Origin of the sequence: Streptomyces sp. NPDC050164 (genome assembly GCF_044459945.1) — a bacterium.
Taxonomy (GTDB): domain Bacteria; phylum Actinomycetota; class Actinomycetes; order Streptomycetales; family Streptomycetaceae; genus Streptomyces; species Streptomyces coeruleorubidus_A.
The window spans coordinates 1-57,671 of record NZ_JBITJK010000051.1; the positions used below are offsets into that span (position 1 = coordinate 1).

Below are 57,671 nucleotides of genomic sequence, written 5' to 3' on the forward strand. Positions count from 1 at the left end.
CGACTCCCCCGTCGACATCACCACCCCACCCCTCCTCGGCCAGCACACCGAAGAAATCCTCATCGGCGAACTCGGCCTCGGCCACGAAGAACTGCCGCTCCTGAAGACGCAGGGAGTGATCTGACCGACACCGTTTCCATTCCGTCCCGGGCGAGATGAGGACCGCACCGCCCGGGACGGTTCCCGTCCGAACCCGACCGGAATGAGGTAGCCCAGCATGTCGACATCAGCACCCCGTATCCCCCAGCCCGCCCGCAGTGTCCCCGGCGCCGGTACGGTCATCGACCGGCTCGTGGAAACCAACCGCGCTTATGCCGCCGGATTCGTCGACCCGGGCATGGGGGCCCGGCCGGTCCTGCGGGTGGCCGTCGTGGCCTGTATGGACGCCCGTATCGACCTGCACGCCGCACTGGGCCTGGAACTCGGCGACTGTCACACGTTCCGTAACGCGGGCGGTGTGGTCACCGACGACACGATCCGCTCCCTGACGATCAGTCAGCGCGCGCTCGGCACCCGTAGCGTCATCCTCATCCACCACACCGGCTGCGGACTGCAGACCCTGACCGAGGACTTCCGGCACGAGCTGGAGATGGAGGTCGGCCAGCGTCCGGCCTGGGCGGTGGAGGCGTTCCGGGACGTCGACCAGGACGTACGGCAGTCGATGCAGCGGGTGCGCACCTCGCCGTTCCTGCCGCACACCGACGACGTACGGGGCTTCGTCTTCGACGTGACCACCGGGCTGCTGCGGGAGATCGACCCGCAGTCCTGAACTCCTCCCGGCCGGAGTGTTCAGGTGCTCCGGCCGGCCACCGCGGCGATCTGCCGGCAGTAGAAGTCGGTGGTGTTCCGGGTGTGCCGGCGCATGAGCTCCTCGGCGCGGTCGGCGGCGCCCTCGCCGATGGCCTCGATGATGCGGGCGTGCTCGTTCCAGGCGTCCTTGCCGCGCGGTTTGGCGATGGGCATGTAGTACCAGCGCACACGTCGGTCGACCTGGGGGATGAGTTCGGCGAGGACCGCGTTGCGGGAGAGCTCGGTGATGTGCCCGTGCAGGGCGGCGTTGGCCTCCACGATGGCCCGGGCGTCGCCGGCCGCGAGAGCGGCGAGACCGGTCTGCTGAAGTTCCCACAGCCGGGCGACGTCCCGGGGGGTGGCGTGCCGGGCGGCGTCGTGCGCGGAGTGGGTTTCGAGGAGGGCCCGGACGCTCAGGAGCTGGGTGCACTCCTCCACGGTGGGGGAGTGGACGAAGGCGCCCTGGGAGGGGCGCAGGTCGACCCAGCCCGCGGTGTGCAGCCGTTGCAGCGCTTCGCGGATCGGCTGGCGGCTCACGCCGAGTTCTGCGGCGAGTTCGGCCTCGACGAGATGCTGTCCGGGTTTCAGTGAGCCGTTGACGATCAGTTCGGTGAGGGCGTCGTAGACCGCCTGGCGCAGTGGGGCGGGCCGCGCGATCGGGCTGCGGACGGCCACGGTGGGCGTGTCGGGCATGGGCCCTTCTCCCTCGTTCGACTGCTGAGACCACAACATTGGCTACGAGATACTGAGTTCAGTATGCAATAGACGGGGGTCATTCGGACCGGCGTTGCGGACTTTCGAAAGTCGCCCGGACTCGCCTCTGGTGTCCTGCTAGCGAATGCAGAATACTGTATGCAATCGTCGCCCGACGGTGGACCAGCAGTCGCTCCCGAGGGGGTCACCCCGTGTCGTACCGCACCGCTCTTTCAGAAGTCCTGACCAGTGTCATCGAACCCTCCGCCGGCGTGACCGGCGGCGAGGGCAGGTTTCCCCGCGGTTCCGTGACGGCCCTCGGCCGCGCCGGGCTGCTGGGGCTCACCGTCTCCGCCGAGTTCGGTGGTGGTGGACGGGGACTGCCGGAAGCCGTGGATGTGGTGGCCCGGACCGCGCGCGTCTGCCCGGCGACGGCGGCCGTGCTCCAGTCCCACTACGCGGCGGTCGCCGTCATCGAGTCGTACGGCAGCCCCTGGGTGCGCGGCGAGATCGCCGCCGGGCGGCACCTCAGCAGCCTGGCCCTCGCGGAGGCGCCGGAGGGGGACGTCGAGGGGGCGGAGTCGGCGGGCGGAGTCGGCGGACAGGGGCTGGAGGCCCAGCTCCTCGTGCCCCGCTCCGTCGCCGCCCGCACCGGTGACGTGGTCGCGCTGCGGGGCCGTAAGCACCAGGTGGTCGCGGCGGGCGAGGCCGACAGTTACGTCTGGTCCTCGCGGCCGCTCGTCGTGCCGGACGGGATGAGCCTCTGGCTGGTTCCGGCGCACGCCCCCAACCTGTTCGTCCCGGCCCGGGCCGGGGGTGCCGGGCCGCGCGGCAGCGCGACGTCCACGGTGTTCGCCGACCCGGTCCTGGTCCCCGCCGACGCGATGCTCGGCGGGGACGGCGGCGGGCTCGACACCGTGCTGCGCAGGGTGCTGCCGTGGCTGCTCGAACTGCGGGCCGCCGCCGGTGCCCGGGTCCTGCGTTCCCCGGTCGTCGACATGTCCCACGGGGGCGCTCGCCGCCCCGCCGAGTCGCTCGCCTCGTCCTGAACCGCGCCGAGCCGGAGATGTCAGTCCTGACTCGTCCCGGCGGGGAACTGCCGGCGGTAGAAGTCGGTCGTGCGCTCGGTGTGCCTGCGCATGATCTCGCCCGCCCGGTCCGCGTCGCTCTTGGCGATGGCCGTGATGAGCTGGCTGTGCTCGTTCCAGGCCTCCTTGCCGCGGGGCTTGGCGATGGGCGTGTAGTACCAGCGCACCTTCTGGCCCACCTGGCCGATCAGTTCGGCCAGGACGGCGTTGCCGGCCACGGAGGTGATGAAGTCGTGCAGGGCGGTGTTGGCCGCGACCAGGCGTTCGACGTCGCCCTCGGCGAGCGCGTCGACGCCGTCCTGCTGGAGCTCCCAGAGGCGCTCGACGTCCTCGGGCTTGGCGTTCTGCGCGGCGAGTTGGGCCGAGTAGATCTCCAGTACGGCGCGGACGCCGAGGAGTTGGGCGGCCTCCTCCTCGGTGGGGGAGTGGACGAAGGCGCCCTGGGCGGGCCGCAGATCGACCCAGCCCGCGGTCTGTAGTCGTTGCAGGGCCTCGCGGACCGGCTGTCGGCTGACGCCGAGGTGTTCGGCGAGTTCGGCCTCGACCAGGTGCTGGCCGGGCTTGAGGGAGCCGCTGATGATCAGTTCGGTCAGGGCGTCGTACACGGCCTGCCGCAGCGGTGCCGGGCGGGTGACGCGCCGGGCCGCTGCGGCCGTGAGTGCCTCGCGCATGGTTGTCCCGTTCTGCCGCCGGAGCCAGCAGGGCTGGCGGCTCTGCCAAGTGGATGCGGTCGAGGGGGTTGCCGACGACGTTGTCAGCATACAGGTTTTTGTATGCAACGCGACGCGCCTCTGGCGGTCTCGCGATCCCTGCGATTGAGTTCTGTATACAGAAGCCTGTATGGGGTATTGTCTCAGTCTCCTGCAACCCTCGCCGGGGGCCTGTGTGACGGAAGGCGAAGCGATCATGACGACCAGCGGGAGTGATGTGTCGGTCGAGAGCGTGGTCCGGGGGGTGGTGGCCCGTCACCGGGACCAGCGCGGCGCGCTGCTGCCCGTACTGCACGCCCTACAGGCCGAGTTGGGCCATGTGCCGCAGGAGGCGGTTCCGGTGCTCGCCGAGGAGCTCAACCTCTCCCGGGCGGACGTCCACGGGGTGGTGACCTTCTACCACGACTTCCGCCGCGAGCCCGCGGGACGTACCACCGTGCGCATCTGCCGTGCCGAGGCCTGCCAAGCCCTGGGCGCCGACAGCCTGGTGCGCCACGCCCGTGAGTCCGGACTGACCCTGGGGGAGACGACGGCCGACGGCTCGGTCACCGTCGAGCAGGTCTTCTGTCTCGGCAACTGCGCCCTCGGCCCGTCGGTGGAGGCGAACGGCCGGCTGTACGGACGTGTCGGCCCCGCCCGACTGGGCTCGATCCTCAACGGGACGGTCTCCTCATGAACAACTCCTCGCACTCCGCGGCCACGGTCTACGTCCCCCGCGACTCGGCGGCCAGGTCCGTCGGCGCGGACGAGGTCGCCCAGGCGCTCCGAGACGCCGCCGCCCACGGGGACTTCGCCATCGACGTCATACGCAACGGATCGCGCGGCATGCTCTGGCTGGAGCCGCTCGTCGAGGTCGTGACCCCGCAAGGACGCGTCGGCTACGGCCCGGTGGCCCCCGAGGACGTGCCGGGACTGCTCGCCGCCGGCATGCTCGACGGGGCGGACCATCCGCTGCGGCTCGGCATCGTGGACGAACTGCCGTGGCTCGCCCGCCAGAACCGCGTCACCTTCGCCAGGGTCGGGATCACCGACCCCCTGTCGACCGAGGACTACGTCGAGCACGGCGGCCTCGCCGGGCTGCGGGCCGCGTTGGAGCTGGCCCCCGCCGACGTCGTCGCCGAGGTCACCGCCTCCGGACTGCGCGGCCGAGGCGGCGCCGGATTCCCGGCCGGCATCAAGTGGAAGACGGTGCTCGACTGCCCCGACGAGCTGAAGTTCGTCTGCTGCAACGCCGACGAGGGAGACAGCGGAACCTTCGCCGACCGCATGGTCATGGAGGGCGACCCGTTCCTGCTCATCGAAGGCATGACCATCGCCGCGCACGCGGTCGGGGCGCGTGAGGGCTATGTCTACATCCGCTCCGAATACCCCGACGCCGTGGCCACGATGCGCCGGGCGATCGGCATCGCGCGCGAGCACGGCTGGCTCGGCAAGGGCGTCCTCGGCTCCTCGCTCGACTTCGACCTGCACGTCCGCGTCGGCGCCGGCGCGTACATCTGCGGCGAGGAGACCTCCATGCTGGAGAGCCTGGAGGGCAAGCGGGGCATGGTCCGCGCGAAACCACCGATCCCCGCGATCGAGGGCCTGTTCGGCAAACCGACCGTGGTGAACAACGTCCTCACCCTGACCACCGTGCCCATGGTCCTGGCCCACGGCGCGAAGGCCTACCAGGACCTCGGCGTCGGCCGCTCGCGCGGCACCCAGGTGTTCCAGCTCGGCGGCAACATCGCCCGCGGCGGCATCGTGGAGACCGCCTTCGGCATCACCCTGCGCGAACTCGTCGAGGAGTACGGCGGCGGGACCCACACCGGACGCCCGGTCCGCACGGTGCAGGTCGGTGGCCCGCTCGGCGCCTATCTGCCGACCTCCCTGTTCGACCTGCCGATGGACTACGAGGCGTTCGCCGAGGCCGGCGCGATGCTCGGGCACGGCGGCATCGTCGTCTTCGACGACACCGTCGACATGGCCGCCCAGGCCCGCTTCGCGATGGAGTTCTGTGCCGAGGAGTCCTGCGGCAAGTGCACACCCTGCCGGGTCGGTTCGGTGCGGGGCGTCGAGGTGATCGACAAGATCGTGGCCGGCACGCACCGGGACGAGAACCTGGCCCTGCTGGAAGACCTGTGCGACCTGATGACCGAAGGCTCGTTGTGCGCGATGGGCGGGCTGACCCCGATGCCCGTCCGCAGCGCCCTCGCTCACTTCCCCGACGACTTCCTCGGCGGTCGTCGACTGCTGGAGATCCATCCCGTACAAGCGACGGAGGGCACGGCATGAGCCTGCTCAAGGAACCCGACTTCGGAACCCCCGAGCGGCCCGGCCCGGCGACGGTGTCGGTGGAGATCGACGGCATGCCGGTCGCCGTCCCGGAAGGCACCTCCGTGATGCGCGCCGCGGCGCAGGCCGGTGTCGACATCCCCAAGTTGTGCGCCACCGACAGCCTGGAGGCCTTCGGCTCCTGCCGCTTGTGTGTGGTGGAGATCGACGGCCGGCGCGGCACCCCGGCGTCCTGCACCACGCCGTGCGCCGACGGCATGAAGGTGAGCACCCAGACGCCGAAGGTGGCAAAGCTCCGCCAGGGCGTCATGGAGCTCTACATCTCCGATCACCCGCTCGACTGCCTCACCTGCCCGGCCAACGGCGACTGCGAACTGCAGGACATGGCCGGCGTGGTGGGGCTGAGGCAGGTCCGCTACGGCTACGAGGGCGAGAACCACCTCGACGCCGAGAAGGACACGTCCAACCCCTACTTCGACTTCGACCCCTCCAAGTGCATCGCCTGCTCCCGCTGCGTCCGGGCGTGCGGTGAGGTGCAGGGCACCTTCGCCCTCACCATCGAGGGCCGCGGCTTCGACTCCAAGGTCTCGCCGGGCGCCGGAGAGACCTTCATGGACTCCGAGTGCGTCTCCTGCGGGGCCTGCGTCCAGGCCTGCCCGACGTCGACGCTCCAGGAGCGCTCGGTCGTCGAACTCGGCATGCCCACCAGGTCGGTTGTCACGACCTGCGCGTACTGCGGCGTGGGTTGCTCCTTCAAGGCCGAGCTGCGCGGCGACGAACTGGTGCGCATGGTGCCCTACAAGGACGGCGGCGCGAACGAGGGCCACTCCTGCGTGAAGGGCCGCTTCGCCTTCGGCTACGCCACCCACCCCGACCGCCAACTCAAGCCCATGGTCCGCGACAGGATCACCGACCCCTGGCGCGAGGTCGAGTGGGACGAGGCGATCGGCACGGTCGCCCGCCGCATGCGCGAGATCCAGGACCGGTACGGGTCCAGCGCGGTCGGCGCCATCACCTCCTCGCGTTGCACCAACGAGGAGGTCTACGTCGTACAGAAGATGGTCCGCGCGGCCTTCGGCAACAACAACGTCGACACCTGCGCCCGGGTCTGCCACTCCCCGACGGGATACGGACTCAAGCAGACCTTCGGCGAGTCCGCCGGCACCCAGGACTTCCGCTCGGTCGCGCAGTCCGACGTCATCGTGGTCATCGGCGCCAACCCCACCGACGGGCACCCGGTGTTCGCCTCCCGGATGAAGCGCCGGCTGCGCGAGGGCGCCAAGCTCATCGTCGTCGACCCGCGCCGCATCGACCTCGTACGCTCCCCGCACATCGAGGCCGAACACCACCTCCAGCTCAGGCCCAGCACCAACGTCGCCGTCGTCAACGCCATGGCGCACGTGGTCGTCACCGAGGGCCTGGTCGACCGGTCGTTCGTGGACGCCAGGTGCGAAGGCTTCGACGACTGGGCCGAGTTCATCGCCCGCCCGAAGAACAGCCCGGAGGCGGTCGAGGAGATCACCGGCGTGCCGGCCGACGAACTCCGGGCCGCCGCACGGCTGTACGCCGAGGCGCCCAACGGGGCCATCTACTACGGGCTCGGCGTCACCGAGCACAGCCAGGGCTCGACGATGGTCATGGGGATGGCCAATCTCGCGATGGCGTGCGGCAACATCGGCCGGGACGGCGTCGGCGTGAACCCGTTGCGCGGCCAGAACAACGTGCAGGGTTCCTGCGACATGGGCTCCTTCCCGCACGAACTGCCCGGCTACCGGCACGTCTCCGACGACGCCGTCCGCACGGTCTTCGAGAACCTCTGGGGCGGAACTCTCCTCGCCGAACCGGGGCTTCGCATCCCCAACATGTTCGACGCGGCGATCGACGGCACCTTCAAGGGCCTCTTCGTGCACGGCGAGGACATCGCCCAGTCCGACCCCAACCTCCAGCACGTCACCGCCGCGCTCGAAGCGATGGAACTCGTCGTGGTCCAGGACCTGTTCCTCAACGAGACCGCCAAGTTCGCGCACGTCTTCCTGCCCGGGGCGTCCTTCCTGGAGAAGGACGGCACCTTCACCAACGCCGAACGCCGGATCAACCGGGTGCGCGCGGTGATGAAGCCGAAGACGGGCAAGCACGAGTGGCAGATCGTCAGCGAGATCGCCACCGCCATGGGCTACCCGATGGCGTACGACCATCCGAGCCGGATCATGGACGAGATCGCCGCGGTCACCCCGACGTTCACCGGGGTCTCCTTCGAGTTGCTGGACAAGCTCGGCAGCGTCCAGTGGCCGTGCAACGAGCAGGCGCCGGAGGGCACGCCCATCATGCACGTGGACGAATTCGTGCGCGGCAAGGGCAAGTTCGTGGTCACCGCCTACGTGCCCACGGCCGAGCGCAGCACCCGGCGCTTCCCGCTGGTCCTCACCACGGGCCGCATCCTCAGCCAGTACAACGTCGGCGCGCAGACCCGCCGAACCGGCAACGTCGCCTGGCATCCCGAGGACGTGCTGGAACTCCACCCGCACGACGCCGAGGTCCGCGGCATCAACGACGGTGACATGGTCACCCTGGCCAGCCGCGTCGGGCAGACCACCCTGCGCGCGGAGATCTCCGACCGCATGCCGACCGGGGTCGTGTACACCACGTTCCACCATCCCGTCACCGGCGCCAACGTGGTGACCACGGAGAACTCCGACTGGGCGACCAACTGCCCGGAGTACAAGGTGACCGCCGTACAGGTCGCGCTCGCGCGCCCCGACCGGCACACCGACACGGACGTCACCGAGAACGACCTCGTGACGGTGGTGGACTGAGATGACAGCGACCGTGCCGTCGGAACTCAGGATGGCGAACGACATCGCGAGGAACCTCGGACACCTGCCGGGGGAGGAGGCCGCCGAGGCGATCGCCGGACACATCGGCAGGTTCTGGGACCCGCGGATGCGCGCCCGGCTCAACGCGTTCGTCGACGCCGGGGCGGACGGGCTGGACCCGCTCGTGGTGTCCGCGGTGAAGCTCCTGCGCTGACCCGCGCCCGGCGATGCGAGGGGTGGCGATCCGGGCACGCAGGGAGATCAACAGGGTTGCCACCCCTGTACATCACCGCCATACTGCATACAGTATGGAGCAGGTTGACACGGCCCCGGACAGGGAGGAGTCGTTCATGCTGTTCCGGCAGCTGGAGTACTTCGTGGCGGTGGCGAGGGAACGGCACTTCGCCCGCGCGGCGGAGTCCTGCTACGTCTCCCAGCCCGCGCTCTCGGCGGCGATCGCCAAACTGGAGCGGGAGCTGAACGTCACGCTCATCAACCGCGGGCACAACTACCAGGGCCTCACCCCGGAGGGCGAACGGCTCGTCGTCTGGGCCAAGCGGATCCTCGCCGAACAGGACGCCTTCAAGGCCGAGGTGGCCGCCGTGCAGTCCGGCATCACCGGGACGCTCCGGCTCGGCACGGACCCCACGGCGTCCACGACCCTGGCGCTACCCGTGGCCGCCTTCTGCGCGGCGCACCCGCTCGCCAAGGTGCAGGTCCGCTCCCGGCTGTCGACGAAGGAACTCCACCGCCAGCTGCGCGACTACGAACTGGACGTGGCCATCGCCCACTTCGACCCGGACGACCAAGAGGGCTTGCAGGTCGTCCCCCTGTACCAGGAGCGGTACATGCTGCTGGTGTCGGAGGACCAGCCGGTGGCCCAGTCCACCACCGTGACCTGGGCGGACGCCGCCCAGCTGCCGCTCGCGCTGCTGACGCCCGACATGCGGATCCGCCAGATCGCCGACACGGTCTTCGCGGAGAAGGGGTTCGTCGTGACCCCCCAGGTGGAGACGGACTCGATCGCCTCCCTCTACGCCCATGTCGGCGGCGGCGGGTGGGCCAGCATCGTGCCGCACACCTGGCTGCGCGCGATGCCGGTGATCGGCCGTACGAGGGCGCTGCCCCTGGTGGAGCCGGAGGCCGGCGCCCAGGTCTCGGTGGCGATCCACGCCGCCACCCCCGGCTCGGTCGCCGCCCGGGCGTTCGTCAACGCGGCGACGGGCCTGTCCCTGGACGACTTCTTCGCCCGGCCACTCCCGGCCGAGCACCGCGTGCTCACCCCCTGAACGCCCCTGTCACGGCGCGTACCGGGCCTGGATGGCCTTCCGGTCCAGAGCACCCTTGGCGGTGTACGGCAGAGCTGCGACCAGCTCGATCCGGTCGGGCACCTCGAACGCGGCCAGCCGGTCACGGCCGTACCGCAGGATCTCCTCACGCCCGACGCTCGCGCCCGCGCGCACCACCACCGCGGCGCCCACCCGCTGCCCGTACACCGCGTCGGGCACGGCGAACACGGCCACCTCGGCGACGCCCGGGCAGCCGGCGAGGATGTCCTCGACATGCTCAGGCGAGATCTTCTCGCCGCCACGGTTGATCAGGTTCTTGATCCGCCCGGTCAGCGACAGATACCCGTCCGCGTCCAGCGTTCCCAGATCACCGGTGCGCAGCCACCCGTCGACGAAGGTGTACGACGTCCCCTCCCGGTCGCCGAGATAGCCCCGGGCGACGGTGGGACCGTGCACCCACACCTCGCCCTCGACGCCCACCGGGCACGTCCGCCCGCTCCGGTCGACGACCTGGACCTCTACCCCGGTCGGCCGTCCCACCACCCCGTGCTTCAGCAGCCCCCGCCCGGGCAGCGGCTCGCTGGCCGCCTGGTGCGAGGACTCGGTCATCCCGTACGCGGACAGCACAGGCACGCCCAGCGTGCGTTCCAGCGCCCGCTGCGTCGCCGGGTTGAGGGGAGCGCTGCTGCTGCGGACGAACTTCAGGGGCGGTGCCTGCGTGCCCGGGTACTCCCGCTCCGACCGGTCCAGGAGGATCTCATGGATGGCCGGAGCCGCGGTGAACCAGGTGGCGGCCGCGGCACGCACGTCGTCCCAGAACGTGCCCGCCGAGAACCGTCCCCGCTCGGGCAGCAGGACGCAGCCTCCGCTGGCCAGGGACGCCAGCAGCGCCGCGAACAGTCCGTGGCCGTGGAAGAACGGCATCACCGCGACCGTCGCGTCATCGGGTCCCAACTCGTAGGTGGCGCAGAGGGAGTGGACGGATGCGGCCACGTTGGCCTGGGTGAGCGGGACCATCTTCGGCCGGTCGCTGGTGCCGGCGGTGAACAGGACGAGCGCGTCGTTCTCCGCCAACTCGTGTGCTGCACCACGGACATGGGGCACGACAGGCGGACCGGGCGCGAGTTCGACCGCCGCTGTCCCGGCCCGGGAGACGTCCACCCGCAGCGGCCACACCGGGACGGGGAACGGGTCCCCTGCCACGGCCGGTGCTCCCAGAAGAACCGCCCGCGCTCCCAACGCCTCGCTCCGTGCCGCGAGTTCGGACCACGGCAGCGCAGGGTCCAGCGGGGCGACCACCAGACCGGCTCGCGCCGCGCCGAGCAACGCGACCACGAACTCGGCGGTGTTGGCGGCGATCAGACCGATCGCCTCAGCGCGGCGCAGCCCGGTGTCGCCGAGCCGTTCGGCCATGTCGTCGGCCAGGCCGCTGAGGCCCCGGTAGGACAGGTGCACCCGGTCCCCGGTGACGACCAGCGCCCGGGCGTACGGGCGTTCACGCACCTGCCGGTCGATGAGGTCGACGAGACCCGTGACGCTCGGAGGCCGGTACCGGTTCGCATCGCGCACGGATGCCGCGGCCGGAACGGCCATGACCCCACCCCCTCGCGCCAGGTTCGATGAAGCAGTCCTCTGCGAGCCTGCGGTGGCCTGCGGCGAGCGTCCAATACGTACTGGCGAACGGTCGATAGCGGCCGTCTATCAAGGGAGCTGGCGAGGCCTCCACCAGCCCTCGATAGATGCTGTTTATCGGCTGGTCGCCGATGGGTCTTGGACGCGGACGGGCGCCCTGCGGATGGTGAGAGGAGTAGCCGCTCCGGCAGGACCTGCCCAAGGAGGACCTCGGACCATGACCGCCCCCTCGACTATGGAGACCGCGGCAGCAGCCGACGTTCCGACCGAGCTCACCGACGGGTACCACCTGGTCGTCGACGCGCTCAAAATGAACGACGTCGACACCATCTACGGGGTGGTCGGCATCCCGATCACCGACCTGGCCCGCCTCGCCCAGGCGCAGGGCATCCGCTACATCGGCTTCCGGCACGAGAGCAACGCCGGGCACGCGGCGGCCATCGCCGGCTACCTCAACAAGAAGCCGGGCGTGGCCCTGACGGTGTCGGCACCGGGCTTCCTCAACGGTCTGGTCGCGCTGGCGAACGCGACCACCAACTGCTTCCCCATGGTCCAGATCTCCGGCTCCAGCGAGCGCCACCTCGTCGACCTCAAGCAGGGCGACTACGAGGAGATGGACCAACTCGCCGCCGCGCAGCCCTTCGTGAAGGCCGCATACCGGGTCAGCCGCGTCGAGGACATCGGCCGCGGCATCGCCCGCGCCCTGCGCACCGCGATCTCCGGGCGCCCCGGCGGTGTCTACCTCGACATCCCCGCCGCGGTGCTCGGCGCCATCATGCCCAAGGCGGAGGGCGACAAGACACTGAGCCGCCTCGTCGACCCCGCTCCGCGCCAGCTGCCCGCGCCGGAGGCCGTGGACCGGGCGATCGAGCTGCTGGCCTCCGCCGAGCGCCCGCTGGTGGTGCTCGGCAAGGGCGCCGCGTATGCCCAAGCGGACGCCAAGGTACGGGAGTTCATCGAGTCCACCGGCATCCCGTACGTACCGATGTCGATGGCGAAGGGCCTGCTGCCCGACAACCACCCGCAGTCGGCGGCCACCGCCCGTTCCATGGCGCTGAAGAAGGCCGACGTCGTGATGCTCGTCGGCGCCCGCCTCAACTGGTTGCTCAACCATGGCCAGACGGGGTGGAACCCCGATGCCAAGTTCATCCAGATCGACATCGACCCCAAGGAGATGGACAGCAACCAGCCGATCTCCGCACCGCTCGTCGGTGACATCGAGTCGGTGCTCGACGCGCTCGCCGAACGCACCAAGCCCGGCCAGATCCAGGCCCCTTCGGCCTGGCGGGACGAGCTCGGGGAGCGCTCGGCGCAGAACGTCGCCAAGATGGCCAAGCGGCTGGAGGCCGACCCGCACCCCATGCAGTTCATGGGCGCCCTGAAGGCCGTACGCGACGTCGTGCACCAGCACCCGGAGACGTACATCGTCAACGAGGGCGCCAACGCCCTGGACATCGCGCGCAACGTCATCGACATGCACGTCCCCCGTCACCGTCTCGACAGCGGCACCTGGGGCGTCATGGGCATCGGCATGGGCTACGCCATCGCCGCCGCCGTCGAGAGCGGCGCCCCGGTCGTGGCCATCGAGGGCGACAGCGCCTTCGGGTTCAGTGGCATCGAGATAGAGACGATCTGCCGTTACCAGCTCCCCGTGGTCACCGTGATCATGAACAACGGCGGTGTCTACCGGGGCGACGACACCAACCCGTACGACGACGCCCCCGCGCCCACGACGCTCATGTCGGCGGCCCGCCACGACCTGCTGATCGAGGCGTTCGGCGGCAAGGGCTACCGCGCCACCACACCTGCCGAGGTCACCGCCGCCCTCACCGAGGCCCTGGCTTCGGGCGGCCCGGCGCTCATCGACTGCGTGATCGACCCCTCGGCCGGCACCGAGAGCGGCCACATCTCACACCTCAACCCCAAGGGCATCACCGTCGGCAACATCACGCCGGCGAAGAAGTGACCTTCTCCGTACCTCGAACTCCCGCCCCGTACGCGTACGTTCACGAAAAGGAAGCACACATGAGTGAAAAGCCGCTCGCCGGAATCAAGGTGATCGACTTCACCGGCGTCCAGGCCGGTCCCGCCTGCACCCAGATGCTCGCCTGGTTCGGCGCCGACGTCCTGAAGGTGGAGCGCCCCAACGGCGGCGACGTGACCCGCAAGCAGCTGCGGGACATCGAGGACCTCGACGCGCTGTACTTCACGATGCTCAACAGCAACAAGCGCTCCCTCGCGATCAACACCAAGACCGCCGAGGGCAAGGAGGTCCTGGAGAAGCTCATCACGGAAGCCGACGTCCTGGTGGAGAACTTCGCCCCGGGCGCCCTGGACCGCATGGGCTTCTCCTGGGAGCGCATCCAGGAGCTCAACCCGCGCCTGATCTTCGGCTCGGTCAAGGGCTTCAACGACCAGTCGTCCTGGAACGACCTCAAGGTCTACGAGAACGTCGCCCAGTGCGCGGGCGGCGCCGCCTCCACCACCGGCTTCTGGGACGGCCCGCCGACCATCTCCGGCGCCGCCATCGGTGACACCAACACCGGGATGCACCTGGCGATCGGCATCCTCACCGCGATCATCGACCGCAACAAGACCGGCAAGGGCCAGAAGGTGTCCGTCTCCATGCAGGACGCCGTGCTCAACCTCTGCCGTGTCAAGCTGCGCGACCAGCAGCGCCTGGAGCGGGTCGGCCACCTGGAGGAGTACCCGCAGTACCCGAACGGCGAGTTCACCGACGTGGTGCCGCGCGGCGGCAACGCGGGCGGCGGCGGCCAGCCCGGCTGGGTGCTCAAGTGCAAGGGCTGGGAGACCGACCCGAACGCCTACATCTACTTCACCGTCCAGGAGCAGAACTGGAAGCGCACCGCCGAGGCGATCGGCCACCCCGAGTGGGCCGAGGACCCGGCGTACGCCACCGCGCGCGCCCGTCAGTCGCACATCTTCGAGATCTTCGCGGAGATCGAGAAGTGGCTCGCGGACAAGACCAAGTACGAGGCGGTGGACATCCTGCGTGAGTGGGAGGTGCCCTGCGCCCCGGTGATGAGCATGAAGGAGATCGCCTACGACGAGGACCTGCGCAAGAGCGGCACGGTCGTCGAGGTCGAGCAGAAGGGCCGTGGGACGTACCTGACCGTCGGCAGCCCGGTGAAGTTCTCCTCCTTCAAGCCCGAGGTCGTCGGTGCCCCGCTGCTGGGCGAGCACAGCTCCGAGGTCCTGGTCGAACTGGGCTACGACGAGGAGACCATCGGCCGGCTGAAGGAGAGCGGCGTCATCGTCTGACCCTTCACGCGGAAGCGGCCGTGGCCCGAAGGCCACGGCCGCTTCCGCATGTCGTCGGCGAGGCTCAGGCCGTCGCCTCGGCCCGCCGCCGCATCAGCTCCCGCTCCCGCTCGCGCCGTGCGGTGACGTCCCGGATGACCGCCCCGCAATACGTGCTGCCGTCGGGGGCCGGCAGCAGCACCACGCTGAACTCGATGGACAGCTTGCGGCCGTCCGCGGCCAGCGCGGGGACGTTCAGCAGGTCCGCTTCCCCGTACTTGCTGGACCCCCGGTCCATGGCCTCCTGGAAGCCGTCCCAGTGACGCTTGCGGTGCTTCTCGGGGATGATGACGTCCAGACTGCGGCCGTCCACGTCGTCCGCCGCGAACCCGAAGATGCGTTCCGCACCCCGGTTCCAATAGCGGATCAGTCCTTCGCCGTCAATGATCACTATGCCGTCAGGCGCCTGGGCCGCCATGCCCAGCACCACCGCGGAATCCAGATCTTCCATGTCGCCTCCGAGCAGGAGTCATTGGTGACAACAGTATACAGACTTATCGTATACAGAATGCGCTCGGGTCCCCCATTCGGCCGTCCGGGCGAGGGAAACGCAGGTGAAAGGCACTCCGAAACCTTGGTATTGTTGTCCGTGTCGCCCCGGGGAAGACCCTCGGCAAGGCGGCAGACACCTGGTCCGGGTGGCGGAATGGCAGACGCGCTAGCTTGAGGTGCTAGTGCCCTTTATCGGGCGTGGGGGTTCAAGTCCCCCCTCGGACACTTGCTTCAGTTGCACGTGAGGTGCCGGCCGGTTCTGGTCGGCACCTTTGCCGTGTTCTTCGCCCGGCTCGTCACACTGAGTGATTTCTCGCAAGCCGGGCTGCGATGACCATGACGACGGTGGACATCAGGGCGATGCCGGCGCCGACGTAGAGCGGTGAGGCGTAGCCGAAGCCGGCGGTGATGGCCAGGCCTCCGAGCCAGGCGCCGAGGGCGTTGCCGACGTTGGACGCGGACACGTTGGCGCTGGCGGCCAGTGCCGCCCCGTGCGCGAAGTCGGTGACCCGTGTGATCATCCCGGGCACGCCGGCGAACCCGGTCACCCCCATCACGAACACCAGGATGACCGAGGCGGTCGCGCTGCCGGCCAGCAGCCCGAACAGCGCCAGGGTGAGGGTGAGTCCGAGCAGGGCGATGACCAGGGCACGGTCGCGGTCGCGATCGGCCGCGCGCCCGCCGACCAGGTTCCCGACGACCAGACCGACGCCGTACACCATCAGCAGCCAGGCGACGTCCGCCGAGGCGAAGCCGCTGACCTCGGTGAACGTGTAGGCGATGTAGCTGAAGGCGCCGAACATCCCGCCGTAGCCGAGCGCGGTGGCCGTCAGCGTCAGCCAGACCTGCCAGGACCAAAACGCCCGCACCTGTTCCCGCAGGCCGCTGGGCGGCGCCGGGTCCGCCCCTGTGGCCGGCTGTACCCGGCCCGCCCACGCGGGCACCAGCGCGGCGATTCCCGCCAGCGCGAGCACGCCGATCGCGGTCACCGCCCAGAACGCCGCCCTCCAGCCCCAGCGCTCACCGACCAGGGCGCCGAACGGCACGCCCAGTACGTTCGCGACCGTCAGTCCGGCGAACATGATCGCCACGGCCTGGGACTTCTTCTCCGGCGCGACCAGACTGCGCGCGACCAGCGAGCCGATGCCGAAGAACGAACCGTGGCACAACGCCGCGACGATCCGCCCGAGCAGCATCACCGTGTAGTTCGGCGCGATGGCGGAGAGCAGGTTGCCGACGACGAACAACGCCACCAGGCCGACCAGGACCTGCTTGCGGGGCAGCCGTGCCGTCGCCGCGGTCAGCGCGATCGCCCCCACCGCGACACTCAGCGCGTATCCGGAGATCAGTCGGCCCGCGGCCGCCTCGGACACGGTGAAACTCGACGCGACCTGCGGTAGCAGCCCGGCGATGAGGAACTCGGTCAGACCGATACCGAAACCACCGAGTGCCAGCGCGACGAGTCCACTCGGCATCCGCCGCCGTGTGATGTCGTGCTCCTGTAAGTCCGGTATGGAGCTGTCGTCGCCCATATGGCTGGTGTGGCCTCTCGTGTGGGTTTTTGGTGGATTGAGTGTGGTCGCGGGAGGTGAGTGCCGGAATTTCGGGCTGCCACGGCCCGGTTTCGCGCATGATCTCACTTCTTTGTGTCGTGGAGTGCGGCGTACCGGCCCCTCCGTGCCGTGAGTTCGGCGTGCCCGCCCTTCTCGACGACGCTTCCGTCCTCCATGACGAGGATGGTGTCCGCGTTCCTGATCGTGGACAGCCGATGGGCGATCACGATGCTGGTCCGTCCGCGGCGCAGGCGGGCGGAGGCTTCGCGGATCAGGAGTTCGGTGCGGGCGTCCACCGCGCTCGTCGCCTCGTCCAGCACCAGTACGTCGGGGTCGGAGAGGAAGGCCCTGGCGAGGGCGATGAGTTGCATCTGACCGGTGCTGAGACCGCCGCCGTCCTCGCCCACCACGGTGGCGTAACCGTGCGGGAGGGCCCGGACGAAGTGGTCGGCGCAGGCCGCCCGGGCCGCCCGCCGGATGTCGTCCTCGCTCGCGTGGTCGACTCCGTAGGCGATGTTCTCGGCGATGGTTCCGGTGAACAGCCAGGGGTCCTGGAGCACGGCGCGCACCTGTCGGTGCAGGACGTCGCGGGGCAGCTCGGCGATGTCCGTGCCGTCGAGCAGAACGCGTCCGGACCAAGGCGCGTAGAACCCCAGGAGCAGGTTGACGACCGTGCTCTTGCCGGCGCCGGTGGGGCCGACGATCGCCACCGTCTCCCCGGGCCGCGCATCGAACGACAGGCCGTCGAAGAGCACGCGGCCGGGCGCGTATCCGAAGGTGACGTCGTCGAATCGGATCCGCCCGGAGACGCTGTCCGCAGGTGCGGTGCTCCTGGCGGGCGCGTGCGTCTCCGGAGCCTCGAGGAGCGTCCGGACACGCCGGGCCGAGCTCAGGCCCGACTGGAGCACACCGACGACGGATGCGACGGCCGACGCCGGGCCGCCGAGCTGGAGTGTGTACGTGACGAACGCCTGGACGTCGCCGACGGACAACTCGCCGCTCGCCGCACGCAATCCGCCCAGGACCGCGACGAGCACGTAGCCGAGGTGGCCGATGAACGTCGTCGCGGGGCTCATGACTCCGGCGAGGAACTGGGCCCGCAGACCGGCCCGGTAGAGCCGCCGGTTCCGCTCGGCGAACGCCTGCTCGGCCTTGTCCTTCCGTCCCTGGGCCACGAGTTCGGTGTGCCCGGTGACGGCTTCCTCGACGAAGGCGTTCACCTCGCCGACGGCGTCCCACTGCCGCGCGTACTGCGGACGCGAGTGCCGGGCGAGTGCTCTCGTGACGAGTGCGGACGCGACCAGCATGCCCACCGCCACCACCGTGAGCGCGGGGGACAGCCACAGCATGGCGGCGAGCAGTCCGGCGACGGTGAGCAGTGCCGCGGTGATCTGGGTGAGGGCCTGCTGGAGGGTCATCGAGGTGTTCTCGATGTCGTTCGTCATCCTCGACAGGACGTCACCGCGTGGCCTGGCGTCGAGGTACGCCATCGGCAGCCGGGACAGTTTGGCCGAGACCGCCTCCCGCAGCCGGTAGGCCGTGTGCTGCGCCACGGTCTGGGCCAGCCGGCCACGCCCCAAGGCGGCGGCCGCCGAGGCGAGGACGAGCACCGCGGCCAGGACCAGGAGCCCGCCGGCCGCCGGGAGGTCGACGCCCTCGGCACCGCGCACACCGGCCACGACGAGGTCGGTGACCGCTCCCAGCAGCCGGGGGACGACCAGGGACAGGGCGACGCTGAGGGCGCTGAGCAGCAGGCAGGCGACCAGCCCGGTGCGTTCGTGCGCGGCGGCGGCCATCAGAGACAGCGCCGGCCCGGCGGACGACGTCTTCTCCTCGGCCTCGTCCTTCTCCTGCCCGTCCTTCTCCCGCCTGTCCTTCTCAGGCCCGTTCTCCTCAGGCCCGTTCTCCTCAGGTCCGTTCACCTCGTGCTCGACTGTCTCGTGCTCGTCGGCGCGGCCTTCCCCGAGAGTCACGACGTCTCCACTCGGCCGCCGCGCGCGAGGACGATCTCCCGGTAGACGGTGTTGTCCGCCAGGAGGTCGGTGTGCGGGCCCTGTCCGGCCACGCGTCCCCGGTCCAGTACGACGACGCGGTCCGCCGCCCGCAGCGTGGCCAGGTGCTGGGAGACGACGAGGCACGCGGCCTCGCGTGTCTCGGCGTGGAGGACGGCGTGCAGCCGCGCGGCGGTGCCGGCGTCCAGGGCGGAGAAGGGCTCGTCGAGGAGGTACACCGACGGCCGTTTGAGCAGCAGTTGGGCGACGGCCAGACGCTGGCGCTGTCCGCCGGACAGGTTCACACCGCCCGCGCTCACCGGGGCGTCCAGTCCGTGACCGGTCGCCTCGACGAAGTCCCGGGCCTGCGCCAGCTCCAGCGCTCGCCACAGTGCCGCGTCGTCGGCCTCGGGGGCTCCTCGGCGCAGATGTTCGGCGACGGTGCCCGAAAAGAGGTACGGCCGCTGCGTGACGAGGCCGACCGCCTCGGCCAGTGTGTCGCGGTCCAGTTCGCGCACGTCCCGCCCGCCCACGGTGACCCTGCCGCCGTCGGGGTCGCCCAGCCTGGTCACCAGGTGCAGCAGGGTCGTCTTGCCGCTGCCGACCGCCCCGGTCAGCACGACCCTCTCACCGGGAGCCACGGTCAGCGAGACCGAGCGCAGCGCGGCGTCCTGCGCGCCCGGGTAGCGGAAGTCCACGGATTCGATCACCACCCCGGGCGGGTGGACGGGCCTGCCCGCGCCCTGCCGTGGCAGGTCGACGGTGGCCCTGGTCCGGAGCACCTCCCGTACCCGCCCGACACTGGCCCCGGCGCGCGAGGCCTGGAGGAAGACGCCCATGGCCATCATGACCGCCTGAAGCATCAGGGACAGGTAGTGCAGGAAGGCGATGACCGTGCCCATCTCGACGTCGCCCGCGGCCACGCGCACACCGCCGAACCACAGCACGGCGATCGAGGACAGTTCGATGACGACGGTGAACGTCGGCATGATCAGGGCCTGGGCCCGGCCGAGGGCGAGACCGGTGCTCATCATCGCCCCATCGGCGCCCCGGAAGCGGGCCTCCTCATGGCTGTCGCGGTCGAACGACCGGGTGGTGCGGATGCCCGCGAGGCGTTCCCGCGTGATCCGGTTGATGTGGTCCAGGCGCTGCTGCACGGCGGCGGACAGCGGCAGCGTCCGGCGCAGGACGAGCCAGAGCGCCACGGTGAGCGTCGGCAGGACCACCGTCAGCACCAGTCCCAGCGGGGCGTCCTGACGCAGGGCCAGTACGGCGCTGCCCACCGCGGTGAGCGGGGCGACGACCATGACCGTCAGGGCGTTGAGGGCGAGTTGCTGGATCTGCTGCACGTCCTGGGTGGAACGTGTGATGAGACCGGCACGGCCGATACGGCTCACCTCGTGGGCGGAGAGCGCCAGGACCCGGGAGAACACGGCCTGGCGCAGCTCCCGTCCCCAGGTCAGCGCGACCGTGGCGCTCAGGTAGGCCGCACAACCCGCGCAGAGCACCTGAGCGCAGGTCACGGTCAGCATCACCGCGCCGACTTCGAGGACCTGGCGACTGTCGCCTCTGAGTACGCCTTCGTCGATGACGTCCGCGTTCAGCGCGGGAAGCCGGAGCATCGCCAGCATCTGCCCGGTCTGGAGCAGGGCCACCAGGCCGAGCCGACGCCGCATGGGGCGACTGACGGCGTGTAAGAGCAAGAGGTCCTCCCGATGCGGGCGGGTCGGTGGTTCCACCCTGGCCCTCTCGCTCTCGGATGACAAGCCACTGCTTCTTATTTTCGTGGCTCGATCTGTTTCATCAGCCGGTATGCCGAATGAATGCCAAGTGTTAGCTTGGTAAGTGTGAAAGCTGAAGACAACCTTCGCACGGCCGAGACGCTACGGCTCGGCGTGTCACGTCTGGCCACGCGCCTGCGCGCCCAGCACCCCGGACGCGGCCAGGCGCTCACCCGCATGTCCGCTTCGGTGCTGGCCAACCTGCGCCATGACGGTCCGCTGACCCCCACCGCGCTGGCCGCCATCGAAGGGCTCCAGCCGCAGTCCCTGACCCGCGTCCTGAACGAGCTGGAGGAACGGGGCCACATCGTCCGGTCGACCAATCGCAAGGACCGCCGCAGCCAGGACATCGCCATCACGGACCTCGGCATCCAGGCGCTCGACGGGCACGTGCAGGAGGGGAACCGCTGGCTCGCCTCGGCACTTGCGACCCTGACCCCGACCGAGCGCGGTGTGCTCGAACTGGCCGCCGGCCTGATGGTGCGACTGGCCGAGACCGCCCCTGATCAGCCTCGGTAGCCCCGCAGCTTGCGGTACAGCGTCGCCCGGCCGATGCCCAGCGCGGCCGCCGCGCGCGCCTTGTTGCCGCCGTGGCGGCGCAGCGCATCCAGTATCGCGGCGCGCTCGGCGTGCTCCATCGGGCTGAGGGGCCGCGCGGCCGGGCCTTCCCGCACGGCGTCCGGCAGCTCCGCCCGGCGCACCGGCCCCGACATCCGGCGGTGCTCCGCGAGGGCCCGGACGACATGGGCCAGCTCGGTGACGTTCCCGGGCCACGGGTACCGCTCGAGCGCGCGCAGGGCGTCCAGGGTCCAGGTCAGCGGCGGCTGCCCGGGGGCCGGCCGTGGCGCCAGGGCCGGCAGCAGCTCCCGTATGTCCTCGGTGCGTTCCCGCAGCGGAGGCAGGGTCACCGAGCGGGCGGACAGTTTGTCCAGCAGGCGCTGGAGGCAGGGGCCGACCGGCGTGCCGGGCGTGTAGGTGACCAGCAGCCGGATGTCCGGGTGCGCGTCGAGCAGGGAGTTGAGTGCGGCCACGCCGGGCTGCGCGAGGCGCTCGGCGTGCCGGAGCAGAAGCGGGCGACCGGTCGGCCAGGTGGGCAGGGCCCTTTCGAGCCCGGCATCCTGCGCCGCGTCGGCGATCTCGACGGCCTGGGTTCCGAGCAGGTCCAGAGCCAGCGCGGATTTGCCGGTTCCGCGCTCACCGGTCAGCAGCAACGGCTCCGGCGAGCCGGCCAGTTCGACGGCACGCCCGACGGCGTGCCGCCAGGGGACCGACGAGCCGGTGAGCGAGCAGGGCGGGCGCGGCACGGCCGGCACCGACGCCACGGGACGGGCGAGCGGCTCCAGGACGGCGACGATCCCGATGACCACGCCGTCCAGACGCACCGGATCGACCCGCGCGACGCATCCAGCGCCCGCCGGCAGCTCCGGCAGCTCCGGCAGCTCGGCCAGGCCCGTGTCCTCGGGCTGCCCCGCACCACCCGCGGCATCCGCATGCCGCGCGCTCACCGCCGTACGCTCCAGCGCCCCGAGCACCTCGGGCGTCAGCAACTGCTGCGCGGAGTCGCTGATCAGGCGGTTACGACCGTCCAAGGCGGCCACGGCCCGGTCTGATCCGCCGGCCGCCCGGTCTGATCCGTCCGCGGCCCGGTGCGGTCCGTCTGCGGCCCGGTGCGGTCTGCGCGCCGCCCGGTCTGATCCGTCCGCGGCCCGGTGCGGTCCGTCCGCGGCCCGGTCCGGTCCATCCGCCGCCCGGTCCGGCCCGCCCGCCGCCCGCTCCGGTCCATCCACCACCCGCTCCGGCCCGCCCGCCGCCCGCAGATAGGCGTCCAGCAGCACCCGCTCCGCCCGCCCCGCCCGCGCACGCAGCTCCGTCTCGATCGCCGCGGCGGCGGCCTCGGCGAGTGCCGCCTGCGGGTGCGGCGAACGCGCGCCGCCCAGCCGCGACGCGAGCGACGCGACCGTCAGCGTGCCGGCGACCCGGCCGCCCTCCGGGGCGAGCACCGGGACGCTCACGGCGGACATGTCCTGCCACCGGTCGAGGAAGTGCTCGGGTCCGTGCACCTCGGCCCGGCGCCGGGTGCGCAGGGCGAGAGCCGCGCTGTTGTTGCCGACCTCCTGCTCCGACAGGACGGGGCACGGATCGAGCCCGGGTACGCTCCCCGCCGTCCACAGCACGCGCAGCCGCTCGTCGGTCAGGACGAGGAGCGACCGGTCCGCGCCCAGGGCCGGGACGAGCCGGTCGAGCACCGGCCGGGCGGCACCGAGCAGCGCCGACTCCACGGGTCGCGCGGGAGCGACGTCCGGCTCCTTCAAGTCGTGCGGCACACCGAAGAACCGCGCCCGCCGCCACGCCGCGACGACCTCCTCCGGAACGCCGCCGGGCAGCGGACGCCCCGACAGGAACCGCTCGCGGGCGAGACGCAGCGAGGGCCGGGCGGTGGCTGCGGGGGAGGGCTCGGTCGTGGTCACGGCACACCCACCGTAGCGGGTTCGATTGAACGGGCAACCACTGCCGTGGGCGACGCTCCTCTTCGCGAACGGGTGTCTCGTAATGAGACACTCGCGACCGGCCGAGGCACTCCATGATCATGGCGCTCGATGTCCGCCCCGTATCCCCCGCAGGAGCGCCCCGTGTCCACCGTCGTCGAGACCGACGTCCTGATCGTGGGCAGCGGCCCCGCCGGTGCCTCGGCCGCGCTCGCCCTGAGTACCTACGGCGTGCCCAACATCGTGGTGACCCGCTACGCGAGCCTCGCCGACACGCCCCGCGCGCACATCACCAACCAGCGCACCATGGAGGTACTGCGCGACCTCGGCGTCGAGCAGGAGGTCGTCGCGCAGGCCACCCCGCAGCACCTGATGGGCAACACGACGTTCTGCACCAGCCTCGCGGGCGAGGAACTGGGCCGGGTGCGCTCCTGGGGCAACGACCCCCTCGTGCAGGCGGAACACGAACTCGCCAGCCCCACCCGCATGTGCGACATGCCGCAGCACCTCATGGAGCCGGTCCTCGTGAACGCCGCCGTCGCCCGCGGCACCCAGCTCCGCTTCAAGAACGAGTACCTCTCCCACACCCAGGACGCCGACGGCGTCACGGCCACCGTCCGCGACCGGCTGCGCGGGGACACGTACGAGATCCGCGCCAAGTACCTGATCGGCGCCGACGGCGGACGCTCCAAGGTCGCCGCGGACGCCGGGCTGCCGATGGGCGGCCAGATGGGCGTGGCCGGCAGCATCAACATCGTCTTCGAGGCGGATCTGGCGAAGTACACCGCCCACCGCCCGGCCACCCTGTACTGGGTCCTCGCGCCCGGCGCGACGGTCGGCGGCATCGGCGCGGGTCTGGTGCGCTGCGTCCGCCCCTGGACCGAGTGGCTGATCGTGTGGGGCTACGACGTCACCGCGGGCGCCCCCGACCTGACCACCGAGTACGCCGAATCCGTCGTGCGCCAGCTCGTCGGTGACGACGACATCCCCGTGACCGTCAAGTCGTCCTCCGCGTGGACCGTCAACGAGATGTACGCGGAGAGCTACGCGAACGGCCGCGTCTTCTGCGCCGGCGACGCCGTGCACCGGCATCCCCCGTCCAACGGCCTCGGCTCCAACACCTCCATCCAGGACGCCTACAACCTGGCCTGGAAACTCGGACTCGTCCTCGACGGCACCGCCCACCCCAGGCTGCTCGACAGCTACACCGCCGAGCGTGCGCCCATCGGCCGGCAGATCGTCACCCGCGCCAACCGGTCGATCCGCGAGACCGCCCCGATCTTCGAGGCCCTCGACGGGCTCTCCCCGCAGACCCCCGAGCAGCTGTGGGCCAACATCGCCGCCCGCAAGGACACCACCGAGGCCGCCGGGAAGCGGCGCGCCGAGCTGCGGGAGGCGATCGCCTTCAAGGCGTACGAGTTCAACGCGCACGGCGTCGACCTCAACCAGCGCTACACCTCCGGCGCGATCGTCCCGGACGGCACGCCCGACCCCGGCTTCGCCCGCGACCCCGAGCTGCACCACCAGCCCTCCTCCCGCCCCGGCGCCCGGCTCCCGCATGCCTGGATCACCTCAGGCTCCTGCACGCTGTCCACCCTCGACACGGTCGGCCGGGGCCGCTTCACCCTGCTGACCGGCATCGGGGGAGAGGACTGGCTGCGGGCGGCCGGGGCCCAGGAGGTGGAGGTCGCCACCGTGGTGATCGGGCCGGGGCAGGAGTACGAGGACCCGTACGGCGACTGGGCGTGCCTGAGCGAGATCTCCGACGCGGGTGCCCTGCTCGTGCGCCCCGACGGTTTCGTCGCCTTCCGGCACGCGTACGCCGCGCCGGACGCCGGCGAACTGCTCACGGACGCGTTGCGGACCATCCTCGGACACGCCTGAGTGCGGAATCGGACCCACCCGAGTGCGGAATCGGACCCGCCTGAGCGCGCAATCATGGAAGTAACGGACGTCGATGACGAGGAGCCGGGATGACCACCGACACGACCGGGGCCGGCGTCACCGAGCAGGCCCTCGCCAGCCTCCGGGGGACCGCCGACCCGCGCCTGCGCGAGCTGCTCACCGGCCTCGTCCGCCATCTGCACGACTTCGCGCGCGAGACCCGGCTGACCCAGCAGGAGTGGGAGCGGGCGATCGGCTTTCTGACGGCGACCGGGCAGGCCTGCACCGACACCCGGCAGGAGTTCATCCTGCTGTCGGACGTGCTCGGGCTGTCCATGCTCGTGGAGACCGTCAACGGCCACCGCGCGCCCGGCGCCACCGAGTCGACCGTGCTCGGCCCCTTCCACATGACCGAGTCGCCGGTCCGCGCCCTCGGCGACGACATCGACCTGGTGGGCGGCGGCGAACCGTGCGTGGTCAGCGGCCGGGTGCTGTCCGCGGACGGCACAGCGCTGCCCGGCGCCGTCGTCGACGTCTGGCAGGCCGACGACAAGGGCTTCTACGACGTCCAGCAGCCCGGCGTCCAGCCCGCGGGCAACGGACGCGGACTGTTCACCGCCGACCCCGAGGGCCGCTTCTGGTTCCGCACCTGCGTCCCGGCGCCGTATCCGATCCCCACCGACGGCCCCGTCGGCGGACTGCTGCGCGCGACCGGGCGGCACCCCTACCGCCCCGCGCACATCCACTTCATCGCCACGGCCGAGGGACACACGCCCCTGACCACGCACATCTTCGTGGCCGGCGGCGACTACCTCGACTCCGACGCGGTGTTCGCCGTGAAGGAGAGCCTGGTCCAGGACTTCGCGCAGACCGACGACCCGGCCCTGGCGCGAGAGTTCGGCGTGGCGACCCCCTTCCGGCACGCCCGCTTCGACCTCGTACTGGAGCGTGCCGCATGACGTTCCCCAGTGACTTCTCGTACGAGACCCGGCCCGTGCGGGTCGTGTTCCGGCCCGGCGCGGCCGTCACCGCGACCCCGGGCGAGGCCACACACCTGGGCCTGCGGCGGCTGCTCGTGGTCTGCGGCAGCCGGGGCGAAGCAGTCGCCCGGGCGGTCGCGGACGCGCTCGGCGACGCCTGCGTGGGAGTGCACGCCGAGGCCCGGATGCACGTCCCCGTCGAGGACGCCGACCGGGCCGTCGCGGCGGTACGGGCGGCCGGGGCGGACGGCTGCGTCGCGGTCGGCGGCGGCTCCGCCATCGGACTCGGCAAGGCGATCGCGCTGCGCACCGGGCTGCCGCTGATCGCCGTGCCCTCGACCTACTCGGGTTCCGAGATGACCCCCGTGTGGGGCCTGACCGAGCACGGCACCAAGCGCACCGGCCGTGACCCGGTCGTCCAGCCCCGCAGTGTCGTCTACGACCCCCGTCTCACCCTCTCCCTGCCCGTGCCGCTGACCGTGACCAGCGCCGTCAACGCGCTCGCGCACGCCGTCGAGGCGCTGTACGCCCCGGACACCTCGCCACTGGTCTCGGTCATGGCCGAGGAGGGCGTGCGGGCGATGGCCGAGGCACTGCCGCGACTGGCCGCCGACCCGAAGGACCTCGACGCGCGCAGCCGGGCGCTGTACGCGGCATGGCTGTGCGGCACCTGCCTCGGCTCGACCACGATGGGCCTGCACCACAAGGTGTGCCACGTGCTGGGCGGCACGTTCGGACTGCCGCACGCCGAGACGCACACCGTCGTCCTGCCGTACGTCCTCGCCTACAACGCCCCCGCCGCCCCGCACGCGCTGACCGTACTGCGACGGGCCCTCGGCGCCGACGACCCGCCCCGCGCCCTGTGGGAGCTGGCCGGGCGCCTCGGAGCACCGCGTTCCCTCGCCGGACTCGGCCTCGCGGAAGGCGACGTGACACCGGCGGCGGACCGGGTCGCGGGCGAGCCGTACGCCAACCCGCGCCCGGTGACGGCGCACGAGGCCCGGGCCGTGCTGCGAGCGGCGTACGAGGGCGGCCCCCCGGAGCCGGCCGGGGAAACCACCCTTTAGCGGATGCACAGGGGACACAGACTTGCGGACAGAAAGTGACCGCAAGGCTTCCTACGGTCGTGCCATGACGCAGACGCAGAAGATTCTTGTCACCGGCGCCACCGGAACCGTCGGCCGCCAGGTCGTAGCCGAACTGCTCGCCCGGGGGCACGAGGTCCGCGCCCTCACCCGGGACGCCGCGAAGGCCGCTTTCCCGGCCGGTGTGGAGGTCGTCGAGGGCGACCTGACCCAACCGGACGGCCTGGCCCCGGCGCTGGAGGGGGTCACCGGCCTCCATCTGATCACCTTCGGCGGCGCCGCCTTCACCCCGCTGGAGACCGGCCCGCGCATCCTTGAGCTGGCCCGCTCGGCCGGCGTCCGCCGGATCACCGTGCTGCACGGCGGCGGGCCCACCCCGCTGGAGGACGCGGTGCGTGCCGACGACGGTGTGCACTGGACCGTGCTCATGCCGGTCGAGTTCATGGCCAACGCCCTGGAGTGGGCGGACGGGATCGTGGCCTCGGGCGAGGTGCGGGAGCCGTTCGTCGCACGGCTGAGTGCCATGGTCCACGAGGGCGACATCGGCGCCGTCGCCGCGGTCGCGCTCACCGAGGAGGGCCACGGAGGCCAGGAGTACGTGATCACCGGCCCCGAACTGCTCACCGTGGGCGACAAGGTGGCGACGATCGCCGCAGCCGTCGGCCGCCAGGTCGCGCTGGTCGAGCTGACCGAGGAGCAGGCCGTCGAGCAGTGGCGGGCGGCCGGCCTCCCGGAGGACGTGATCGGCTTCCTGCTGGAGGCGTACGGCAACACCCCCGAGGTGGGCCGCACGGTCGCCGGCACCGTCGAGAAGGTCACCGGCCGCCCGGCCCGCACCTTCGCCCAGTGGGCGGCGGAACGCGCCGACGCGTTCAAGGTGTAGGCGCCGAGCGGCCGTCTACGGCTGTCTCAGGGCGTCTCCGGGTGTCTCGTAATGAGACACCCGTCCCGGAGACCGGTCCCGCAAGATCGACAAGGGGGTGTGACCGCAGCATGGTGCGGCCGTAGGCGTGCGCTGACCTCGCCGCCCGTACGGCCGTGCCGCCCCGATGAAAGGTGAACCACATGGCCCTCGCACTGCTCCGGCGCCGACGACTCAGGGGCGCCTCCGCCGCAGCGGCGGGCCTCGCCCTCCCCCTTCCCTCCGGCGCGGGTGCCGTGGCCCGCGAGGTCGTCGACCCCATGGGCACGCCCCTGGCGGCCGCGGACGTCACCGTCACCGCGCTGGACACCCACCGGGTGGCGGCCCGCGGGACGACCGACCCGTACGGCTACTTCCTCGCCGCGCTGCCGCCCGGCCGGTACAGCTTGATGATCGCGACGGAGGGCCTTCAGCCGCACCGCGAGACCATCGAGATCGCGGTGGGCGCGTCGACGCCCACCGAGCGGGTCTGGCTGCGTCCGGCCGAGGCCCTCCAGCTGCCGATGCCCGGAACCTGGCTCTTCGACCCGCCGCACACCGCGATCCGGTTCATCGCCAAGCACGTCGGCATGGCCCATGTCCACGGCCGCTTCGAACGCTTCGAGGGCGGGATCCGGATCGCCCAGGACATGACCGACTCCCGGGTGCACGTCCGCATCGACGCCTCCAGCATCAACACCGGCAACACCACCCGCGACAACCACCTGCGGTCCGCCGACTTCCTGGACGTCGAACGCTTCCCGTACATCGACTTCACGAGCGCCCGCTTCGCCTACCGGGGCGGCAGCAAGTGGACGCTGCTGGGCTCCCTCACGATGCACGGCGTCAGCCGCTCGGTCTCGCTGGACACCACCTACCTCGGCACCGTGAACGGCGGCTACGGGCAGGAACTGCGCTGCGCGGCCCTGGCGACTGCGGAGCTGCACCGCGAAGACTTCACGCTCAACTGGCGTTCGATGCTGGCCCGGGGCATCGCGGTGGTCGGTCCGACGGTGCAACTGGAGCTGGACGTCCAGGCGATGTACCGGACCCACGACACCCCGACCCCGCCGGAATAATCCCTGGCCCCGCTCCCTCCGCCCTCCCTACACTCACCGAGTACCCGGCGCCGCCCACGACGTGAGCGGCGGCGCACCGTCGTGACGAACGAAGGGAGACGGCCATGCGTGACCGCACCGCTGCCACCGTCTCCCTGCCGCGCTACGAGGTGATCCTCGTGTCCTCGTCGCGCCGGTGCCCGCTGCGCGGCGGGCACCGGATGACCGGGACGAACGTCTGAACAGCATGTGCCGCAGCTTGCTGACGTGACGTCAGCAAGCTGCGCATGCATGGCCCCGCGCCATGCCCGCCTCGCCCGGAAATCGCGCTGCCCCTTTCCTGAACGCTTCGAAAGGCCCTGGGCCGTGCGCATCAACCACAACCCGCTCGCCGTCATCCGCAACCTCGGCATCCTCGCCCACGTCGACGCCGGCAAGACCACCGTCACCGAACGGATCCTGTTCGCCACCGGAACCACGCACAAGCGCGGCGAGGTCCACGACGGCACGACCGTCACCGACTTCGACCCGCAGGAGCGGGACCGGGGTATCACCATCTTCGCCGCGGCGGTGAGCTGCGCCTGGGACGGTCACCGGATCAACCTGATCGACACCCCGGGACACGTCGACTTCGCCGACGAGGTGGAGCGTGCGCTGCGGGTCCTCGACGGCGCGGTGGCCGTGTTCGACGCGGTGGCCGGGGTGGAGCCGCAGAGCGAGTCGGTGTGGCGGCAGGCCGACCGGCACGGCGTACCGAGGATCGCCTTCGTCAACAAGATGGACCGCGCCGGTGCCGACCTCGACGCGGCCGTCGCGTCGATCCGGGAGCGACTGCACCCGGCCCCGCTGGTCGTCCAGCTGCCGATCGGCGCGGAGGACACCTTCACCGGCGTCGTCGACCTCGTACGCATGCGCGCCCTGCGGTGGGCCGACGGCGACACCTTCGAGGAGGCGCCGGTGCCGGACGACCTCCGGGACGAGACCCTCGCACGCCGCCGGACGCTGGAGGAGGCCGTGGCGGAACTCCACCCGGGCGCCCTGGAGGAGTTCTGCGACACGGGCACGCTCGGCGAGCGGACCCTCTCCTCGGCACTGCGGGACGTGACCCGCGACGGCGACGGCGTGGTCGTGCTGTGCGGTTCCGCGTACCGCAACCGCGGTGTGGAGCCGCTGCTGGACGCGGTCGTGGCCTATCTGCCGTCGCCGCTGGACGTGCCACCGGTCAGGGGCACACACGACGGCGAAGAGCAGGAGCGGCCCGCCGACCCGGTGGCGCCACCGGCCGCCCTCGCCTTCAAGGTGCACGCCACCACGACAGGACGGCTGACCTACCTGCGGATCTACTCCGGGACGATCGAGAAGGGAGACACCCTGTGGGACGCGAGCGCGCGGCGCACCGAGCGCATCGGCCGCATCCTGCGCGTCCAGGCCGACCGGCACGCACCGCTGGACCGGGCGGTCGCCGGGGACATCGTCGCCGTCATCGGGCTCAAGTCGGCCCGCGCCGGCTCGACCCTGTGCGCGCCGGGCGCCCCGCTCGTCCTGGAACCGCCGGGCGTTCCGGAGCCGGTGGTCTCGGTCGCGGTCGAGTCCCGCGGGGCCGGCGACACCGACCGTCTGGCGTCCGGACTGGCCCGGCTGACCGAGGAGGATCCCTCGCTGGTCGTGCGGACCGACCCGGAGACCGGGCAGACCGTGCTGTCGGGCATGGGTGAACTGCACCTGGAGGTGGCGGTGGAAAAGCTCCGGCGCGAGCTGGGGCTCGAGGTCAACGTCGGCCGTCCCCGGGTCAGTTACCGCGAGACCGTCGCCCGGGGCGTGTCCGGACTGGTCTACCGGCACGTCAAACAGGACGGCGGGGCAGGGCAGTTCGCCCATGTCGTCCTCGATGTGGAGCCGTGCCAGGAGAGCGGGTTCGCGTTCCGCTCGGCCGTCGTCGGCGGGCGCGTGCCGCAGGAGTACGTCCGGGCGGTCGAGGCCGGCTGCCGCGACGCCCTCGCCGAGGGGCCGCTCGGCGGGCACCCGGTGACCGGGCTGCGCGTCACGCTCACCGACGGGGCGACCCATGTGAAGGACTCCTCGGACACGGCGTTCCGCACGGCCGGCCGCCTGGGCCTGCGCGAGGCCCTGCGCGCCTGCGCGATGGTCCTGCTGGAGCCGGTCGTCGAGGTCACGGTCACCGTGCCCGAGGACGCGGTGGGCGGCGTGCTCGGCGACCTCGCCGCCCGGCGCGGCCGGGTGACCGGTTCGGTCACCCGCGCGAGCGCGGCGGTCGTCACGGCCACCGTGCCGCTGGCCGAACTCTTCGGCTACGCGACCCGGTTGCGCAGCCGCACCCAGGGCCGCGGCACCTTCACGACCCGACCCACCGGCTACGCGCCGGCGCCGACCGCGACACCGGTGCGCTAACACCTGGCGCGGCCCCTCCCCTGGATCAGAAGGGGAGGGGCCTGCGCCTCACGGGTACGACACCACCGTCGACGGCACGGTGGATGTCCCCGAGGTCGGCGCCCCTGTGTCGTTGATGACGCACTCGTACTGTCCGTTGCCGCCGGGTGACACCATGAGCAGGCCGTGGAAGCGCACCCCGGGCCGGTTCGGCGCGGCGAAGCCGTGGTGCTGGACGATCGTCGGATCGACGTTGTAGTAGCAGTAGCTGCCCAGGCCCCAGCCCTCGTGGCCGGTCACGTCGTCCCCGACCCGGTAGGCCGCGTAGCCCTTGACCGAGCCGTTCTGGATCGCGGCCTGGTTCGGGGCGTCGTACGCCTTCTCGTTCTGGAAGAAGACCGTCCGGCCGCGCTCGCCGAACCACTGGACGTCGTACTTGTTGAAGTGCTCCACGAACAGCCCGGTCGCCAGCCACGTCGTGGCCGTTGCCGACGACGCCGTAGTCCGCGCGGTTGGTCTCCCAGCCGGAGCCGTCGCCGTGGTCGGCGCGCCATACCCAGGTGTGGTCGACGATGGTGTGCCGGCTGTTGACGACCATCTGGTGGTGGCATTGCCGGGGGCCGCGCCGCCGATCCGGACGAACACGTCCTGGACGGTGGTCGGGTCGGCGGAGTGGTCCCGGGAGGCGCCGGGCGGGCCGACTCCAGCAGGGTCGCGGAGTTGACAGGCCCGGCGTCGATGAGGAACCCGGCGAGGCGTACGCCGTCGACGTCGGCGACCTTCAGGGCGGTGACGCCGTTGTCGGGGAGGATCGTCGCGTAGCCGAGGCCGAGGACGACGGTGCCGGCCCGGTCGACCCGGACCGGCTGGTCGACGTGATAGATCCCCGGCGTGAGCAGCAAGTGCAGTCCCTGGGAGAGGGCCTGGTTCAGCGTGGCGGCCGCGACGCCTGGCCTGGCCACGTAGAACCGCGACAGCGGCAGCGAGGTGCCGCGCGGGGTGCCGTTGCCTCAGCTGACACCGCGAGCGTCGGTCCGCTTCTCGGGCAGGAAGACGCGGTACTCGCCGCCGTCGAGATACAGGAACGGCTTCTCCCGGGAGACCGGCGTCGTGCATGTGGATTAAGGGACGCAGGAGCGCACGATCAAGGGTTCGGGCTACCGGTAGGCCGACATCATCCGCGGACACCGGGACCTAGCACAGCGGGCGGCCTGACGTTCCGCCACCGTTGATGGGCGCGGACGGGCGGACCTGTGCCCACAAGCGCCCGGGGTCAGGCGTCGCCGTCGAGCATGGCGGCGGTGAGGACGTTGCCGCCCGCGCCCCCAACCTCCGTCGACGACCTCGTCGACAAGCAGGACGGTGGTGGCGCGGGCTCGCTCACCGTAGATCTCCACAAACAGGTCGGTGGTGCGCTCGATGATCTCCCTCCTGTCCGCGGTGGTGAGGTTGCCCGCGGGGCCCTTGATGTGGGCGAAATAGCGCGGTCGGTCGCCTGGCCGGTCGAGACGGTTCGAACGGGGCCCCGGGGTCCTCACACAGCCACGCCGGCGACCGGCACGGCCAGTGGCCGCGTGCTCACACCATGCCTCCATTGGTCCGTAGGATCCACGCGTTGATCCAGTGCCTTTCCGGGCCGGTGAGGAAGGCGGCAACCCCGGGTGATGTCCTCAGGGGTGCCCAGCGCAACAGCGGCGGCGTTTCCTGTGCATGGGAGGCCAACTCGTGACTGTCGGGGCGCGTGCTTCAATTCAGAGCGCACTCCGCAGAAGGCAGATAGGCCGGTTCCGAGGTTGCGGACCATTTGCAGGCTCGTTGACGTCGTCAACGGCCAATCATGATTGATGCCAGACGTTGAGCTGTGTACGGTAGCCATATGCCACAGACTCCGGCCACTCCGACGAACCCGTTGGTAACCGGTTCCGAGATCGCCCGCATCGCGGGCGTCACCCGTGCCGCCGTGTCGAATTGGAGGCGACGGTACGACGACTTCCCCGCGCCGGCCAGTGGTGGGGCCAACAGCCCTTTGTTCGACCTGGCCGAGGTCCAGGCCTGGCTGGACCGGCAGCGCAAGGGGCAGGAGGTCACCGACGAGGTGCATCTTTGGCAGGTGCTGCGCGGGGCCTACGGCGACGACATCCTCGGCGGACTCGCAGACGTCGCCCAGGCGCTCGCCGCACCACGGGGCGAGAAGCCGGCCGCGCTGCCGGAGCAGGCGGTCGGCATGGCTCGGCATCTGGCGGAGGAACGTTCCCCCGCAGAGGTGGTGAACGACCTCGCCGAGCGGTTCACGGAGTCCGTGCGGCGTGCGGGATCGGACCAGGTGACCTCATCCCGAGTGGTCCGCGCCGTCCAACATTTCGTCGGCGAGACGTCGGCCAACACGGTGGTGTTCGATCCTGCCTGTGGGATCGGCACCCTTCTCCTCGCCCTCGGCGCAGCACCGGGCATCAGGCGCTACGGTCAGGAAGTGGACGCCCGCAGTGCGCGATTCGCGCAACAGAGGGCCGATCTCGCCGAAGACACCCACATCGACGTCAAGCGGGGCGACTCCTTGCGTGCCGACGAGTGGCCGCAGGTCAAAGCTGACCTGGTCGTCTGCGATCCGCCGGTCAGTGACACCGACTGGGGGCGGGAGGACCTGCTCCTCGATCCCCGTTGGGAGCTCGGCACCCCTTCCCGGGCGGAGGGCGAACTCGCCTGGCTGCAACACGCCTACGCGCACACCGCACCGGGCGGTCGCGTCATCATGGTCATGCCCGCCTCGGTCGCCTACCGCAAAGCCGGCCGCCGCATTCGCGCCGAGCTCGTCCGCCGCGGCGTCCTGACGCAGATCACCGCTCTACCGCCGGGGACGGCAGCAGCCCACGCCCTCCCCGTGCACCTGTGGCATCTGCGCCGGCCACGGACACCGGACGACGCGGCCACCACTGTGCGTATGGTCGATCTGACGTCCAACGCCCCGGACGGTCCCCTGGAGGCGAGTCCTGAGCAGGCCACCGACGTTGCCCAGATCGACCTGCTGGACGATCTCGTGGATCTCACACCGGGCCGCTACGTGGAGGAGTCGCACCGCGACTACGGAGCCGAGTACGAGAGCCTGCGCCAGGAGCTGGCCGAGCAGGTGCACAGGCTGGCAGAACTGCTGCCGTCGTTGGCCGCGAACGAGTCGACCGGTGCCCTGGACGGGCCCAGCGTCAGCGTGGCCGACCTGATCCGGGCGGGGCTGGTCGAGTTCGCGGACCCGAAGCCGGTCTCGACCAGCGACCAGCTCGACACCGACTTCCTCCAGGGCTTCCTGCACAGCACCGCCAACAGCCGACGCTCCACCAGCTCCAGCGGCACCTTCCGTCTCGACAGCAAGGGTGCCCGCATCCCTCAGATGGACATCGACGCCCAGCGCAGGTACGGATCCGCGTTCCGCGCGCTCAGGGAGTTCGAGGAGCGCTCGCGCAGGGTCGCGGAGCTGAGCCGTCAGATCGCCGCACTGGCGCGGGACGGACTGAGCAACGGCGCTCTGAGGCCCCGGGGCTAATGCGGCGCGGACGCCCCGAGCCGTCCGCGCCTCACGAGACCAGGAAAGGGCTGGCCGCCCCGCTCCACGACACCGCGAGCGCCTCCCGGGCCCTCGTACACGCCACGAACAGCAGGCACCGCTCCCGCAGCAGGTCGGATTCGTGTTGCAGAACGTCCACGGCGGCCGGCGTCACCTCCCGGGGGAACGGCACTGCGCCGGCGGTCACACCGAGCACCGCGACACAGCGGAACTCCAGCCCTTTCATCGCGTGCATCGTGGCCAGCCGGACGCCGTCCGCATCCGCCCCCGGGTTGTCCCTGACCCGGGCCACGGGCACCCCGGCCGCTCTCAGCTTGTCGTACGCCTTGTCGAGCAGGACGTTGAACCGGGCGCACACTCCGATCTCCGACGGACGGATGCCCTGTGCGATCCAGTCCTGGACACGTGCGACGAGCGCCGCGACCTCCTCCTGTTCCGATCCGTACCCGGCCACCTGCGGTATGCGGCCGTGCAGCAGCGAGCGGTAGCCGGCCAGCGTGTCGCTGCCGTGGCCGCCCAGATCCTCCACCGTCACCTGACTCAGTAGGCCGGTCGACCAGGTCAGGATCTCCTCCGTGCTGCGGTAGTTGAGCCGCAGCCGGTGAGTGCGCCCGGTCACCGCGATACCCAGCGAACCGAGTGAGACCTTCGAGTCGTAGATGCGCTGGTGGGGATCGCCCGTGATGAACAGGTCGTCGCTGCCCGGAGCCACCGCGCCCCGCAGCACCCGCCACTGCGCGGGATGCAGATCCTGCGCCTCGTCCACCACCACATGGTCATGTGTGGCTGACGACGCCGCCAGCAACTCGGCCGCCCGGGCACACACCTTCAGATACGTCGTCCCCTTCCGTTCACGCAGCATCGTCTCGAACAGCTCGACCGCCGGCCACAACTGGTGCCGTCTGCCGGCGGACAGCGCGCTGCCCCGCCCGCGCCGCGAAGCCGCGAGATAGTCGTCCAACGCACGCAGATCCTGTGCCAGGACGACGTGCCGGTACTCCTGGGCGAGGAACTGCTCGGTCCACGGCAACCCGAGCTTCTTGACCACCCGCTGCCACACCTGACGCTCCTCGCGGTCGCCGACGGGCGAGGGGGCCTTGCCGTCGAGACGCGCCACGACGCCGTGAGCGTAGGCGTTGACCGTGGTCACATCTACCCGCTCCAGCAGCTCCTCGTCGCCGTCCAGGAGCAGCGACAGATTCTCCCGCAGGGCCGCCGCGAGTGCGTTGGTGTACGTCGTGAGCAGGATCCGGCTGTCCGCGGAGCGGCCGAGCAGATGCTTGACCCGGTGCAGGGCGGCGACCGTCTTTCCTGTCCCGGGGCCTCCGGTGACCTGCACCGGACCGCTGTAGGACACCCGGTAGGCCACCCGACGCTGCGAGGGGTGCAGGAAGACCCGCCAGGCCGCGAGCGGCTTCTCCAGGATGTCGGCGAGTTCCTCCGGACCGGTGACCAGCGTGATCCGGTTCGTGGTATTGGCGATCGCGACCGCGAGGCTCTCGTCCGGATCGGGAGTGGACGCCACCGGCCGGCGCACGGCAACGACATCGCGGTAGACGTCCTCCGGGCTGAACCCCTCGGCGAGGTACTGCAGCACCTCGAACTGGTCCTCCGGCAGCAGCGTTCCGAAAGCCTCAAGTTGCGGCTTGTCGATGATGGTGCGGACCGCCCGGAGCACCTGGTCGTCGAGCCCCAGCTCACGCAGCACGGTGTCCGAGTATCGCGCGAACAGCAACGAAGGCGCCACCGCGGCGGCCTTCTCCAGCTGTGGCGTCAGCTGTTCGATCGCCACCACGTTGCGGACTTCGAGCGCCCGCGTCGCGGAGTTCGTTGTGTACAGCCGTTTGGCGGCCCAGGTGTAGGCGTCGTCGTGCCGGACGACGTTGACGAGCAGAAACACATCGCTGCCGTCGTCCGGCGCCAGGACGACTCCGCGCCAGAAGTCGTTGATGCGGATGGTGCGCATCCGCGGATCTCGGGCCTTTTCGACGGACTCCAGATGCAAACCCTTGTCCGCCTGCAACTCGGGAACGCTGAGCTGCTGGAACTTCTGCATCGCCTTGCGCACGCCGGCCCGCACGGGTTTCTCCAGGAGGTCGTAGCTCTCCCAGAAACTGTTGGCGAACGCCAGTTGTGGCACGACGTGCCCTCCCCACCCTGGACGGTCACTGCCCGCCGATCATACGCGGGGACCGCTCACCATCCGGGCGGCCACCTCCGCGACGTCCGCGAGCAGCCCCGCCGGATTCTGGTCGAGGTCCAGGGCGTGTTGGTGAAGGACGATGCCCGCATGCCGCACTCGATGGGAGGCGTGACCCGCGTTGCCCTTCGCGTACACCAAGTGTCCGTCGTGTAGTCCGAGAGCCGTGCAATAGGCGAGCATCTGGTACAGGTCGGCCTCTGGAAACCCACTGGGTTTCTCCGCCTTGTACTTGGCGTCGGCCACCGCACACGGCGTGCTGTCCGGGCCGTACAGGACGAAGTCGGGCTTCATGCGGATGGTGTCCGCCTCGTCGAGGTGATGGGCGTCCTGGAACCGTGCGAGGTGCCCGGAGCCGCGCAGGGCCTCCCTCAGTGCGATCGTCACGAAGTCCTCGAACAGCTTGTTCATGTCGAACAGAAACCCCTCGACCCGCAGACCGCCCGGCCCGTGCTCCGGCGAGGCGTCCTCCAGGACGGCCCGCGCGAGATGCAGGGCTTGGTGGTAGCGGGCGTTGAGCCGGCTCGGACGCCATTCGGGGAGGGAACGACCGCGCACGAGTACCGTGACATCCGCCAGCCGGGCACGCTGGTGCAGCAGCCTCCGTCGCACGTCCTGTGGCACACCCGGCAGCCGCAACAGGCGCTCGACGGCCGCCCGGAGAATCCGGTTCTCCGCCATGTCCGTCGTGAACTCGTCGTACGTCACCTCGACCGGCAGTGCCGCTCCGAAGCGGCGCCGTATCTGCTCGGCCTCCCGGACACGCCCTCGCACGACCAGCGACGTCTCCTCGGTTACCCGGTAGCCCTGCAACAGCCCCTGCCGCAACGCCCGGTCCACCTGCCGCTCGACTGCGTGAGCGAGCGCCGGCAGCAGATCCTCGTGCTCGGCCACGTCCACCTCGCCGTCCCGCCAGGCCCCAGCAGGGTCGAGGCTGTAGCCGAGCAGGAAGAAGAGACGGCCGATCGGCACCTTGGGCACGATCCGGAGCGTGAACGGATCGCCACCTCCCGGCACGGCGACGGTGACGGCTCCGACCTTGCTCCCCGCCTGCAGTGACCAGCGCCCGGGGGAGTACGTGTCCGGAACGGCGTCCGCAATCCGCAGGGCGGCGACCGCCCGCCCCACCTCGTCGGGCAGCGCGACGCTCACCGCCGGCGCATGCTCGACGAGTTCGACGACCCGCGTCATCCCAGAGACTCCCGCAGCGCCGCGAGCCCGTACCGCTTCTCGACGTCTACGCTCTCGCCGTAGTGGTGCTCCTCCAGCAGCGGAAGGATCTTCGTCCGCCAGGTCCGCTCCAGGCCGCCGTCCCGGTACGTACCCTTCTTCATGAGGTAGGACGGGCCGATACGGAAATCCGGGTCGTCGATCCTCGAGTTGAGGGCGTCGAGCAGATCGGCCGGCTCGGTGTCCTTGCCCTCCCGCCCAAGCCAGCGCCGCAGCAGCCCGCTGGTGGGCTCAGTGCGCGGCGACAGCTCGACGAACGCGAACCGCCGCCGCATCGCCGCGTCCACGAGGGCGATGGACCGGTCGGCGGTGTTCATCGTCCCGATCACGAACAGATTGGGTGGCAGCGCGAAGTCGTCACCGGAGTACGTCAGCCGCACCGACTTGTTGCGGTACTCCAGCAGGAAGTAGAGCTCGCCGAAGACCTTCGCCAGGTTGGCCCGGTTGATCTCGTCGATGATCAGGAAGTGCGGGATGTGCCGGTTGCCCTCACGGGACGCGAGATCGGCCAGCTCCCGCAACGGGCCTGCGGTGAGCCGGAAGGCCACCTCGCGGGTCTCCGGGTCCTCCTGCGGCCGGAAGCCCTCGAAGAAGTCCTCGTAGGAGTAGGAGGGATGGAACTGCACCAGCTTGACCTGCTCGGGGCCGCCGCCCAGGAACTCGGCGAGCTTCAGGGCGAGATAGGTTTTGCCGGTGCCGGGCGGACCGTAGAGCACCAACTGGCGTTCGTCCCACAGTAGGTCGCACGCCTCCTCCAGCCACGCCAGGTCGTGCACGAGCAGGTCGGAGGCCAGCTCCGCCGTCGGCCGGGGCAGCTCAAGCTCGCGGCGGGCCGCGAGGGCCGGGATCTCGATGCTGGGATCGCGGTCGGTAGCCTCGGCCTCGTCGATCAGGTCCTGGTCGCTCAGTCCGAGACCGTCGATGAGGTCCTTGACGACGGTGAGGTCGACCACGTCGTGCTGAGCCGAGAGCCGCTGTTGCAGTTCCTCGGGCAGCTCGTCGTAAGGATGTCCTTGCGCCGCCCAGTCCACCGGGCGGCGCAGATTGGACCGTTCGTCCTCGGAATCGACCTGTTGCGCGGGGCCTGAGATCTCACCGACGTGGAGTCGCCCACCGGAGATCGTGCACATCGTGTCGCCGGGCCGCATGCGGGAGAGGAACGCGTGGATGTCCTCGACCAGCTGCATCTTCTGGTTGTACGTCGCGGTGGACGCGTAGTCCTCGTCGACGGCCGTGCGCAGCCTGTCCTTGCTGACGCCCTGCTCGATGCCCTTGCGTAGATGACGGGCCGAGAGGGAGACCAGCCCTTCGGGCAGCCACAGCTGCTGCACCAGGTCGAGACCAGCGACGTTGGATCCCCGCACCAGCCAGGCCCTGCTGCGTCCCCACCAGACCTGGTCGAGATAGTCGGCGAGCGGATGCCCGTCGGCGGACTTCCACTCGGTCCACCCGTTGGCGCTGCGCCCGACCAGGATCTCGGCCGCCGCCGATGGCGAGTTGCACTCGACGTCCTGCGTCGTCTCCAGCCAGCCGGCCCAGTGGGTAGACTCGACCAGGGTGCCTTCGGCGATCAGTCGCTGACGGAGCCGGTATGACGACGGCATGCGATGCGGAAACGAGGGCACGACCTCCGTCCGGCCGGGCGATCCGGCCAGGACGACGAACTTCTGACTGCCGTTGGTGCCCTTCTCCACGAGGAGCCGCCCCCGTGCTTCAGGGCCGCCGCCAGGCAGTCGCAGCCGGAACTCCGGGTACTGCACCTTCCCGGTGAGGGGCTCGTACTCCTCGGTCACACCTACTCCTCGTCCGTGGGGGCCTGAACCGTCGTTCCAGGACCCTATGCGTCAGTCGGTCGGCCCCGGCGCTTGCATCGGGGAAAGGCCGAACCGTCGGTCATGTTTCCGCGCGGCGGCCCGCCGGTGCCGCTGCCGACCTGGCATCCAGGACGGCCAGCAGCGCGGTGACTTCTTCCAGCCGGACCTGGATCTCGGTCGGCGCGGGCGGCAGTTCGTACGTGCGGTAGTGACAGACCGCGCTGAGCGCCGCCCACGTCGTGCGGCACCGGCGCGCGGTGTCACGTCCCGCGTACCACTCCAAGCACAGCATGCGGTGTTTGCCGACCCGGGTCATCCGGGGGGTGACCTGCCGCCAGTACGTGTCGAGTGCCTGCTCCAGGGCCATGCGCAGCAGAACTGCGGCGGCGCGGGCCCGCAGGCCGGGAGCCAGGCTCGGTACGGCCCCCGCAGGAGGCAGCAGCAATCGGTCGGCGTCGGCGACCAGCCTTTCCGGGACGGCCGTCATCGCGGACCTCCGCCATTTACCGGGGTCTGTGCGCCAGTGCCGGAACGGAGGATGGCCGTCGCCAAAGCGTGGGTGCGGGACACCAGTGCCTTGCGGTCGTCGACCGTGGGCAGGGCCGAGTGCGTACCGGAGTTGAACGACTCGATCAGCTTCCAGCCGCCCTCCCGAATCCGCTCAACGGCGCTCTGGGCGTTCCGCTTCCCGTGGCCCAACAGCGCGAGGGCCGCGTACTCCTTGGTGCGTTCCAGGCACGCGATGCGCTTCTCCACCTCGGGCAGCGACAAACCGTGCTCGTCGCGGAGGCGGCGGCGCGCCGTCATCAGACAGGCGACCTCGATTGCACCCCTGCACATGGCCGGCAGCACCCGGTCGGCCACGTCCTGAGGCACCCAAGGGTCGAGAGAGATGGCCCGCGCCTCCGAGAGTGCCTGGTCCACCGGGTCGGTCACCGTCTCGACGGACATCACGGAGTCGGTCTGACGGGTGACCCGCAGCACCGTGGCCCGGATACCGAGGTGGTCGATCGCCTGCTGAAGCCGGGTGTCGTGGGTGAAGACGATCACTTGGCGGTCCTTCGCCACGGTGTCGAGCACGCGGGCCAGTCCCTCGACCTTCTCCGGGTCCATGGACTGTACGGGGTCGTCGATCACCAGGAAGCCGAACGGGCTGGCTTCATGCGTGGCGCGCGGCAGGAACAGCGACAGCGCCAGTGAGTGCAGCTCGCCCTGGCTCATCACGCTGTACGCGGGTGCGGTCATTTCATCGACGGTGACGCCCAGTTCCACCCTGCCCCGACCGGGAGTGCCGGCCAGGGTGACGGAGCCCAGCGTGACGCTGCTATGCTCGCACAGCTGCTGCCACACCTCCTGCGAGCGTTCGGCGAAGGGACGCAGCCGCTCGTCCCGCAGCTCGTTGATGACCGTCCGCAGCCAGGCGCGGGCCTTGTTCACGTGGAGGCGACGGGCGCGGGCGACCTCGGCCGCTTCCGCCACGGCCAGCCAGTCGGTGAGCCGCACGGCCATCGGCTGCCACTCGCCGTCTTGTTCCGCCAGCCGACGGACCGAGTCCTCCCGCACCTGCCTGCACGCCTCGTCCAGGGCGACGGCGGCTCGCTCGGCCCGGCCGGCCAGCTCCGTGGCGTCGGTGATGCTGCGGCACTGCGCCCACTGCCGCCAGAGCTCGGCGAGCGGCGAGTCGTGCGTCTGCAGCCACGCCGGGACCGGGTCGATCACGTCATGGAGTGCCTGACGGGCCTTGGTGACCTCCTGCAGAGCGGTCTCCGCCTCGACGGCCTCTTGCTGCAGCCGCTCCACCTCGGCCCGCGCCCGCTCGGCCCATGCCTGGTCGAGTTGCCCGGCGTTGCCACACACCGGGCAGTCCGGGGACTGGGACCGCCTCCGGTGGTCCAGAGCCGCCTCCAGCAGCATCGCCAGCCGTCGGGCGTTCTCCGCGTTGCCGTGCCGGGCGTCCTCCGCGCCGGCCGCCGCCTCACGCAGCCGCGTGACAGCACCGGAGACCTCGCGCAGATCGGGACCGGTGAGGCCCGCCTGTCGTCGCAGCCCCGCCAGTTCCGCCTCGGCCGCCGGGGACCGGCTCGCGAGCAGTGCCCGCACCCTGTCCGTGTCCGGCCGACTGCCGGACAGCGCCTCCACCGCGTCCCTGGCCCTCGGATCGTCCAGCTCGGCCAGTTCGCCGCGCAGTTGTTCCGTGCGCTGCTTCTCGTGCTTGTCGGCCTGCTCGCACTCGCTCACCGCGTCCTTGACGCGTCCGTCGAGCTCGGCCAGCAGCTCCAGACCGAGGAGCTTGAAGAAGGCGTCGTGCAGGTCGGAGAGCGTGCCGTTGATCATCGAACCGAGTTCGCTGTACGGCAGGAAGGGCCGGGCGAGGTCGAGCGCGTCGGCGTCGACGATCTCGTCCAGCTTCCGCTCCGAGCCGTCGGGCCCCTCGGCGTGCGTGCGCGCATCGTCCACCTTGGCTCCGTGCCACGTCCGGCGCACGGTGACGGGTTCACCGTGCTCGCCGACGCTCAGTTCGACGGACACCTCGGGCACCACGGCGGGGCTGTGCAGGTTGCGCCACCCCTGCTTCCAGTCACCGGCCCGGCGCTTCTCCCACCGGGAGTTGCGTCCGGTCAGGGCCGTCTCCGCCGCCTCGGCGAAGCTCGACTTTCCGGAGCCATTGGGCCCGGCGACGACGACCAGGCCCGGGCCGGGCGGCAGTTCGAGCGTGGTACGCGGGCCGATGCCACGCCAACCGACGGCCGTGATGGACCGCAGCTGCACCGGCCCGGCCCGGCCTTTGCTGCTCCCGGCCTGCTCGGCGGGCAGCAGTTCGCGCAGCTGGGACTGTGCCTGCGGGGTAAGACCCGAGCCGTCGAGCCGGGCGAGGAGAAGCTCTCTCACCGAGATCGGGCGGTCGGCGGCCGAGTCGGCAGAGGTCTGTCGATGGTGGATCACGTGCTGCTCCTTCTACGCCAGTGCTGATTGAGGGTGTGCTTGGGGCTGATGGGACGGTGTGTTGCTGCACCAACAATGACCTGACTCTGTGAACGATGTCAACAAGCTAACTGGTAATCACCGTGCTTGAAAACGTGTACGTAAGGTGGTCGCTCGAACCGAATCGGCCGCTGATGCGTGCCCGTGCGGCCGCAACGCCCCGTGCAGGGGGGATGCTGCGGATGTCGGAGTGACTTGGCACCATGTGGTGTGAAATCGCTGCGGGTAGCACATGACGTGCACGCGGGCTCCCGTGGCGGTTGCGGGTGCCGACCGAGGGGGAGCAGTGGCGGACTGGATCTACATCCTCAACCCGAACAAGGACACGCTGGACGGGGAGCCGTCCGACATGGAGACGATGCTCCGGCTTGCGGAGGAGGAGCCCGCACTCGAGCTCTGGCTCAGCCGCCGTAACCGCATGAGGATGGGCGACCGCCTCTGGTTCTTCTTCACGCACCCGGAGTCGGCGGTCGCCGCGGTGGCCGAAGTCGACAAAGAGCCCTGGGGCGACCCGGAGGAGCCCGACGTCTCCTACCTGGTCGGCGCGACCCTGCTCACCGCGGCGACGCAGGCGCTGTACCGCGCCCCCGTGGGCCGGGACGCACTGGGGCTCGGGCAGGTGCGGTCGGTGCAGACGGTGAAGCCGCAGGCGCTTCCGGTGCTGCTGGAGCGGGCGGGCCTCTGACCGGCAGGACGGCGGTCGGCTGCCCGGTGCCCCGGTAAGGTGACCGGCATGTCGTCCGCGCACCTTTTGATCATCGGAGACCGTGCCGCCCTGAGCTGGGTGGTGACCGAGCAGCGGATGGCTTTCCCGCCCGGGCGGGCCAAGGCGGCGCGGACGCTGGAGGAGGGTGACGAGGTCTTCCTGTACACGACGCGCGGCTGCTTCCGGAACCCCACCCGCGACCTGGGCCGCGTGATCGCCCGGGCCTCGGTCGCCAGTCCCGTATGGGCCCTGGAAGAGCCGGTCGTCTTCGGCGACCGCTCCTTCACGGAGGGCTGCCGCCTCGAGGTGTCCGGCCTGGCGCCCTTCCGCGAAGGGCTGGTCCTGCGTGACCGGGTGCCCCGGCTGTCGGTCTTCCCGGACCCGGCGACGTGGAGTGTCCGCATGCGGCGGGCGTCGCTGGCACTGCCGCCGGCGGACGCCAACCTGGTGCGTGCCGAACTTGAGTCGCTGCTTCGTCCGTACGACGAATCCGCCGGGGCCTATCGCTGGGAAACGGCGTCGGCCTGACCCGGGACAGCGGCTCCCGCGCCAGGCAGGAATCCGCCGCCCCTTCTATTGCACGGGTCCCCGCAGCCTGATCGGTGTCCTGTCACGCGCTCCGTCCAGGACCGTGTGGTCGATGGGAGGCCGAACCCGAGGTGTGGCCGCGGTGAGCGTGATGACGCCACGATCGCCGAGTGCGGCCTGCCACTCGCTGGGTCGAGGCCGGGTACCGCGCTCGCCCGCGGCCTGTGCGAAGAGCCTCCGCACCCCGTCGGTCTGACGGTCGTTGAGGCAGCCGGGAACGGGCTGCAGGTCCTGGCCCGGAAGGACGTACGGCCGCTGGGCGACGATGCGCCCCGCCACCAGGGCGGTCTTGTAGGCGTCCGTGTCCACCGTCGCGTCGGTGGAGGGCGCGAGCGGATCGTTCCAGTCCGGTGTGGCGGCCTGGGCCTGGACCGCCGCGTGCCCCACGCGGCGGAAACCGTCACAGTCGAGGAAGTGGACGGCGGGCTCGGGCGAGAGGGACCACAGGACGTTGGCCTGTGAGATGTCACCGATCACGAGTCCGGCGTCGTGGAACCAGCCAATGGCCTCGACGCAGGCCAGGGCGAGAGCCCTGCGCTGCTCCGGGCCTGGCTGAACGACGTCCTGCCAGGCCGCCTTCGGCGGCCGGATCAGATACTGCAGTTCGACCAGCTTCGTCGCCCCCGCAGAGGTCCGCCATGTCATGTGGGCGGGGGCGCGTCTCATGAGGAAACCGAGCGTCCGGCCGCCCTCGACCACACGGCACAAGGGCCAGGCGGCAAGGGCGTCGAGGCGGCTTCTGTCCGCCTGGCCGAGGCCCTGTCGCAAGGCGACCAGGTCGGCGAGGGCGGTGCCGTTGACCTTGTACGGCTCCTTGTACTCCTTGAACAGGAGTGGGCCGCCCGTGACCGCGTGAACATCACCCTGGCCGCCGCTGCCGACCCGTGCTCCCAGGGCGAGCGACGACCGTGCGACGTCGGCTCCGTCCTCAGCGCTCATTCCGTTCCTTCCCACATACAGATGACGGTCCGGTCGTCGTCGTAGGACTTGGCCCGCGTCTGCGCCTGCCACAGGAAGTCGGACAGCGACGGTGCTTGCGGCCCGCCCCACGCGTGCGCGAGGTGCTGAGCGAACTCAGGATCCCTCTGGGCGAGCGGGTTGGTGATGCCGTCGGTGCCCAGGAGGAGAACCTGGCCCGGTTCGCTGTACAGCAGCTTGGCCTTGACGCTTCGGTAGGCGTGCGGGAGGGCCTCGGTGCGGGTGTCCAGGAGACTTCCGTCGTCCACCTGATCGGCCTGGTGCCATTGCCCGTCCAGCAAGACGAACAGCCCGCCGTCACCTACGCTGCAGACGAGACGCTCGCGGATGCGGGCGTCGGTCGGCACCAGCAGGACGTGCAGGGTGGTGGCGTGTTCCTGCCCGATGCGCAGTTCGCTGACCGCGCCGGCAATCGCCTTGTTGGCGATCGCGCGAAGCTCACCCTCGTCCCGGGCAATCAGCGCCGCATGGATGTTCTCCGCCTCCCGGTCCAGATGGAGAGCCGCCTGGCGAGTGACGTGGTACGAGCCTTCGTGCGAGTGCGTCGCCGAGCCCACCCCGTCGGCGACCGCCAGCAACAGCAGTTCGGCCTCGGGCGGACCGACGCGGGTCACCGTCATGGAGTCCTGGCGGCAGCTTCCCTCCCAGTTGTGGGAGTCACCACGGATGGACGCCGCCCGTACGGTCAGCCGTCCGACCTGGGCCCCGTCCAGCAGCACGGCCGGGGTGAGGGCCGCGAACTGGTCGCCGTCCCGCACGGACGGACATTGCAGCGGGTGCGGCGGGTAGCTGGGAGGCCGTTGGCCGACGTGCGCCGGCGCCCCGCGCGACGGAACGTCTCCGGGCTCCGCTGGAGCCGGATCGAGGCGCTCCGCCGTCGGAAGCGGGGGCTGCGGCGTGGGACCGGCAGTCCCGAGCGTGCGCGTGTCCTGGACGATGCCGGTGGGCAGACCCGCCAAGTGCTCGTCGAGGTCGTCACGGTGGGCGCGTCCGTCGCGACCCGGCACATCCTCGTGAGGCTTGGGCGCTTCTCCGTACGGCATCGGGCCGCTCACAGCTTGTCCAGGGAAAGGCTGGTGAACCCGGGCACCTGCTCGTCCACCTGGAGCTGGAACCCGTCTCCGCCCTGGGCGGCCATGCTGGTCGCCGAGCTGACGATGGACCGGGTGAGGCTTGAGGCGAACTCGCGCAATGCGACGGCCGGCGAGATGGAGTCGTTCTGCTGGATGAACGCCTTGAAGTTGGCCACCTCGGTGATCGTCGCGGCGTCGGCGTCGCTGATGCCGAACGCGATGATCTTCGGCGCGTAGCGGAAGGCGTTCAGCTCGCTGAGCGCGGTGCGCCAGCCCTCATCCGTGGGGATGCCGTCGGAGAGGAAGAACACCACGGGCCGGTAGACGTCGTGACCCTCGCCCTTCAGCCCCGCGACGTCCTTCTCGATGGTGTCCTTGAGCAGTCGGAAGGCGGCACCGAAGGAGGTGACACCGCCCGCAGACAGGGACGGCAGCTGCGTCAGCTCGCTCAGGTCGGCGAGGGGCTGCAGCACGGAGGCCTGGGTGGAGAAGCCGATGAGCGCGAAGCGCGTCTTGTCCGCGACACTCGGATTGGTGCTGATCTCCTGGTGCAGGTCGGGCAACGCCGCGTTGATGGCGTCCACGCCACCGCCGGCCATGGAGCCGGACTCGTCGCACACCATGTAGAAGGGGAGGAGCTGCATGGGCTGTTTCTCCTGGGCTGATGAGACGGCGTAACCGTCAACGGGTGTAGAAGTAGATCTCCAGATCGGCCGAGCCCGAGGGGCCGCCGTTCCAGAAGTCCCGCGTCGTCGCGCCGGTGAATATGTCCGGCCGCGCCTTCCGCAGGGCCTTGTTGACGTCCCGCGCGTATGCCTGGCCGTCGCCGGGCTCCGGTGCCTGGCCGAAGGTCAGGACGAAGGCTGCTTCGCGTCCTTGGTAACGGGTGGTTGCGGCACGGAGCTGTTTCACCATCCGTGTGCTGTCGCCGACCGCTGCGGTCAGACGGACCTTCACCGGCTTGCGCGCCACCGACCGCGGTCCGGTCGGCGTCCGACTCGGTTCCGGTGACGGCGTGACCACCGCCGACTTGGAGGGCTCGGCCTCTGACCGCGCGGCGAGAGGGTCACCGCGGTCTCCCATGGACACCAGGGCGAGCACGAGCAGCATGTCGGCGAAGAGCCAACCGGCCAAGTGAAGCGGTGTGAACCGGAAACGCCTCTTCAGAGGGCTCACCGAGCCGGTCCGATCCCGGTCCGCAGCTTCTCGGCCTGCCGCAGATCGCTCTCCGCGCGCCGTTGGGCCGCCTCGGCACCCGCACGCGCCGTCTCCGCCTCGCTGCGAGCTGCTTCTGCCTCGATCCGGGCGTCCTCGGCCTCGTTGCGTGCGGCCTCCGTATCGCGGAGTGCCCGTTCCAGGGCTTCGGTGACCGTGACGAAGCGGTCCGTCGCCTCCTGCACGGCGCGGCTGCGCGCCTCCATGCCGAGCAGAGCCTCCCGCGACGCCTCGGCTGCCTCACCGGTTCGATCGGCCACCGAACCGAGGTCGTTGAGCAGGCGGCCGTTGACGTCCGCCACGACCTCGATGCCGGTGGTGAACCCGCGCTGCGAGGCGGCCAGTACGGTCAGCGAGTCCTCGACTTGCCGCGCAGCGTCCGACAGCGCGCCTCGTACGCGCTCACCGTTGTCGCCTACTGCCGTCTCCAGCCGGTCCGCCGCACGGGACAGGACGTCGCGCATGCTGTCGCCGGCCGTCCTCAGGTCCTCAACTGCCTTGTCCAGGACGCGGGTCTGTCCGCTGACCGCGTCGGCCAGCTGGCGGCCCGCCTGCGTCAGCGGGTCGTCCAGTCCCTGGACGGCCGCCTGAAGGGCCGTACCGCTGTCGCGGACGGTCTCCTCGATGCGCAGCACGACCTGCTCGATGGGGCGTATGTACGCCTCCGCCTGGGCGAGACGCCGCTCCGCCTTGTCCGCGGCCTCGCTCACCATCTCTGCGGCTCGACTGAGCGCCTCCTGCGTGGTGATGGCCTTGGTGTGCATCCGCTGTAGCCGTCCGGCCGCCGAGTTGAGCTCAGCGGCGAAACGCTGAGGTGAGGCGAACCGGTGCTCGTTGAGTGAGAGCTGGGCGCGAGTGAGGATGGGGACCAGGCGGGCCAGAGCCGCTCCGGCACGCCCGCGGGCCTGCTCCTCGCGTCGTTCGGCGCTGGTACGCCGGTATCCGTGGACGGCCGTGAGAAAGAACAGCATCAGCAGGGCAAGGCACCCGCCGACGGCGACGTGACCGAAGCGGTACGTCTCGCTCAGGTGTCCGTCGAATCCGGACTGCCACAGCTGCAGGAACGGACGGCCTGCGGCCTTGGGGTCGTCCCCGGTGAGCGCCCCGTAGGCACTCGATGCCTGCCACAGGCCGAACCAGGTGAAGAGCAAGGGCAGGAAGACCAACGCTCCCAGCACCCAGTCCAGCACCGAGTCGAGCTGTTCGCCCCGACGGGCGTCCACCGGTTCGGCGATGCTCTCGGACCGGGCGAAGTGGGTCATCAGGTCGAGATCGGCCCAGGCGTCGAGGGCTTCCACGTCGGTGGAGTCGAGTGCCTGTGCCAGTGCGCGCAGTTCTTCCGCGCGTGGGGCGAGCACAGGATCCTGCGCCGCGTCCTCGAGGTGACGTGCCGTCACCCCTTTGTCGAGATGTGTCCCCGTGAACATTCCCCACCCTTGCCCGGTGAAGCCGGGACTTTGTGCAGATCCGAGCGCGGCGGGAACAGGGCGACGGCGCGCCTCACGTACCCCTGCCGCATGAACGAAGTGACAGGAACCTTCACATCTCCTTCACTGATCGGGCAATAATAGACGACGATCACATGGCATGGACGGCGTGGCGTAAAACAGTTGCGTAGGTTGCTGAGGTATAGGGGCATGCGTTGAGCGGTGACGGCAGGCGGCGGACGGTCATCGACCTGACCGGAAGGGGAGTCGCCGACGCGGGGACGCGGGCACAGCGAAGGTCACCGGCACGTCCCGTGGAACTCACCAAGCAGACGCCTCGCGCCGCGATCACGGGTCGGGGCGTTCTCCAGATGAACCTCAACTGGTCGGTCACGGGGGAGGCCGACCTCGACCTTGGGTGCCTGGTGCTGACCCGCGACGGACTGGGCACCGCGGTGCAACCTCTCGGCGCACAGTTCGGTGACCTCGACGCCTGGCCCTACGTCAGTCTCGACCAGGACGACCGGACCGGCGAGACCTCGGACGGCGAAACCCTCCGCATCAGCCTCGAGCAGCGGCACCAGTTCACCAAGCTGCTCGCCTACGTGTACCTCTACGAGGGCGCAGCCGACTTCCGCACGCTGGGAGGCGTCGTCACCGTCAGCGCGCCCGACGGCACATGGCGCATCCACCTGGACGACTCCCCGGCCGGATCCACGTCCTGCGCCATCGCCCTGATCACACCGGGGCGGGGCGGGGTCGCCCTGGAGCTGCAGCGTGAGGTCCGCTGGTTCACCGCCGAGCCGTTCCTGTCCAACCAGCAACTCATCGACCGCGCTTACGGCTTCGGCTTCGACTGGGTACCGGGCACCAAGCCACCCTTGTAGGCGGGTGCCGTCGGGAGCCGGCTGGCGGCCTTGCCCTGACGTCCGTCAGCAGTAGGACCAGCTCCAGTCGTTCGACCTGTACGCGCACGTGATCCGAGTGCCGCCCGCGGTCGTGGTCGTGGCTCCGTGGTCACCGTTCGGGCAGTACTGCACCGCCTGGTAGCAGTTGCCCGGGTTGGAGACGATGGAGCAGGTCCGGAGCCGCTGCCGCTGCCGCTGCCGATGCAGGGCTGGTCGTCGAGTTCGGGCTCGACGGGATGTCGCGCACCGAACAGGAAGTGGCGGTGCGGGCAGTCTCGCGCCTCGTCGACGCCAACGGGGCAGCATCTGGGGCGTGCTCCTCGACCGACGTGGTCTCACGGAGGAGACGGACTGGGACGGTGTGATGCTGGGGAGGCCGGTCGAGATCGCCGGATGGCCTGATGCCCTGGGCGTGCGGCCGGAGGTGGCGGCTCGACGCCCTCGGCTACGAAGCGCTCAAGGGGTGTCGAGGCCGCCCTTGGTGTTCTACGGAGAGGGTGCCGGCCGCTGAGCGCCGCCGTTGACGGACATGTGGCTCCACACCACATGCTCCAGCCCTCCGCGATCGTGCCCGAGACGGTCGGCGGCCTCTTCGTAGACCCGGCGAAGCCCGTGATAGGTGGTCGCTCCGACACCCGCCTGCCGAGCGAACGCGCGCAGATGCACGTCCACCGCCACATGGGATCCTCCGACCAGAGAGCCCAGATAGTCGACCGTCTTGGCGCCGACTCCGTGCACGGCGAGGAGTGCGGAGCGGCTGGTGTCCTCCTTCAGCCATGCCCTGAGTTCGTCGCGGGTCTCCACCCCGCTCGCGGCGAGAAGGTCTGTGATCGCGACGATGGCGGCGAGCTTCCTCCGGTTGGTCGTTCGCAGTACTGCGCTGAGCTCGCCTTCGGCCGCACGCGCACGAAAACGAGTCACCGTGTGCGCGTCCGGCCAAGCCGACTGCAGTTCCTTGACGCGCGGCCGTACCCAGCGCTCGTAGTGCCTGGCCTGCTGGAGGACGGCGTCACAGATCACCGCACCCATGTGGTGCCAGCCGCCTGCGCGGAGAAAGGGCCCCTCGCCCAGGGTGGTCCGCACGTGGTTCGCAAGCTTGGCGACGTCGTCATCGATGGTCACGGCCCCATGATGAGGATGGGTACGCCCCGTGTCGACGGCTCACCAGAGGCGTCCGAGAGGCCATCGCGGAGCACGGTGCCGGCGTCGAGCCTTCGTGGCGAAGGCTTGGTGCCCACTTCTGCACGCTCCGCACGGCACGCGAGGTGAACTTCACGAGACGCGGCGACAAGTCACACGATCACTGGTGAGAAACCTCCGCCCAGGCAGTATTGCCGCTCGGTGGATACGGCTCCGTCCCCCAGCGGTCGGCGAGGGCTTCCACGAGGAGCAGGCCGCGGCCCGACTCAGCCTCCTCCTCTGGTATGGCCGCGGGCGACGGTTGCCGGTCGCCGCGCACGTCGCTCACCTCGATCCGGAGCGTGCCGGTGGCCGCGTCGACGTCCAGGGCCAGGCGGAAGTCCCGGCCCTGGACCCGGCCATGCAGCGCCGCGTTGGCAGCCAGCTCGGCCACGATGTGCTCCGCGCGCTCGGCCACGGACGGTGACACCTCCCAGGCGCGGAACTCCGCCGCCGCGAGCACGCGGGCGAGACGTGCGCCTCGACGTGTGGACGACAGGTGCTGGGCGAACGTCCTGGCGGTGGTGGGGGTGTGGGGCGTGCTCACGTTCATGGGGTCAGCCTCGCTGACCGTCAGGAGCGCGCGCCAGAAGTGCCGCTCGTACGTTGAGTCAACGTACGGATGCTTACTGTGCGTGGTACGCGAGTCGGGTGTTCACTCCGAGTGCGGAAGGACGGCAGCAACAAGTGACAGCTGCGGCGGACCGATTGGGAGAAGCCTCCGCCCGTCGGAGCAACGCGCGACTCCGGCCTGTTGGTTGCCGATGGCAGAGCCGGGCATGTGCCGCGTGGCGTACGGTTGGACCGGCCGTTCGGGCCGGTCGTCCGGCGTGCCGGGGCGGGGCGTCGGGCGGTGTGCTGGTTGCTTCGACTCGACAGGGGAGCACGCGAGATGCCCAGGACCACGCAGTTGCGTACGTACACCGTCCGCGACGGGCTGCTCGACGAGTGGGTGGAGCGGTGGCGCAATGACATCGTGCCGCTGCGGCTGAAGCTGGGCTTCGAGATCGGCGGTGCCTGGGCGGACCGGGAGCGCAACCAGTTCGTCTGGCTGATCTCCTACGAGGGACCGGAGACCTTCGCGGAGCGCAACGCGCTGTACTGGGCGTCCCCCGAGCGCGAGGCGATGGGTCTCGACCCGGACGACTACCACCGCGCAGGTCGAACGCCGTGCCGCCAGAGCCGTCCACCACGCGCACCAGGCCGTCCGCGGTGCTGAGGGCGAGACGGTCGCCGTGCGGCGACCACGCCACACTCCACACCCGCTCGCCCGGCGCCGTCACCGGCCCGGCGGACGCGCCGGAGTCCGCGCTCCAGATCCGCACCGTCCCGTCGTCCGAGGCGGTGGCGAGGCGGGTCCCGTCGCCGGACCACACCGCCTGGTTCACCGGCCCGTCGTGCCCCTGGACCAGAACGGACTCGGCTCCCCGCGGCCGGAGGTCCCACACCCGGCCGGTGCCGTCCGTCGACGCGGTGGCGAGCTGTGTGCCCGACGGCGACCAGGTGACGGCCCACACCGTGTCGGCGTGGCCGCGCAGCACCGCGACCTCCTTCGCGTCCTCGGTGCTGACGACACGCACCGTCCGGTCGGACGACGGGGAGGCGAGCAGCCGACCGTCCGGCGAGAAGGCCGGGTTCCACACGTAGTCCGCGTGGCCGCGCAGCAGCAGCCGCAGCGCGCCCGTGCGGGCGTCCCAGATCCGGGCGGTGTGGTCACCGGACCCGGTGGCCAGCGACTCTCCGTCCGGCGACCACGCGACGCCCTCGACGAACTCGGTGTGCCCGGTCAGGGCCGTCGTGGCCGCTCCCGTCGCCGCGTCCCAGACGATCACCGTCCGGTCGTGCGACGCGGTGGCCAGACGTGAACCGTCCGGTGCCCAGGCCACGCCCCAGACGTCGCCAGTGTGGCCGCGCAGTTCGTGCACGAGTCGGCCGCTGTCGGCCTTCCACACCCGGGCCACATGGTCCCTGAACGTGGCGGCGATCAGCGTCCCGTCCGGCGACCACGCCACCCGTCGGCCGATGTCCCCGGCTCCGGCGAGCTGCCGGACCGGTTCGCCGGACACGGCATCCCAGACACGTACGACCTGGTCGCGCCCGGCAGTGGCCAGCCGGCTCGCGTCGGGGGAGAAGGACACCGACTCCACCATGGCGCCGTCGCACGGCAGCACCCGCAGCGAACGCCCCGTCTCCGCGTCGTACACGCGAGCCGTCCCGTCCCTGGACGCGGTCGCCAGCAGCCGCCCGTCGGCGGACCAGACGACGTCCCGGACTGTGTCCGTGTGCCCGTCCAGCCGGGTCCGCAGGTGACTCGCGGCCAGCGCCGTCATCAGTCCCCGCCGCGCGGCCGGGGTCGGCGCGCACTCGCCGAGCGCGGCCAGGGAGAGCAGCAACGCCCGCTCCGGCTCGGTCTCCGCGCTTGCGAGCACCTGCCGGCCGATGCTGTCGGAAACACGGGAGAGGAAGGCCAGGTCCCGGCGCTGCGAGGCGTCGACGAGCGCACGGGCGGGAGCCGACGCCTGCCCGGCCTCCTCCAACGCGGCCAGCCACCGCTGGGCGACGGCGAGGCGTTCCCCGGTGAGGAGGTAGTCCGCGCTGCGTCCGGACCGCTCCCAGTCCGCGGCCCACCGCTCCAGCTCGGCCCGCTCCCGCAGCCGTTCCGCCCGCGCCTCCGCCTCCTGCCTTAGGGGCGCCCACTGCCGGAAAAGCGCCTCGTGTGTCACCTCCGCGCAGGCGCCCCGGTGGCCGTCCGTGTTCCCCGCGGTTCCCTCCGCGGCGTAGGACCGGATCAGGCGCGCCTCGATGAACGCGTCCGCCACGTGCCGCTCTTGGTCGGTCAGCTCGGACATCCGCACCGGACGACGGGCGAGGTCCCGTTCCTCGACGGTGACGAACTTCAGCAGCACCCGCAGCGCAAAGTCGATGCCGCCCGGAGCGCCAAGGGCGGCCACCGTGTTGTCCGCCTGGCGGGCCAGGGCTCCAGCCACACCTCCGAGCTGCCGGTACGTCTCCCCGGTGACCGTGCCGCCCGGGCCGCAGGCGAAGTACAGCTCCTGGAGGAGGTAGGCGAGCAGGGGCAGCGCGTCGTCCGTACCGGTGTCGTCCACGATGGTCTCGACGAGACCGGGCTCGAACGAGATACCCACCAGTGCGGCCGGCCGCTCCACCACCTGGACGAGCTGCGCCCGGCTCAACGTGCCGATGGCGACCGGATGCTGCAGGAACGGCGCGTGACCGGTCCCGAGCAGCCGCCCCAGTAGATCCACCCGACACGTGGCCAGCACACGGACGGAGGGCTCCTGCCGCAGACACGCGTGCAGAGTCTCCAGGAACTGGGCTTGTTCCCGCTCGCCCGCGAGGGTGACCAGCTCCTCGAACTGGTCGATGACGAGTAGCACCCGCTGGAACTGCCCGGCCCGCAACCGCGACAACTCGGCCGCCAGGCTGTCCGGGCCCTGCCGCAGCCGCCGCAGCACCGCGTCGGGTGTCTCCCTGCTGCCACCGGCCACCGCCAGGGACGCGGCCAGTGCGTGCAGGGGGTTCGGCCCCGGTGAGAACGTGGGCACGATCGTCCACCGGCGTCGGCGCAGCCGGGGCATGACCCCGGCCCGGACGAGCGACGACTTGCCGCTGCCGGACGCCCCCGTCAGCATCAGGAACCGGTCGGCGGGACGGGTCGCGGAGGCGTGCAGCCGACGTGTCAGCTCGGCGGCCTGCGCCTCCCGGCCGAAGTAGACGGCCGCCTCGTCCTCGCCGAACGCGTCCAGCCCCGGGTACGGAATCCGGTCACGCGGCCACTCCGACGGCGCGGGCGCCGGGTTCTCCAGCCGGTACACGACGACCTGGCCGACCACCATGGCGACGACCAGCAGCCCGATGGCTGGCACGGACCACTGCTGGATCATCTCCAGCGCCCAGGGCGCGTCGTCCTTGCTGGTGGCGTAGTTGGTGACGATGCCAAGCAGACAGGCAACCAGCGCCAGCAGGATCTGCAGCACGACTTGGAGGCGTTGCCTCATACTGCACCGACCCCCTGTCGACCGGCTCGGTACCCGCTCGGCACTGTCACGCCCCCACCCCGTCCGTCATCCTGTGTCCCCTCACGCATTGCACATGTTGGGTCCATGGCCGTTGATGCACGAGGAACTGCGAACATCATCTTGGGACGACATGGGCGGCTTCAATAAGACCTGCGTAAACCGGCCACGCAGGCGCGCAGTGAGGGGCTTCCACCATCCCGTCGAAGTCGTCGTGGTCGAACGGCAGGAACACGGGCTGGTCCGATCCGGGCCGGCCGGTGACCGCTGTTTGGACCTTGCGTGTGTCGTCCTCAGAAGAAGGCATCGGGTCTCCGGGCGGCAGCGGCAGCGGCAGCAGGCTGTGAGGCGTGGTGGATTAGGGCGATAGCCGTCCCTATCGGCACTCCCCAGGGCTCATTCTCTGCGAGTTGCGCAGCGGGTGGGGTGGAACAGGTTAAGAGGAGCGCCAGCGGTTGCGCCCGTCGGAGCCGGGGCCGCAGACCATCGGGGTTCCCGCCTCGGTCACGCCGGTGGCGCCAGGTCGGTCGCAGAAGGAACCGGGGTGCACGGTGCCGACGTTGGTGCCGCCGGTCGAATCTTCGTCCTCGGTGGTGCCGGTGTCGTCACTGTCATTGAAGTCGGGGTCGTTGGCGGGGATCTTGTACGTCGTGTCCTTCTTCGACGGGCACTCCTGGTCGAGGTCGGCGTCGGTCCACTGGCCCAGGTCGAGGCGGACCGTGGTGGTGGAAGTGACATCACTGCCCTCGTCCGGGCGTTGGAAGCACACCCGCCACTCGTCGCTTTCCTCGGCGGCCTCCTCGGCCGTGGGCGCGTCGACGTCGAGGTAGACGTCGTCGAGCGTGACGCTGTCGAGGTCGATGCCGGCCCGGTCCAGCGCCTTGACCGCCGTGTTGTAGGTGTGGCCCACGACTTCCGGCATCGTCGGCCAGGGGAGCGGGCGCCCGTCCTTCGTAGGGCAGGGCTCGCCGTCCCGTACGGCGGCGAAGGTGACGGACTTCGCGGTGGTGTCGGCCTTCTGGAAGCACACCGTCCACGCCGACCGGAGGACGATCGGGCGGCCGTCCGGGGACGCGTCATGATGACCGGGCGTGAATCCGGCCGCACGTGCCCCCTTCTCCGCCTCGTCGAGCGCCTTGCCCGTGTAGTTGGTGAGTTCGAGGGCCTTCGCGGTGGTGGGGGACGACGTGGCTCCGGTGCTCGCGTCCTCCGCTTCCTCAGAGCTGGCATCGGGCTTGTCCGCCCCGCTGTCGTCGAGCTGACCGCTCATGCCCGCGCTGATCAGCAGCAGGAAGAAGGCGCCGAACGTGGCGCCGAGTCTGGCGTACCAGCGCCATGCGGGCAGGATCCACACCGCCACCATGGCGGCGATCATCACGAGGAAGCCGAGCAGGAGGCTCACCGCACTGAGCAGGGCCACGAGGGCCATGAGGCCGAGCAGAGCAGGGGTGGTCCTCCACCAGGGCCGGGACGGGGGCGGTGGAGTGGTGTTGTACGGGTTCACGGGGCTCTCTCGTTCTCCGGTGTTCGGTGCGGATCGGGTGGGGCCCGGACTCATGTCAGGGGGCGCAAGTGTTCAACTGCCGTGGCTGCGCTGGTGTTATGCGGGGGGATCGAGTCCGTACGGTGTGTAAGCGTACGGGCACATTCCGTGGACGGTACGTCGTCGGATCCGTCAAGCTGGGCTTCTGTCGATCGTGGGGGCCGACGGGCGACGTACAGAGGCAAGCGGAGGTGGGTGCGCATGGCGGGTGGCGCGGGTGTGGGCAGCGAGACGGGGGCCTGCGAGGCGGAACGGGAGCCGGCTCCGTCGGACAGCCTGCGGACGTTCGGGGCGGTCGTCCAGGCGCTGCGTGAGCACGCGGGGCTGAGCAGGGCGCAGTTCGGGGAGCTGGTGCGGTTCTCCAAGCACACGGTGGAGTCGGTGGAGTTGGGGCGGCGGATGGCGGATGCGTCGTTCGTCGAGCGGGCGGAGGAGGTGCTGGGGAACACGGGCGCGTTGCGGCACTCGGCTCGGTTTCTGACGCGGGGGGAGGCGGGGCTGGCGGCTTGGTTCCGGCGGTGGGCGAGGCTGGAGCGGGTGGCGGTGAGCCTGTGTACGTATGAGTGCCGGTTGGTGCCGGGGTTGTTGCAGTCGGAGGGGTACGCACGGGCACTCTTTGAGAACCGAATTCCGCTGCTGACGGACGAGCAGTTGGAGGCCCAAGTTGCGGCGAGGATGGAGCGACAACGGATGCTGTACGAACGTCCGACTGTTCCGTTCCACTTCATCGTTGAGGAAGCTGTCCTGCGGCGCAGGCTGGGCGGAGCTGAGGTGTGGCGCGAGCAACTGAACCACGTTCTGGAGCACACGTCGCCGCGCAACGTGACGTTGCAAATCATGCCGCTGGAAGCCGAGTACCACTCGTGCATGGATGGGCCTCTGCGCCTGCTGGAGACCCCGGAGGGGCGTCGACTCGCGTACTCGGAGGGCCAGGAGAGCGGCCGGCTGATTGGCGACCCGAAAGAGGCGAGAGTTCTCCAGCAGCGCTATGACACACTGCGGTCGCAGGCCCTGCACCCTAAGGATT

General features: G+C 70.6%; 43 protein-coding genes, 1 tRNA gene and 3 pseudogenes (1 of these 47 running past the window's edge). 23 read left to right on the forward strand and 24 right to left on the reverse strand.

The genetic code is table 11. The annotated features are described in order from the left end of the window. Nucleotides 1-217 precede the first annotated feature (217 nt). Nucleotides 218-769 (forward strand): beta-class carbonic anhydrase, encoded by a 552-nt coding sequence (locus ACIBNA_RS40100; protein WP_399170231.1) that lies wholly within the window; start codon nucleotides 218-220, stop codon nucleotides 767-769. A 20-nt stretch (nucleotides 770-789) separates the two neighbouring features. Here the strand turns inward: ACIBNA_RS40100 and ACIBNA_RS40105 are convergent, their stop codons facing one another. Next, nucleotides 790-1,482, reverse strand: a complete 693-nt coding sequence (locus ACIBNA_RS40105) for a GntR family transcriptional regulator (protein WP_399170232.1) — start codon at nucleotides 1,480-1,482, stop codon at nucleotides 790-792. A 212-nt stretch (nucleotides 1,483-1,694) separates the two neighbouring features. Between ACIBNA_RS40105 and ACIBNA_RS40110 the strand changes: the two genes are divergently transcribed. Continuing rightward, nucleotides 1,695-2,531, forward strand: coding sequence for an acyl-CoA dehydrogenase family protein (locus tag ACIBNA_RS40110; RefSeq protein ID WP_399170233.1), 837 nt, complete (start codon nucleotides 1,695-1,697; stop codon nucleotides 2,529-2,531). A 20-nt stretch (nucleotides 2,532-2,551) separates the two neighbouring features. Here ACIBNA_RS40110 and ACIBNA_RS40115 read toward each other — a convergent pair whose 3' ends face one another. Then, nucleotides 2,552-3,241 (reverse strand): GntR family transcriptional regulator, encoded by a 690-nt coding sequence (locus ACIBNA_RS40115; protein WP_399170234.1) that lies wholly within the window; start codon nucleotides 3,239-3,241, stop codon nucleotides 2,552-2,554. A gap of 235 nt (nucleotides 3,242-3,476) precedes the next feature. Here ACIBNA_RS40115 and ACIBNA_RS40120 point away from each other — a divergent pair, with 235 nt between their 5' ends. The 5 genes from ACIBNA_RS40120 to ACIBNA_RS40140 all read left to right on the forward strand — a co-directional run bounded on the left by ACIBNA_RS40120 (nucleotide 3,477) and on the right by ACIBNA_RS40140 (nucleotide 9,656). Then, a complete protein-coding gene (locus ACIBNA_RS40120) occupies nucleotides 3,477-3,956 on the forward strand; it encodes a formate dehydrogenase subunit gamma (RefSeq protein ID WP_399170235.1) in 480 nt (159 codons plus the stop codon). Next, nucleotides 3,953-5,554 (forward strand): formate dehydrogenase beta subunit, encoded by a 1,602-nt coding sequence (locus ACIBNA_RS40125; RefSeq protein ID WP_399170236.1) that lies wholly within the window; start codon nucleotides 3,953-3,955, stop codon nucleotides 5,552-5,554. Before ACIBNA_RS40120 ends, ACIBNA_RS40125 begins: the two co-directional genes overlap by 4 nt. Continuing rightward, nucleotides 5,551-8,367 (forward strand): formate dehydrogenase subunit alpha, encoded by a 2,817-nt coding sequence (fdhF, locus tag ACIBNA_RS40130; RefSeq protein WP_399170237.1) that lies wholly within the window; start codon nucleotides 5,551-5,553, stop codon nucleotides 8,365-8,367. Before ACIBNA_RS40125 ends, fdhF begins: the two co-directional genes overlap by 4 nt. A 1-nt stretch (nucleotide 8,368) precedes the next feature. Beyond that, nucleotides 8,369-8,581, forward strand: coding sequence for a formate dehydrogenase subunit delta (locus tag ACIBNA_RS40135; RefSeq protein WP_399170238.1), 213 nt, complete (start codon nucleotides 8,369-8,371; stop codon nucleotides 8,579-8,581). Between the two features lie 136 nt (nucleotides 8,582-8,717). Further along, the gene (locus tag ACIBNA_RS40140; RefSeq protein ID WP_399170278.1) at nucleotides 8,718-9,656 is read left to right on the forward strand and encodes a LysR family transcriptional regulator; all 939 of its coding nucleotides are present in this window, start codon (nucleotides 8,718-8,720) and stop codon (nucleotides 9,654-9,656) included. 9 nt (nucleotides 9,657-9,665) lie between these two features. On the opposite strand, the gene ACIBNA_RS40145 is transcribed toward ACIBNA_RS40140, so the two are convergent. Continuing rightward, nucleotides 9,666-11,249 (reverse strand): FadD7 family fatty acid--CoA ligase, encoded by a 1,584-nt coding sequence (locus ACIBNA_RS40145; RefSeq protein ID WP_399170239.1) that lies wholly within the window; start codon nucleotides 11,247-11,249, stop codon nucleotides 9,666-9,668. A 256-nt stretch (nucleotides 11,250-11,505) separates the two neighbouring features. Between ACIBNA_RS40145 and oxc the strand changes: the two genes are divergently transcribed. Then, nucleotides 11,506-13,254 (forward strand): oxalyl-CoA decarboxylase, encoded by a 1,749-nt coding sequence (gene oxc, locus ACIBNA_RS40150; RefSeq protein ID WP_399170240.1) that lies wholly within the window; start codon nucleotides 11,506-11,508, stop codon nucleotides 13,252-13,254. Nucleotides 13,255-13,313: 59 nt separating this feature from the next. Continuing rightward, a complete protein-coding gene (gene frc / locus ACIBNA_RS40155) occupies nucleotides 13,314-14,570 on the forward strand; it encodes a formyl-CoA transferase (protein ID WP_399170241.1) in 1,257 nt (418 codons plus the stop codon). Between the two features lie 64 nt (nucleotides 14,571-14,634). On the opposite strand, the gene ACIBNA_RS40160 is transcribed toward frc, so the two are convergent. Beyond that, nucleotides 14,635-15,060 (reverse strand): PAS domain S-box protein, encoded by a 426-nt coding sequence (locus ACIBNA_RS40160; protein ID WP_399170242.1) that lies wholly within the window; start codon nucleotides 15,058-15,060, stop codon nucleotides 14,635-14,637. A gap of 181 nt (nucleotides 15,061-15,241) precedes the next feature. Between ACIBNA_RS40160 and ACIBNA_RS40165 the strand changes: the two genes are divergently transcribed. Next, nucleotides 15,242-15,326: transfer RNA gene (locus tag ACIBNA_RS40165), tRNA-Leu, on the forward strand. Between the two features lie 71 nt (nucleotides 15,327-15,397). Here the strand turns inward: ACIBNA_RS40165 and ACIBNA_RS40170 are convergent. The 3 genes from ACIBNA_RS40170 to ACIBNA_RS40180 form a co-directional block, all read right to left on the reverse strand. Beyond that, entirely contained in the window at nucleotides 15,398-16,576 is a 1,179-nt protein-coding gene (locus ACIBNA_RS40170) for an MFS transporter (protein WP_399170279.1), read from the reverse strand. Nucleotides 16,577-16,737: 161 nt separating this feature from the next. Further along, a complete protein-coding gene (locus ACIBNA_RS40175; RefSeq protein WP_399170243.1) occupies nucleotides 16,738-18,627 on the reverse strand; it encodes an ABC transporter ATP-binding protein in 1,890 nt (629 codons plus the stop codon). Then, nucleotides 18,624-20,321, reverse strand: coding sequence for an ABC transporter ATP-binding protein (locus ACIBNA_RS40180; RefSeq protein ID WP_399170244.1), 1,698 nt, complete (start codon nucleotides 20,319-20,321; stop codon nucleotides 18,624-18,626). The genes ACIBNA_RS40175 and ACIBNA_RS40180 overlap by 4 nt, the downstream gene beginning before the upstream one ends. A 171-nt stretch (nucleotides 20,322-20,492) precedes the next feature. On the opposite strand from ACIBNA_RS40180, the gene ACIBNA_RS40185 reads away from it, so the two are divergent. Beyond that, nucleotides 20,493-20,945, forward strand: a complete 453-nt coding sequence (locus ACIBNA_RS40185; RefSeq protein ID WP_399170245.1) for a MarR family winged helix-turn-helix transcriptional regulator — start codon at nucleotides 20,493-20,495, stop codon at nucleotides 20,943-20,945. Here the strand turns inward: ACIBNA_RS40185 and ACIBNA_RS40190 are convergent. Then, nucleotides 20,933-22,894 carry a helix-turn-helix domain-containing protein gene (locus ACIBNA_RS40190; protein WP_399170246.1) on the reverse strand — a complete coding sequence of 654 codons (1,962 nt, stop codon included), beginning with the start codon at nucleotides 22,892-22,894 and terminating at the stop codon, nucleotides 20,933-20,935. The two genes, ACIBNA_RS40185 and ACIBNA_RS40190, sit on opposite strands and share 13 nt — an antisense overlap. Nucleotides 22,895-23,023: 129 nt before the next feature. Between ACIBNA_RS40190 and ACIBNA_RS40195 the strand changes: the two genes are divergently transcribed. The 6 genes from ACIBNA_RS40195 to fusA all read left to right on the forward strand — a co-directional run bounded on the left by ACIBNA_RS40195 (nucleotide 23,024) and on the right by fusA (nucleotide 31,229). Next, nucleotides 23,024-24,796, forward strand: coding sequence for an FAD-dependent oxidoreductase (locus ACIBNA_RS40195; RefSeq protein ID WP_399170247.1), 1,773 nt, complete (start codon nucleotides 23,024-23,026; stop codon nucleotides 24,794-24,796). Nucleotides 24,797-24,885: 89 nt separating this feature from the next. Then, complete coding sequence (locus ACIBNA_RS40200; RefSeq protein ID WP_399170248.1) at nucleotides 24,886-25,755, forward strand: intradiol ring-cleavage dioxygenase; 870 nt, start codon at nucleotides 24,886-24,888, stop codon at nucleotides 25,753-25,755. Next, nucleotides 25,752-26,843 carry a maleylacetate reductase gene (locus tag ACIBNA_RS40205; protein ID WP_399170249.1) on the forward strand — a complete coding sequence of 364 codons (1,092 nt, stop codon included), beginning with the start codon at nucleotides 25,752-25,754 and terminating at the stop codon, nucleotides 26,841-26,843. The genes ACIBNA_RS40200 and ACIBNA_RS40205 overlap by 4 nt, the downstream gene beginning before the upstream one ends. Nucleotides 26,844-26,907: 64 nt before the next feature. Next, nucleotides 26,908-27,744: an NAD(P)H-binding protein gene (locus ACIBNA_RS40210; RefSeq protein ID WP_399170250.1), complete on the forward strand. Its 837-nt coding sequence runs from the start codon at nucleotides 26,908-26,910 to the stop codon at nucleotides 27,742-27,744. Between the two features lie 182 nt (nucleotides 27,745-27,926). Beyond that, the gene (locus ACIBNA_RS40215) at nucleotides 27,927-28,841 is read left to right on the forward strand and encodes a YceI family protein (protein WP_399170251.1); all 915 of its coding nucleotides are present in this window, start codon (nucleotides 27,927-27,929) and stop codon (nucleotides 28,839-28,841) included. A gap of 345 nt (nucleotides 28,842-29,186) precedes the next feature. Continuing rightward, on the forward strand, nucleotides 29,187-31,229 hold the full coding sequence (gene fusA, locus ACIBNA_RS40220; protein WP_399170253.1) for an elongation factor G: 2,043 nt from the start codon (nucleotides 29,187-29,189) through the stop codon (nucleotides 31,227-31,229). 48 nt (nucleotides 31,230-31,277) lie between these two features. On the opposite strand, the pseudogene ACIBNA_RS40225 reads toward fusA, so the two are convergent. Then, nucleotides 31,278-32,320 (reverse strand): annotated as a pseudogene (locus ACIBNA_RS40225) (coagulation factor 5/8 type domain-containing protein); the annotation flags it as partial. Between the two features lie 161 nt (nucleotides 32,321-32,481). Then, nucleotides 32,482-32,677, reverse strand: a pseudogene (locus ACIBNA_RS40230) (tautomerase family protein). A 407-nt stretch (nucleotides 32,678-33,084) separates the two neighbouring features. Between ACIBNA_RS40230 and ACIBNA_RS40235 the strand changes: the two are divergent. Beyond that, the gene (locus tag ACIBNA_RS40235; RefSeq protein WP_399170254.1) at nucleotides 33,085-34,743 is read left to right on the forward strand and encodes an N-6 DNA methylase; all 1,659 of its coding nucleotides are present in this window, start codon (nucleotides 33,085-33,087) and stop codon (nucleotides 34,741-34,743) included. A 31-nt stretch (nucleotides 34,744-34,774) separates the two neighbouring features. Here ACIBNA_RS40235 and ACIBNA_RS40240 read toward each other — a convergent pair whose 3' ends face one another. The 5 genes from ACIBNA_RS40240 to ACIBNA_RS40260 all read right to left on the reverse strand — a co-directional run bounded on the left by ACIBNA_RS40240 (nucleotide 34,775) and on the right by ACIBNA_RS40260 (nucleotide 42,951). Then, the gene (locus ACIBNA_RS40240) at nucleotides 34,775-36,904 is read right to left on the reverse strand and encodes a UvrD-helicase domain-containing protein (RefSeq protein ID WP_399170256.1); all 2,130 of its coding nucleotides are present in this window, start codon (nucleotides 36,902-36,904) and stop codon (nucleotides 34,775-34,777) included. Nucleotides 36,905-36,943: 39 nt separating this feature from the next. Further along, nucleotides 36,944-38,155 (reverse strand): McrC family protein, encoded by a 1,212-nt coding sequence (locus ACIBNA_RS40245; protein ID WP_399170257.1) that lies wholly within the window; start codon nucleotides 38,153-38,155, stop codon nucleotides 36,944-36,946. After that, complete coding sequence (locus ACIBNA_RS40250; RefSeq protein WP_399170258.1) at nucleotides 38,152-39,987, reverse strand: DUF4357 domain-containing protein; 1,836 nt, start codon at nucleotides 39,985-39,987, stop codon at nucleotides 38,152-38,154. Before ACIBNA_RS40250 ends, ACIBNA_RS40245 begins: the two co-directional genes overlap by 4 nt. A gap of 100 nt (nucleotides 39,988-40,087) precedes the next feature. Further along, nucleotides 40,088-40,495, reverse strand: a complete 408-nt coding sequence (locus tag ACIBNA_RS40255; protein ID WP_399170260.1) for a hypothetical protein — start codon at nucleotides 40,493-40,495, stop codon at nucleotides 40,088-40,090. After that, on the reverse strand, nucleotides 40,492-42,951 hold the full coding sequence (locus ACIBNA_RS40260; RefSeq protein WP_399170261.1) for an AAA family ATPase: 2,460 nt from the start codon (nucleotides 42,949-42,951) through the stop codon (nucleotides 40,492-40,494). Before ACIBNA_RS40260 ends, ACIBNA_RS40255 begins: the two co-directional genes overlap by 4 nt. Nucleotides 42,952-43,276: 325 nt before the next feature. On the opposite strand from ACIBNA_RS40260, the gene ACIBNA_RS40265 reads away from it, so the two are divergent. Together ACIBNA_RS40265 and ACIBNA_RS40270 are read left to right on the forward strand one after the other, a co-directional pair. Continuing rightward, the gene (locus tag ACIBNA_RS40265; protein WP_399170262.1) at nucleotides 43,277-43,675 is read left to right on the forward strand and encodes a hypothetical protein; all 399 of its coding nucleotides are present in this window, start codon (nucleotides 43,277-43,279) and stop codon (nucleotides 43,673-43,675) included. A 48-nt stretch (nucleotides 43,676-43,723) separates the two neighbouring features. Then, nucleotides 43,724-44,224 (forward strand): hypothetical protein, encoded by a 501-nt coding sequence (locus tag ACIBNA_RS40270; protein WP_399170263.1) that lies wholly within the window; start codon nucleotides 43,724-43,726, stop codon nucleotides 44,222-44,224. A gap of 45 nt (nucleotides 44,225-44,269) precedes the next feature. Here ACIBNA_RS40270 and ACIBNA_RS40275 read toward each other — a convergent pair whose 3' ends face one another. The 5 genes from ACIBNA_RS40275 to ACIBNA_RS40295 form a co-directional block, all read right to left on the reverse strand. Further along, nucleotides 44,270-45,223, reverse strand: coding sequence for a hypothetical protein (locus ACIBNA_RS40275; RefSeq protein WP_399170264.1), 954 nt, complete (start codon nucleotides 45,221-45,223; stop codon nucleotides 44,270-44,272). Continuing rightward, nucleotides 45,220-46,020: a protein phosphatase 2C domain-containing protein gene (locus ACIBNA_RS40280; protein WP_399170265.1), complete on the reverse strand. Its 801-nt coding sequence runs from the start codon at nucleotides 46,018-46,020 to the stop codon at nucleotides 45,220-45,222. Before ACIBNA_RS40280 ends, ACIBNA_RS40275 begins: the two co-directional genes overlap by 4 nt. A gap of 293 nt (nucleotides 46,021-46,313) precedes the next feature. Further along, nucleotides 46,314-46,979 (reverse strand): VWA domain-containing protein, encoded by a 666-nt coding sequence (locus ACIBNA_RS40285; RefSeq protein WP_399170266.1) that lies wholly within the window; start codon nucleotides 46,977-46,979, stop codon nucleotides 46,314-46,316. Nucleotides 46,980-47,016: 37 nt separating this feature from the next. Further along, nucleotides 47,017-47,469: a hypothetical protein gene (locus tag ACIBNA_RS40290; protein ID WP_399170267.1), complete on the reverse strand. Its 453-nt coding sequence runs from the start codon at nucleotides 47,467-47,469 to the stop codon at nucleotides 47,017-47,019. Between the two features lie 38 nt (nucleotides 47,470-47,507). Next, nucleotides 47,508-48,977, reverse strand: a complete 1,470-nt coding sequence (locus ACIBNA_RS40295; protein WP_399170268.1) for a hypothetical protein — start codon at nucleotides 48,975-48,977, stop codon at nucleotides 47,508-47,510. A gap of 314 nt (nucleotides 48,978-49,291) precedes the next feature. On the opposite strand from ACIBNA_RS40295, the gene ACIBNA_RS40300 reads away from it, so the two are divergent. Then, nucleotides 49,292-49,864, forward strand: a complete 573-nt coding sequence (locus ACIBNA_RS40300) for a tellurium resistance protein (RefSeq protein WP_399170270.1) — start codon at nucleotides 49,292-49,294, stop codon at nucleotides 49,862-49,864. A gap of 507 nt (nucleotides 49,865-50,371) precedes the next feature. Here ACIBNA_RS40300 and ACIBNA_RS40305 read toward each other — a convergent pair. Both ACIBNA_RS40305 and ACIBNA_RS40310 read right to left on the reverse strand, forming a co-directional pair. After that, complete coding sequence (locus ACIBNA_RS40305; protein WP_399170272.1) at nucleotides 50,372-51,007, reverse strand: hypothetical protein; 636 nt, start codon at nucleotides 51,005-51,007, stop codon at nucleotides 50,372-50,374. Between the two features lie 178 nt (nucleotides 51,008-51,185). Further along, nucleotides 51,186-51,617 carry an ATP-binding protein gene (locus ACIBNA_RS40310; RefSeq protein ID WP_399170273.1) on the reverse strand — a complete coding sequence of 144 codons (432 nt, stop codon included), beginning with the start codon at nucleotides 51,615-51,617 and terminating at the stop codon, nucleotides 51,186-51,188. 339 nt (nucleotides 51,618-51,956) lie between these two features. Between ACIBNA_RS40310 and ACIBNA_RS40315 the strand changes: the two genes are divergently transcribed. Further along, nucleotides 51,957-52,283 carry an NIPSNAP family protein gene (locus tag ACIBNA_RS40315; RefSeq protein ID WP_399170280.1) on the forward strand — a complete coding sequence of 109 codons (327 nt, stop codon included), beginning with the start codon at nucleotides 51,957-51,959 and terminating at the stop codon, nucleotides 52,281-52,283. Here ACIBNA_RS40315 and ACIBNA_RS40320 read toward each other — a convergent pair. Both ACIBNA_RS40320 and ACIBNA_RS40325 read right to left on the reverse strand, forming a co-directional pair. Then, nucleotides 52,261-55,083, reverse strand: a pseudogene (locus ACIBNA_RS40320) (AAA family ATPase); the annotation flags it as partial. The gene ACIBNA_RS40315 and the pseudogene ACIBNA_RS40320 overlap by 23 nt on opposite strands. A gap of 454 nt (nucleotides 55,084-55,537) precedes the next feature. After that, entirely contained in the window at nucleotides 55,538-56,605 is a 1,068-nt protein-coding gene (locus tag ACIBNA_RS40325; protein ID WP_399170274.1) for a PASTA domain-containing protein, read from the reverse strand. Nucleotides 56,606-56,845: 240 nt separating this feature from the next. On the opposite strand from ACIBNA_RS40325, the gene ACIBNA_RS40330 reads away from it, so the two are divergent. Beyond that, nucleotides 56,846-57,671: the 5' portion of a Scr1 family TA system antitoxin-like transcriptional regulator gene (locus tag ACIBNA_RS40330; RefSeq protein WP_399170275.1), read on the forward strand. Its footprint extends 38 nt past the window's final position; the window shows 826 of its 864 coding nt (coding positions 1-826); its start codon is at nucleotides 56,846-56,848; the stop codon falls past the right edge of the window.

Excerpts from the sequence above, each read along its gene's own strand:
- ACIBNA_RS40275 (WP_399170264.1), bottom strand. The coding sequence starts at position 45,223 with ATGAGCGCTGAGGACGGAGCCGACGTCGCACGGTCGTCGCTCGCCCTG.
- ACIBNA_RS40255 (WP_399170260.1), bottom strand. The coding sequence starts at position 40,495 with ATGACGGCCGTCCCGGAAAGGCTGGTCGCCGACGCCGACCGATTGCTG.
- ACIBNA_RS40170 (WP_399170279.1), bottom strand. The coding sequence starts at position 16,576 with ATGCCGAGTGGACTCGTCGCGCTGGCACTCGGTGGTTTCGGTATCGGT.
- ACIBNA_RS40205 (WP_399170249.1), top strand. The coding sequence starts at position 25,752 with ATGACGTTCCCCAGTGACTTCTCGTACGAGACCCGGCCCGTGCGGGTC.
- ACIBNA_RS40295 (WP_399170268.1), bottom strand. The coding sequence starts at position 48,977 with ATGTTCACGGGGACACATCTCGACAAAGGGGTGACGGCACGTCACCTC.
- ACIBNA_RS40135 (WP_399170238.1), top strand. The coding sequence starts at position 8,369 with ATGACAGCGACCGTGCCGTCGGAACTCAGGATGGCGAACGACATCGCG.
- ACIBNA_RS40195 (WP_399170247.1), top strand. The coding sequence starts at position 23,024 with ATGTCCGCCCCGTATCCCCCGCAGGAGCGCCCCGTGTCCACCGTCGTC.
- ACIBNA_RS40235 (WP_399170254.1), top strand. The coding sequence starts at position 33,085 with ATGCCACAGACTCCGGCCACTCCGACGAACCCGTTGGTAACCGGTTCC.
- ACIBNA_RS40125 (WP_399170236.1), top strand. The coding sequence starts at position 3,953 with ATGAACAACTCCTCGCACTCCGCGGCCACGGTCTACGTCCCCCGCGAC.
- ACIBNA_RS40215 (WP_399170251.1), top strand. The coding sequence starts at position 27,927 with ATGGCCCTCGCACTGCTCCGGCGCCGACGACTCAGGGGCGCCTCCGCC.
- ACIBNA_RS40160 (WP_399170242.1), bottom strand. The coding sequence starts at position 15,060 with ATGGAAGATCTGGATTCCGCGGTGGTGCTGGGCATGGCGGCCCAGGCG.
- ACIBNA_RS40285 (WP_399170266.1), bottom strand. The coding sequence starts at position 46,979 with ATGCAGCTCCTCCCCTTCTACATGGTGTGCGACGAGTCCGGCTCCATG.
- ACIBNA_RS40120 (WP_399170235.1), top strand. The coding sequence starts at position 3,477 with ATGACGACCAGCGGGAGTGATGTGTCGGTCGAGAGCGTGGTCCGGGGG.
- ACIBNA_RS40140 (WP_399170278.1), top strand. The coding sequence starts at position 8,718 with ATGCTGTTCCGGCAGCTGGAGTACTTCGTGGCGGTGGCGAGGGAACGG.
- ACIBNA_RS40310 (WP_399170273.1), bottom strand. The coding sequence starts at position 51,617 with ATGAACGTGAGCACGCCCCACACCCCCACCACCGCCAGGACGTTCGCC.
- oxc (WP_399170240.1), top strand. The coding sequence starts at position 11,506 with ATGACCGCCCCCTCGACTATGGAGACCGCGGCAGCAGCCGACGTTCCG.
- ACIBNA_RS40100 (WP_399170231.1), top strand. The coding sequence starts at position 218 with ATGTCGACATCAGCACCCCGTATCCCCCAGCCCGCCCGCAGTGTCCCC.
- fdhF (WP_399170237.1), top strand. The coding sequence starts at position 5,551 with ATGAGCCTGCTCAAGGAACCCGACTTCGGAACCCCCGAGCGGCCCGGC.
- ACIBNA_RS40200 (WP_399170248.1), top strand. The coding sequence starts at position 24,886 with ATGACCACCGACACGACCGGGGCCGGCGTCACCGAGCAGGCCCTCGCC.
- ACIBNA_RS40115 (WP_399170234.1), bottom strand. The coding sequence starts at position 3,241 with ATGCGCGAGGCACTCACGGCCGCAGCGGCCCGGCGCGTCACCCGCCCG.
- ACIBNA_RS40210 (WP_399170250.1), top strand. The coding sequence starts at position 26,908 with ATGACGCAGACGCAGAAGATTCTTGTCACCGGCGCCACCGGAACCGTC.
- frc (WP_399170241.1), top strand. The coding sequence starts at position 13,314 with ATGAGTGAAAAGCCGCTCGCCGGAATCAAGGTGATCGACTTCACCGGC.
- ACIBNA_RS40245 (WP_399170257.1), bottom strand. The coding sequence starts at position 38,155 with ATGACGCGGGTCGTCGAACTCGTCGAGCATGCGCCGGCGGTGAGCGTC.
- ACIBNA_RS40180 (WP_399170244.1), bottom strand. The coding sequence starts at position 20,321 with ATGCGGCGTCGGCTCGGCCTGGTGGCCCTGCTCCAGACCGGGCAGATG.
- ACIBNA_RS40105 (WP_399170232.1), bottom strand. The coding sequence starts at position 1,482 with ATGCCCGACACGCCCACCGTGGCCGTCCGCAGCCCGATCGCGCGGCCC.
- ACIBNA_RS40270 (WP_399170263.1), top strand. The coding sequence starts at position 43,724 with ATGTCGTCCGCGCACCTTTTGATCATCGGAGACCGTGCCGCCCTGAGC.
- ACIBNA_RS40315 (WP_399170280.1), top strand. The coding sequence starts at position 51,957 with ATGCCCAGGACCACGCAGTTGCGTACGTACACCGTCCGCGACGGGCTG.
- ACIBNA_RS40145 (WP_399170239.1), bottom strand. The coding sequence starts at position 11,249 with ATGGCCGTTCCGGCCGCGGCATCCGTGCGCGATGCGAACCGGTACCGG.